Annotated in this window: 60 protein-coding genes, 1 tRNA gene and 1 other RNA gene (2 of these 62 cut by a window edge); 44 read left to right on the top strand and 18 right to left on the bottom strand. The window is 44.2% G+C overall.

Annotated elements, in window-relative coordinates; translation table 11 throughout:
* The 3 genes from DC094_RS19155 to DC094_RS19145 form a co-directional block, all read left to right on the top strand.
* Positions 1-526, top strand: partial view of an MBL fold metallo-hydrolase gene (locus DC094_RS19155; protein WP_158527399.1) — the 3' portion only. It extends 308 nt beyond the left edge of the window; the window shows 526 of its 834 coding nt (coding positions 309-834); the start codon falls outside the window, past its left edge; its stop codon occupies positions 524-526.
* A gap of 138 nt (positions 527-664) precedes the next feature.
* Positions 665-1,918: a response regulator gene (locus tag DC094_RS19150; RefSeq protein WP_116688738.1), complete on the top strand. Its 1,254-nt coding sequence runs from the start codon at positions 665-667 to the stop codon at positions 1,916-1,918.
* Positions 1,919-2,001: 83 nt separating this feature from the next.
* The gene (locus DC094_RS19145; RefSeq protein ID WP_116688737.1) at positions 2,002-2,685 is read left to right on the top strand and encodes a sensor histidine kinase; all 684 of its coding nucleotides are present in this window, start codon (positions 2,002-2,004) and stop codon (positions 2,683-2,685) included.
* Between the two features lie 196 nt (positions 2,686-2,881).
* On the opposite strand, the gene DC094_RS19140 is transcribed toward DC094_RS19145, so the two are convergent.
* A complete protein-coding gene (locus DC094_RS19140) occupies positions 2,882-3,739 on the bottom strand; it encodes a hypothetical protein (RefSeq protein ID WP_116688736.1) in 858 nt (285 codons plus the stop codon).
* A gap of 66 nt (positions 3,740-3,805) precedes the next feature.
* Positions 3,806-4,990 carry a PilT/PilU family type 4a pilus ATPase gene (locus DC094_RS19135; RefSeq protein WP_116688735.1) on the bottom strand — a complete coding sequence of 395 codons (1,185 nt, stop codon included), beginning with the start codon at positions 4,988-4,990 and terminating at the stop codon, positions 3,806-3,808.
* A gap of 282 nt (positions 4,991-5,272) precedes the next feature.
* Between DC094_RS19135 and DC094_RS19130 the strand changes: the two genes are divergently transcribed.
* The 7 genes from DC094_RS19130 to DC094_RS19100 all read left to right on the top strand — a co-directional run bounded on the left by DC094_RS19130 (position 5,273) and on the right by DC094_RS19100 (position 12,083).
* A tRNA-Ser gene (locus DC094_RS19130) sits at positions 5,273-5,363 on the top strand.
* A 60-nt stretch (positions 5,364-5,423) separates the two neighbouring features.
* An RNA gene (gene ffs, locus DC094_RS19125) (signal recognition particle sRNA small type) lies at positions 5,424-5,520 on the top strand.
* Positions 5,521-5,663: 143 nt separating this feature from the next.
* Positions 5,664-8,006 carry a DNA polymerase III subunit gamma/tau gene (gene dnaX / locus DC094_RS19120; RefSeq protein WP_116688734.1) on the top strand — a complete coding sequence of 781 codons (2,343 nt, stop codon included), beginning with the start codon at positions 5,664-5,666 and terminating at the stop codon, positions 8,004-8,006.
* Between the two features lie 155 nt (positions 8,007-8,161).
* Positions 8,162-8,485 (top strand): YbaB/EbfC family nucleoid-associated protein, encoded by a 324-nt coding sequence (locus tag DC094_RS19115; protein WP_116688733.1) that lies wholly within the window; start codon positions 8,162-8,164, stop codon positions 8,483-8,485.
* A gap of 30 nt (positions 8,486-8,515) precedes the next feature.
* Positions 8,516-9,112, top strand: a complete 597-nt coding sequence (recR, locus tag DC094_RS19110) for a recombination mediator RecR (RefSeq protein ID WP_116688732.1) — start codon at positions 8,516-8,518, stop codon at positions 9,110-9,112.
* 204 nt (positions 9,113-9,316) lie between these two features.
* On the top strand, positions 9,317-11,239 hold the full coding sequence (htpG, locus tag DC094_RS19105) for a molecular chaperone HtpG (protein ID WP_116688731.1): 1,923 nt from the start codon (positions 9,317-9,319) through the stop codon (positions 11,237-11,239).
* A 175-nt stretch (positions 11,240-11,414) separates the two neighbouring features.
* Positions 11,415-12,083 (top strand): YceI family protein, encoded by a 669-nt coding sequence (locus DC094_RS19100; protein ID WP_206605703.1) that lies wholly within the window; start codon positions 11,415-11,417, stop codon positions 12,081-12,083.
* An 89-nt stretch (positions 12,084-12,172) separates the two neighbouring features.
* Here the strand turns inward: DC094_RS19100 and DC094_RS19095 are convergent, their stop codons facing one another.
* On the bottom strand, positions 12,173-13,051 hold the full coding sequence (locus tag DC094_RS19095; RefSeq protein ID WP_116688730.1) for an alpha/beta fold hydrolase: 879 nt from the start codon (positions 13,049-13,051) through the stop codon (positions 12,173-12,175).
* Between the two features lie 235 nt (positions 13,052-13,286).
* On the opposite strand from DC094_RS19095, the gene glpE reads away from it, so the two are divergent.
* Positions 13,287-13,598, top strand: coding sequence for a thiosulfate sulfurtransferase GlpE (gene glpE, locus DC094_RS19090; protein WP_116688729.1), 312 nt, complete (start codon positions 13,287-13,289; stop codon positions 13,596-13,598).
* Here glpE and DC094_RS19085 read toward each other — a convergent pair.
* Together DC094_RS19085 and DC094_RS19080 are read right to left on the bottom strand one after the other, a co-directional pair.
* Positions 13,544-14,308: a GNAT family N-acetyltransferase gene (locus DC094_RS19085; RefSeq protein WP_116688728.1), complete on the bottom strand. Its 765-nt coding sequence runs from the start codon at positions 14,306-14,308 to the stop codon at positions 13,544-13,546. The two genes, glpE and DC094_RS19085, sit on opposite strands and share 55 nt — an antisense overlap.
* Complete coding sequence (locus DC094_RS19080; RefSeq protein WP_158527398.1) at positions 14,286-15,464, bottom strand: aminopeptidase; 1,179 nt, start codon at positions 15,462-15,464, stop codon at positions 14,286-14,288. Before DC094_RS19080 ends, DC094_RS19085 begins: the two co-directional genes overlap by 23 nt.
* 266 nt (positions 15,465-15,730) lie before the next feature.
* Between DC094_RS19080 and DC094_RS19075 the strand changes: the two genes are divergently transcribed.
* A complete protein-coding gene (locus DC094_RS19075) occupies positions 15,731-16,600 on the top strand; it encodes an alpha/beta fold hydrolase (protein WP_116688726.1) in 870 nt (289 codons plus the stop codon).
* 5 nt (positions 16,601-16,605) lie between these two features.
* Here the strand turns inward: DC094_RS19075 and DC094_RS19070 are convergent, their stop codons facing one another.
* Positions 16,606-17,172 carry a YfaZ family outer membrane protein gene (locus tag DC094_RS19070; protein ID WP_116688725.1) on the bottom strand — a complete coding sequence of 189 codons (567 nt, stop codon included), beginning with the start codon at positions 17,170-17,172 and terminating at the stop codon, positions 16,606-16,608.
* A gap of 347 nt (positions 17,173-17,519) precedes the next feature.
* Here DC094_RS19070 and DC094_RS19065 point away from each other — a divergent pair, with 347 nt between their 5' ends.
* Positions 17,520-19,205, top strand: coding sequence for an AMP-binding protein (locus DC094_RS19065; RefSeq protein WP_116688724.1), 1,686 nt, complete (start codon positions 17,520-17,522; stop codon positions 19,203-19,205).
* Between the two features lie 75 nt (positions 19,206-19,280).
* Here DC094_RS19065 and minE read toward each other — a convergent pair whose 3' ends face one another.
* The 3 genes from minE to minC form a co-directional block, all read right to left on the bottom strand.
* Complete coding sequence (minE, locus tag DC094_RS19060) at positions 19,281-19,550, bottom strand: cell division topological specificity factor MinE (RefSeq protein WP_116688723.1); 270 nt, start codon at positions 19,548-19,550, stop codon at positions 19,281-19,283.
* Positions 19,550-20,365, bottom strand: coding sequence for a septum site-determining protein MinD (gene minD, locus DC094_RS19055; protein ID WP_116688722.1), 816 nt, complete (start codon positions 20,363-20,365; stop codon positions 19,550-19,552). Before minD ends, minE begins: the two co-directional genes overlap by 1 nt.
* Before the next feature lie 67 nt (positions 20,366-20,432).
* Positions 20,433-21,071, bottom strand: coding sequence for a septum site-determining protein MinC (minC, locus tag DC094_RS19050; RefSeq protein ID WP_116688721.1), 639 nt, complete (start codon positions 21,069-21,071; stop codon positions 20,433-20,435).
* A gap of 83 nt (positions 21,072-21,154) precedes the next feature.
* Here minC and DC094_RS19045 point away from each other — a divergent pair, with 83 nt between their 5' ends.
* The 5 genes from DC094_RS19045 (at position 21,155) to DC094_RS19025 (ending at position 24,445) form a co-directional block, all read left to right on the top strand.
* A complete protein-coding gene (locus DC094_RS19045; protein WP_116688720.1) occupies positions 21,155-21,448 on the top strand; it encodes a YcgL domain-containing protein in 294 nt (97 codons plus the stop codon).
* Entirely contained in the window at positions 21,441-21,965 is a 525-nt protein-coding gene (locus DC094_RS19040; protein ID WP_116688719.1) for a GNAT family N-acetyltransferase, read from the top strand. The genes DC094_RS19045 and DC094_RS19040 overlap by 8 nt, the downstream gene beginning before the upstream one ends.
* A gap of 16 nt (positions 21,966-21,981) precedes the next feature.
* Positions 21,982-22,425 (top strand): YcgN family cysteine cluster protein, encoded by a 444-nt coding sequence (locus tag DC094_RS19035; protein ID WP_116688718.1) that lies wholly within the window; start codon positions 21,982-21,984, stop codon positions 22,423-22,425.
* A 41-nt stretch (positions 22,426-22,466) separates the two neighbouring features.
* Positions 22,467-23,159: a hypothetical protein gene (locus DC094_RS19030; protein ID WP_133245626.1), complete on the top strand. Its 693-nt coding sequence runs from the start codon at positions 22,467-22,469 to the stop codon at positions 23,157-23,159.
* Between the two features lie 452 nt (positions 23,160-23,611).
* Positions 23,612-24,445 carry a hypothetical protein gene (locus DC094_RS19025; RefSeq protein ID WP_116688716.1) on the top strand — a complete coding sequence of 278 codons (834 nt, stop codon included), beginning with the start codon at positions 23,612-23,614 and terminating at the stop codon, positions 24,443-24,445.
* A gap of 62 nt (positions 24,446-24,507) precedes the next feature.
* On the opposite strand, the gene DC094_RS19020 is transcribed toward DC094_RS19025, so the two are convergent.
* Positions 24,508-26,988 carry an acyl-CoA dehydrogenase gene (locus tag DC094_RS19020; RefSeq protein WP_241504093.1) on the bottom strand — a complete coding sequence of 827 codons (2,481 nt, stop codon included), beginning with the start codon at positions 26,986-26,988 and terminating at the stop codon, positions 24,508-24,510.
* Between the two features lie 225 nt (positions 26,989-27,213).
* Here DC094_RS19020 and DC094_RS19015 point away from each other — a divergent pair, with 225 nt between their 5' ends.
* From DC094_RS19015 to DC094_RS18995, 5 genes are all read left to right on the top strand, one after another.
* Positions 27,214-27,663 carry an HIT family protein gene (locus DC094_RS19015; RefSeq protein ID WP_158527397.1) on the top strand — a complete coding sequence of 150 codons (450 nt, stop codon included), beginning with the start codon at positions 27,214-27,216 and terminating at the stop codon, positions 27,661-27,663.
* On the top strand, positions 27,663-28,430 hold the full coding sequence (locus DC094_RS19010) for a class II glutamine amidotransferase (protein WP_116688713.1): 768 nt from the start codon (positions 27,663-27,665) through the stop codon (positions 28,428-28,430). Before DC094_RS19015 ends, DC094_RS19010 begins: the two co-directional genes overlap by 1 nt.
* A 95-nt stretch (positions 28,431-28,525) precedes the next feature.
* On the top strand, positions 28,526-29,383 hold the full coding sequence (locus DC094_RS19005; RefSeq protein WP_116688712.1) for an AAA family ATPase: 858 nt from the start codon (positions 28,526-28,528) through the stop codon (positions 29,381-29,383).
* 15 nt (positions 29,384-29,398) lie between these two features.
* Positions 29,399-30,568 (top strand): vWA domain-containing protein, encoded by a 1,170-nt coding sequence (locus DC094_RS19000; RefSeq protein ID WP_116688711.1) that lies wholly within the window; start codon positions 29,399-29,401, stop codon positions 30,566-30,568.
* Complete coding sequence (locus DC094_RS18995) at positions 30,565-31,104, top strand: gamma carbonic anhydrase family protein (protein ID WP_116688710.1); 540 nt, start codon at positions 30,565-30,567, stop codon at positions 31,102-31,104. Before DC094_RS19000 ends, DC094_RS18995 begins: the two co-directional genes overlap by 4 nt.
* Here DC094_RS18995 and DC094_RS18990 read toward each other — a convergent pair.
* The gene (locus DC094_RS18990; RefSeq protein ID WP_116688709.1) at positions 31,086-32,018 is read right to left on the bottom strand and encodes an alpha/beta hydrolase; all 933 of its coding nucleotides are present in this window, start codon (positions 32,016-32,018) and stop codon (positions 31,086-31,088) included. The two genes, DC094_RS18995 and DC094_RS18990, sit on opposite strands and share 19 nt — an antisense overlap.
* A gap of 101 nt (positions 32,019-32,119) precedes the next feature.
* Here DC094_RS18990 and DC094_RS18985 point away from each other — a divergent pair, with 101 nt between their 5' ends.
* Both DC094_RS18985 and DC094_RS18980 read left to right on the top strand, forming a co-directional pair.
* The gene (locus DC094_RS18985; RefSeq protein ID WP_116688708.1) at positions 32,120-32,731 is read left to right on the top strand and encodes a TetR/AcrR family transcriptional regulator; all 612 of its coding nucleotides are present in this window, start codon (positions 32,120-32,122) and stop codon (positions 32,729-32,731) included.
* A 115-nt stretch (positions 32,732-32,846) separates the two neighbouring features.
* On the top strand, positions 32,847-34,445 hold the full coding sequence (locus DC094_RS18980; protein WP_116688707.1) for an AMP-binding protein: 1,599 nt from the start codon (positions 32,847-32,849) through the stop codon (positions 34,443-34,445).
* Positions 34,446-34,455: 10 nt separating this feature from the next.
* On the opposite strand, the gene DC094_RS22205 is transcribed toward DC094_RS18980, so the two are convergent.
* Together DC094_RS22205 and DC094_RS22765 are read right to left on the bottom strand one after the other, a co-directional pair.
* Positions 34,456-34,680, bottom strand: coding sequence for a hypothetical protein (locus DC094_RS22205; protein ID WP_158527396.1), 225 nt, complete (start codon positions 34,678-34,680; stop codon positions 34,456-34,458).
* A 164-nt stretch (positions 34,681-34,844) separates the two neighbouring features.
* Positions 34,845-35,465, bottom strand: a complete 621-nt coding sequence (locus tag DC094_RS22765) for a TetR/AcrR family transcriptional regulator (RefSeq protein WP_116688706.1) — start codon at positions 35,463-35,465, stop codon at positions 34,845-34,847.
* 177 nt (positions 35,466-35,642) lie between these two features.
* Here DC094_RS22765 and DC094_RS18970 point away from each other — a divergent pair, with 177 nt between their 5' ends.
* The 5 genes from DC094_RS18970 (at position 35,643) to DC094_RS18950 (ending at position 42,622) form a co-directional block, all read left to right on the top strand.
* The gene (locus DC094_RS18970; RefSeq protein WP_116688705.1) at positions 35,643-36,107 is read left to right on the top strand and encodes a TonB family protein; all 465 of its coding nucleotides are present in this window, start codon (positions 35,643-35,645) and stop codon (positions 36,105-36,107) included.
* Positions 36,108-36,320: 213 nt separating this feature from the next.
* The gene (cysK, locus tag DC094_RS18965; protein WP_116688757.1) at positions 36,321-37,286 is read left to right on the top strand and encodes a cysteine synthase A; all 966 of its coding nucleotides are present in this window, start codon (positions 36,321-36,323) and stop codon (positions 37,284-37,286) included.
* A 23-nt stretch (positions 37,287-37,309) separates the two neighbouring features.
* Positions 37,310-40,186, top strand: a complete 2,877-nt coding sequence (locus tag DC094_RS18960; RefSeq protein WP_116688704.1) for an insulinase family protein — start codon at positions 37,310-37,312, stop codon at positions 40,184-40,186.
* 106 nt (positions 40,187-40,292) lie between these two features.
* Positions 40,293-40,763 (top strand): cold-shock protein, encoded by a 471-nt coding sequence (locus DC094_RS22760; RefSeq protein WP_170114605.1) that lies wholly within the window; start codon positions 40,293-40,295, stop codon positions 40,761-40,763.
* 170 nt (positions 40,764-40,933) lie between these two features.
* On the top strand, positions 40,934-42,622 hold the full coding sequence (locus tag DC094_RS18950) for an AMP-binding protein (protein ID WP_116688702.1): 1,689 nt from the start codon (positions 40,934-40,936) through the stop codon (positions 42,620-42,622).
* Positions 42,623-42,656: 34 nt separating this feature from the next.
* Here the strand turns inward: DC094_RS18950 and DC094_RS18945 are convergent, their stop codons facing one another.
* From DC094_RS18945 to ygfZ, 3 genes are read right to left on the bottom strand one after another with little or no spacing between them, the layout of a single operon-like run.
* Positions 42,657-43,451, bottom strand: a complete 795-nt coding sequence (locus DC094_RS18945; RefSeq protein ID WP_116688701.1) for a hypothetical protein — start codon at positions 43,449-43,451, stop codon at positions 42,657-42,659.
* 26 nt (positions 43,452-43,477) lie between these two features.
* Positions 43,478-44,020: an adenylyltransferase/cytidyltransferase family protein gene (locus DC094_RS18940; protein WP_158527395.1), complete on the bottom strand. Its 543-nt coding sequence runs from the start codon at positions 44,018-44,020 to the stop codon at positions 43,478-43,480.
* Between the two features lie 23 nt (positions 44,021-44,043).
* Complete coding sequence (gene ygfZ / locus DC094_RS18935) at positions 44,044-45,027, bottom strand: CAF17-like 4Fe-4S cluster assembly/insertion protein YgfZ (RefSeq protein ID WP_116688699.1); 984 nt, start codon at positions 45,025-45,027, stop codon at positions 44,044-44,046.
* A gap of 90 nt (positions 45,028-45,117) precedes the next feature.
* Here ygfZ and DC094_RS18930 point away from each other — a divergent pair, with 90 nt between their 5' ends.
* Both DC094_RS18930 and DC094_RS18925 read left to right on the top strand, forming a co-directional pair.
* A complete protein-coding gene (locus DC094_RS18930) occupies positions 45,118-45,387 on the top strand; it encodes an FAD assembly factor SdhE (RefSeq protein WP_255420949.1) in 270 nt (89 codons plus the stop codon).
* 76 nt (positions 45,388-45,463) lie between these two features.
* On the top strand, positions 45,464-45,811 hold the full coding sequence (locus tag DC094_RS18925; protein ID WP_133245624.1) for a hypothetical protein: 348 nt from the start codon (positions 45,464-45,466) through the stop codon (positions 45,809-45,811).
* Between the two features lie 25 nt (positions 45,812-45,836).
* Here the strand turns inward: DC094_RS18925 and nadB are convergent, their stop codons facing one another.
* A complete protein-coding gene (gene nadB / locus DC094_RS18920; RefSeq protein ID WP_116688697.1) occupies positions 45,837-47,501 on the bottom strand; it encodes an L-aspartate oxidase in 1,665 nt (554 codons plus the stop codon).
* Between the two features lie 156 nt (positions 47,502-47,657).
* On the opposite strand from nadB, the gene rpoE reads away from it, so the two are divergent.
* The 12 genes from rpoE to acpS all read left to right on the top strand — a co-directional run bounded on the left by rpoE (position 47,658) and on the right by acpS (position 56,692).
* A complete protein-coding gene (gene rpoE / locus DC094_RS18915) occupies positions 47,658-48,233 on the top strand; it encodes an RNA polymerase sigma factor RpoE (RefSeq protein WP_116688696.1) in 576 nt (191 codons plus the stop codon).
* A 14-nt stretch (positions 48,234-48,247) separates the two neighbouring features.
* Positions 48,248-48,868, top strand: coding sequence for a sigma-E factor negative regulatory protein (locus DC094_RS18910; RefSeq protein ID WP_158527394.1), 621 nt, complete (start codon positions 48,248-48,250; stop codon positions 48,866-48,868).
* Positions 48,865-49,806, top strand: a complete 942-nt coding sequence (locus tag DC094_RS18905) for a MucB/RseB C-terminal domain-containing protein (RefSeq protein WP_116688694.1) — start codon at positions 48,865-48,867, stop codon at positions 49,804-49,806. Before DC094_RS18910 ends, DC094_RS18905 begins: the two co-directional genes overlap by 4 nt.
* Complete coding sequence (locus DC094_RS18900; protein WP_116688693.1) at positions 49,806-50,246, top strand: SoxR reducing system RseC family protein; 441 nt, start codon at positions 49,806-49,808, stop codon at positions 50,244-50,246. Before DC094_RS18905 ends, DC094_RS18900 begins: the two co-directional genes overlap by 1 nt.
* A gap of 87 nt (positions 50,247-50,333) precedes the next feature.
* Positions 50,334-52,127 (top strand): translation elongation factor 4, encoded by a 1,794-nt coding sequence (gene lepA / locus DC094_RS18895; RefSeq protein ID WP_116688692.1) that lies wholly within the window; start codon positions 50,334-50,336, stop codon positions 52,125-52,127.
* Entirely contained in the window at positions 52,127-52,885 is a 759-nt protein-coding gene (gene lepB, locus DC094_RS18890) for a signal peptidase I (RefSeq protein WP_116688691.1), read from the top strand. The genes lepA and lepB overlap by 1 nt, the downstream gene beginning before the upstream one ends.
* Before the next feature lie 66 nt (positions 52,886-52,951).
* On the top strand, positions 52,952-53,317 hold the full coding sequence (locus tag DC094_RS18885; protein WP_116688690.1) for a DUF4845 domain-containing protein: 366 nt from the start codon (positions 52,952-52,954) through the stop codon (positions 53,315-53,317).
* Complete coding sequence (gene rnc, locus DC094_RS18880; protein WP_133245623.1) at positions 53,317-53,991, top strand: ribonuclease III; 675 nt, start codon at positions 53,317-53,319, stop codon at positions 53,989-53,991. Before DC094_RS18885 ends, rnc begins: the two co-directional genes overlap by 1 nt.
* Before the next feature lie 2 nt (positions 53,992-53,993).
* A complete protein-coding gene (gene era, locus DC094_RS18875) occupies positions 53,994-54,887 on the top strand; it encodes a GTPase Era (protein ID WP_116688688.1) in 894 nt (297 codons plus the stop codon).
* Complete coding sequence (gene recO, locus DC094_RS18870) at positions 54,884-55,555, top strand: DNA repair protein RecO (RefSeq protein ID WP_116688687.1); 672 nt, start codon at positions 54,884-54,886, stop codon at positions 55,553-55,555. The genes era and recO overlap by 4 nt, the downstream gene beginning before the upstream one ends.
* 6 nt (positions 55,556-55,561) lie before the next feature.
* Entirely contained in the window at positions 55,562-56,305 is a 744-nt protein-coding gene (pdxJ, locus tag DC094_RS18865; protein WP_116688686.1) for a pyridoxine 5'-phosphate synthase, read from the top strand.
* Positions 56,306-56,692 carry a holo-ACP synthase gene (acpS, locus tag DC094_RS18860; RefSeq protein WP_116688685.1) on the top strand — a complete coding sequence of 129 codons (387 nt, stop codon included), beginning with the start codon at positions 56,306-56,308 and terminating at the stop codon, positions 56,690-56,692. It begins immediately after the preceding gene.
* 61 nt (positions 56,693-56,753) lie between these two features.
* Here the strand turns inward: acpS and DC094_RS18855 are convergent, their stop codons facing one another.
* Positions 56,754-57,137, bottom strand: the final stretch of a protein-coding gene (locus tag DC094_RS18855) for an ATP-binding protein (RefSeq protein WP_116688684.1). Its footprint extends 2,373 nt past the window's final position; the window shows 384 of its 2,757 coding nt (coding positions 2,374-2,757); its start codon lies beyond the right edge, outside the window; its stop codon occupies positions 56,754-56,756.

The following is a 57,137-nucleotide window of genomic DNA, read 5'->3' as shown; positions in this document are numbered from 1 at the left end:
GTATCGGCGGATGGTCTGGGGTAAGCCAGAGCGATTTAAAGCAGAAGATTTTCAACCGCAGAATATGACCAGTCAGTCCGGTGATTTCAGCCTTCAGCCACTCCATTCTCCGGGGCATAGTCCGGACATGACTTGCTTTATTGAGCCCCAGCGAGGCTGGCTGTTTAGTGGTGATGTTTATGTAGCGTCCCGGCCGCGTTTTTTGACCGAAGATGAAAATCCAGGTCAGGAAATAGAAAGTCTGCGCAATTTATTAAAGCAGGATTTCCAAACGCTATTTTGCTCACATAAAGGAATGGTTGAAAATGGACCAGCTGCGATAAAAAGTAAATTGGAATATTTGCTTGAACTGCAAGGTGAGGCTCAAAGGCTATACCAAACCGGTTTGGCTTCTCGGGAAATCAGTCGACAGTTATTGGGCAAAGAAGAATTTCTTAGCCTGCTTTCTCGGGGGCACTTCAATAAGGTCAATATGATTCGAGCTTTGGTTCATGACTGTCCGGTAAGCCAATTGCACCACCGTTAACCTGACAAAATAGCGTTTTTCTGACCTTTGATCGGCTGTAGGCTGCACAATGATCAAACGCTTGCCCGTAGACAATGCATTTTGCTGCCAATGTCGTGATATTTTGTCGATATTATAAAGCTCGGGGTGCGTTTTGATATGCAGTTGTCTGATCTGCAAGTATTAGTAGTAGACGATTTTGCCGATTTTCGTCAGGCGATTCGCCGGATGTTGGAACAGTTAGGCGTCGCTTCTATCGATCAGGCTTCTGATGGTGAAAAAGCCATCTCCCTGCTGCAGAAGAAACGTTATGATTTAGTTCTATCTGACTACAATCTTGGTGACAATAAAGATGGCCAGCAAATTCTAGAGGAGGTGCGGCACAAGCAATTACTGCCGCACAACTCGATATACCTAATGGTAACTGCTGAAAATACTAGTGAAATGGTGATGGGTGCCTTGGAGTACCAACCTGACGGATATTTAACCAAGCCCTTTAGTAAAGACGCGCTTCATTTGCGGGTGACCCGGTCATTAAAGCGTAAGCAGGTTTTGTGTGCGATTGACCAAGCACTTGACCAGCAAAACTATTCTAAAGCGATTGCTTTATGTGATGAATTAATCGCCAGCAAACCAGCTTTAGCACCAATGGTGCATAAAACCAAAGGCCAGGTGCTTTATTTGTTAGGTGAATATCAAAAAGCTGCCGATTTATATCAGATGGTTTTGCAAGAAAAGCCTTTGCCTTGGGCAACCCTTGGTTTAGCGCGTAGTTTGTTTCAATTACAGCAATACGAAGAAGCTGAAAAAATCCTGCGCAAAACGATTGCTCAATATCCGCGAATGGTTGAAAGCTATGACTGGTTAGGCAAAATTCATATGGCATGTGAAAATTATGAAGATGCCCAAAAAGTTTTTCAAAGTGGCATCCAGATCTCTCCCAAAGCAATTTTGCGCCAGAGAATGCTAGCGGAAGCGGCTGAGCGAAATGAAGATTGGCAGGTAGCAGATCGAGCTTGGAAGCGTGCCGTTCAATTGGGGGTTCACTCAGTACATCGTTCCCCTGATGATTATTACCGCCGAGCTTGGGTGTTAGTGAGCCGCTCTCAGGTGGAAGGTGGCTTGAATATGGTTCGTGGTTTGGCTGATGTGCCAAAATTGTTCCGTGACCTAAGAAAAATTTATAGTGGTTTTCATGATATTCAAGCGCAAGCTTGGTTAGTTGAAGGTTTGGTTGAGCAAGAGTTAGGAAATACTGACTGTTCAGATTTTGTCCGTCGCGCAGAACAGCATTTGATTCATTATGAAGCTGAATTAAATCCTGATTTAAAAGCATCGATGGTTGAAGCATTTAGAGGGTTGGGCTTTGATGATCAAGCTGATGCACTGTTGAAAAAAACGCAGGTAGCTTGAGCGAAGTAGAATGATAACGAGCGCTTGTTTTTACCAAAAATGCGAAACTAATATATAGCCAAATAAGAGCGGAGGCACTCATTATGCAAGGTAATGGAAAGGGCCTGGACTGGTTGGGATTAATGACCGGTGCAGTGCACGATGCTAAAAATGGTTTGGCGCTACTGGTAGCTGAAACTGACGAATTGCTACAAAACTGCCGAGATGATCAAAAAACTTCATTAGAAGATTTACGGCTTCAGTCGCTAAAAATTAATCAAACGCTTACCCGGTTGATTGGCCTGTATCGATTAGAGCAAGGTGATTATTTACCGCAGCGTATCGAACAACCTGTTTTAGACATGATCGAAGAAGCGGTATTGCCAGTTCGTAATGATTTACTGCGTCGAGGCGTTACATTAGATATTGAATGTGACGATATGCTAGAAGCCAGCTTTGACCATGCGTTATTATCTAGCGTGGTATTTAATTTGTTAAATAATGCAATGCGCTACGCTTTTCGCCGTTTGTTTGTACGGGTTCATAGCGTACAAGGCGGAGTCGAAATTCTGGTAGAAGATGATGGGCCGGGTTTCGATGCTGATCAGTTGGATAGAGAGCTTGCTCAATCGGCAGGCAATTTATCAGCTTCAGGTAGTGGGCTGGGTTTGGCCTTTGCTGCTCAGGTAATGAAATTACATTCAAGCGAACATGCACAAGGTGAGTTGACTGTCGATAATCAATCCAGTTTGGGCGGTGCTCGCTGTCGAGTGTTTTTGCCTTGGTAAATATTTTTTGAAATGATTTTTTCTAAATTAATTTTTATAGAAGACAACTTAAAAAAGCAATAGATAACCAGTTTCGGTTATCTATTGCTTTCGAGAAAAAAATAAGTCACATCTTGTGGCCTATTGGAGTTTATGCGTAAATTATTAGATCGCTACATCCTTCGAGGGGGATGTATATGTCCAGGTATGACACCGTTTACAAGATATTGGTTTTGTACCTATTTATACGCCGGCTAGCTAATGCGTCATAATTTGAACTGCAATCTGACAGTTGCATCTGGCAGTTATCTAAATCGCTCATTAATGGTTTACAAATGCCGTACATTTTTTGATTCTTATGATAAAGACTTTCGCTCAAAAAATAATAATATAAAGTTAATAAAAACAACAATATAGAAATAGTTGCGAAGGCTAAGGTAATCATTTCAAGAGGATGGCTTTTGGTGTATCTAACAGCATATCTCAAACGAGAATATATTCCGGCAGCGATAGGCGACATTCTTACGTATTCTGCTTGTTCTTTTGCCCTGCTTCTAAATATGTTATGCAAACGACTTTCTTTTACATAGTTTAATGATTTGAAGAGTACTTTTACTTTTTTAGGATTGATGAAAATCGAACCATTTTCGGTGCTAGGTTGCACAATAAATAAAGGTCGTTGCTCGCAGACTGAGCAAGGTGTCTTTAGTTTTGATATTTTATCCATATTCTCGGATATATCTTTCGCTACACTTTCAGGTGTACGTATTAGAGGATTGCCAGCCCCATCTCTAAAGTCATATTTATTTTCCATAACGAATGAATTTATATAGCACATCGCATGAAAAATATGGCCGCAGCTGAGAATTACTACAGGTGGGCTGTTTTCAGAGATGATGACCTTTCTGCTAAATTCCTTATCTGACCAGTCAGTTAACCCATCATCATCATCCATACTATTCTGACTATCCGGGTAACTCTGATCATCAGGAAGATTAATCACCAGACTTCCTTGCATATTGGATTGACTGACACCTTCTAGATGCCCTGAACATTTGCTGCAAAAAAAAGCCATATTTCTATCCTTGTAAAATTAAAGCCATTCCATGGTCTGTCAATGTTAATTTTTAGCGCTTAAATATTAGAACTCTAAATCCAGTCGAATACCGCCGCCTAAAGATTGTTTCTCTGGCTCGATTTCTTTTCTTGGATCTTTTTTATCGCTACAGCCATAGGATGGAGTTTGGCTTATTGGCGGCGCTGAAGAGTTGGAGTTGTTTAGGCGAATTTTTAAATCTAGGTCAGTAGCAGATGTAGCTTGGCGTAAAGCTTCTTCTCTGGAAATTTTGCCATCGATGTAAAGCTTATAAAGCGCCTGGTCAAATGACATCATATCTTTGTGATTACTGTCTTCGATTTTACGATTTAGCTCGCCCAGTTTAGCGTTTTGTAATAGTTCGCAAATTTCCGGCTGAGGCAATACAATTTCTAATGCTGGCACTCGTTTATTATCGGTCGATGCAACTAACCTCTGTGCAATTACGCCTTTCATAATCATCGACATTTCATAGAGAATCTGGCTGCGCATTTCAGGTTCAAAGAAGTTAGTAATGCGCTCAAATGCTTCTCGAGAAGTGTTGGCATGTAAGCTGGCGAGGCATAAATGACCGCTTTTGGCAAAGTTCAGTGCATAGCTCATGGTGTCTGCATCGAGAATCTCACCAATTAAAATCGCGTCAGGTGCTTCTCGCATTGCATTTTTTAATGCGCTGGAAAAACTTTTAGTATCTAAGCCCACTTCGCGTTGGTTAACTACTGATTTTTCATGCTTATATAAGTATTCCACCGGATCTTCGATGGTTAATATGTGGCCATGACAATGCTTGTTTCTGTGATTCAACATTGCAGCTAGTGTGGTGGACTTACCGACACCGGCAGGGCCAACTACCAAAACCAAGCCGCTACGAGCTTGAGCTAATTCGCCCAGCATTAGTGGAAGATTAATTTCTTCAAGATCGGGGATGCTGGCCTGAATACGGCGAATGACCATGCTGACCATACCGCGCTGGCGAAGCAGGTTGCAGCGAAAACGGCCAATACCTGTTAGATCGGTAGCAAAATTACATTCCAGGTGAAATTCAAAATCACGAATTTGTCGTTCGTTCATCAAACTATGGGCGGCGCGTTGTAATTCGTCAGCTTCAAGAGGTTCGCCAATAGGTCTTGGTACACCATCGACTCTAATTTGTGCGGCGGTGCCTGCAGTCAAATAAAGGTCAGATGCTTTTTCGTCAACCATTTGCTTGAGGAGTGCTTGTATATCCATTGCTGCCCTACTTCCTGGAAATAATCTGAAAGCAAGTTTAATCTAGATTGTTGAGTTATGACTCATTAGCTGTCACATCTGTTAAATCTGAAGGCAGTTTTTATTGATTAGATGCATAATTGTGCTTATGACCTGAGTAATTTCGACCAGTTGTCATTTTTTTTGCTGGGCGGCAGGAATAAAAACATCGAAAATAGTGATGGCAGGGGTTGCCTGTCAGTAGGTGTTTCTATATTCTACCGCACCTCGCAAGCAGCACGTTTTAACGCTCTGTTTGCCGTTGGAGAGGTGTCCGAGTGGCTGAAGGAGCACGCCTGGAAAGTGTGTGTACGTTAATAGCGTACCGAGGGTTCGAATCCCTCCCTCTCCGCCAGATTTGATATTTGTCGCCCAATGCGGCATTTTAGTTTGCGACCCACGTATTATGGTGGCTCGCTGGTCCCCCCGCAACGATAGGATACGAACTCCGCCAGGCCCGGAAGGGAGCAACGGTAGTATCTGATTCGTGTGCCGGGGTGTGGCTGGCGAGCCGCCGCCTTTTCGGCCCCAGAAAAACTTCTTGCTTAGTATCTTCCTTTGTCGGTCTTTTCTTTATCCTTTCAAGCTGTTTCTACTTAAGTTAATTGCCGTGCTGGTTTAGCATTAGATCCAGACACCATGGAAAAGTGCATCTATGAGCTATCAGGTTCTCGCCAGAAAATGGCGCCCAAGAAATTTCAATGAAATGGTTGGCCAAGAGCATGTGCTGCGTGCATTGGTTAACGCGTTGGAACAACAGCGGTTACACCACGCCTATTTGTTTACCGGTACCCGAGGGGTCGGTAAAACTACCATTGCACGAATTTTCGCTAAAAGTCTCAATTGTGAAAAAGGCGTTACTTCGATGCCGTGCGGCGAATGCCGTAGCTGTGTTGAAGTGGACGAAGGTCGTTTTGTTGACTTGATTGAAGTCGATGCGGCGTCGCGTACTCGCGTTGAAGATACCCGGGAAATTTTGGACAACGTCCAATACGCGCCGACTCGTGGTCGCTACAAAGTCTACTTAATTGACGAAGTTCATATGCTGTCGACTTCTAGTTTTAACGCCCTGTTAAAAACACTGGAAGAACCGCCGCCACATGTGAAATTCCTGCTGGCCACCACCGATCCACAAAAGTTACCGGTAACGGTTCTGTCGCGTTGTCTGCAATTTAATCTGAAGAACATGACGCCAGATCTCATTGCTGGGCATTTAAAGCATGTGATGGGTGAAGAACAGGTTAAGTTCGATGATGCTGCGTTATGGTCACTTGCGCGCGCAGCGGATGGTTCAATGCGTGATGCGCTGAGTCTTACTGATCAAGCGATTGCTTTTGGCGAAGGTGTGTTGCGTGAAGACGAAGTGCGCACCATGCTGGGCTCGGTTGCTCGAGATCGAGTAATCAGTTTGCTAGAGCATTTAAGCGCTGGCGATGCACAAGCATTGCTGGATGCTGCGCAAGAATTAGCCTCCCATGCGGCAGATTTCTCCAATGTACTGGAAGAAATGTTGCAATTACTGCATCGAATTGCGGTATTGCAAGCAGTGCCTGCGATGGCCGAAGGCTTAATGGATGACGAGTTACGCATTAAGCAGTTGGCATCACAAATGCTGGCTGAAGAAGCGCAGCTGTTTTACCAGATTGCCTTAACCGGTCGAAGAGATTTACCTCTGAATCCAGATCCACGTAGCGGTTTTGAAATGTTGCTGCTGCGGATGCTGGCATTCCGCCCAGATGACCAGTCAGCGGCAACAATGCCACCGGCAGGGCAAGCACCGCAAACCATTCAAACAGCTACCCATGCACCGGCTTCACCTCCGGCTACTGGCGGTTTTCAGGCTGCAACGCATCAAGTAGCACCTGTTCAACCTGCAGCGGTTGCTCAGCCGGCACAAATAGCAGGAACAGAAAAAGGTCGCGGTGCTTCTAATCATCTTGCCCAATTGAAAGCGAGCTTGGGTGGCAATGCTCCAGGGGTGATGCCTGCGGGAAAGCCAGCTAGGGAAGTTGTAAATCAGCCAGTACAGACTGGGCCAGTTGTCACTACTGCAAATGCGAGTGCACAACCTGCAACTTCTCTAATACCGCAAGCGCAAGCTAGTCAAGCTGAGCTAGACCCTGCGCCGCAATTGCAAGCGCAAACTAATGATCCTGCTTTGGCGATTATCGCTTCACCTTTTGCATCGCCGCTGTTACCAGCATCGAACCCTGCACTTGATCCGGCTGCTAATTCAGCTCCAACAGTTTCTGCGCCAAGTACTCAGCAGTATGCAGCGCCAACGCCGGTGCAAAATGTTCAAGCTGTACCGCCACAAAAGCCGCAATCATTTACTCAGCCGCCGGTAGCATCACCTGCAAGTCAGATGATTCACGAACCAGCCGGTGAATTTGTTGCAGAGAATGCAGTCGCTGAACCAGTCAGGCAAAGCGACGCTGCACCACAGTCACAGTCAGCACCAGACTCAATGCCAGCCGTGGAAACTGCGGTTCCCGTCGCAATGAAAGCGATGCAACCGGCAAATCAGCAAGCCGCTCCGCCCCAACAAATAGCGCAGCAACCATTGCCGCCAATTTCAGTGGATAGCGAGTGGTGGCAAATTTTGCAGCACGCTGGTGCAAAGGGTATTACTGGTACGATTGGTACTAACTCGTTGTTGGTGGATCGCCAACCCGGTGTTTGGAAACTATTGCTAGAGCCGGATTGTGGTTCTTTATTAACTCAACAAAGAGTTCAAGCGCTAGAGCATGCTTTATCAACCGCGGTTGCCCAGTCGATTCGTTTAGATATTGAAGTGTCTAACCAGTCATTGGCAGCAATGGGTGAAACACCGCAAGCTCGGCTAGTTCGACTTAAACAAGAGAGACAAGCCGCGGCAGAACAAAGCCTGCGAGAAGACCCTGCAGTGCAAAAATTAATTGAAACTTTTGGTGCGTTTTTAATACCCGCCAGTATTGAACCATTTACACCAACGCCTGCTTCTCCACAGCACCATTGATTGGTTTGTTAACTAATTTATTGGTGACTTGATCTGATGGTAAAGTTTGGCAAAATAAATCTTATTGAATCGGCTGTTCAGCATCGCTAGAGTAGCCCGGTTGAAATTTTTATCGACTTGCGCGTGGCAAGCGAATTCAAATTGAGGAAGAGAGTATGAAAGGTGGTATGGGTAACCTGATGAAGCAAGCGCAAAAAATGCAGGCTGATATGCAAAAAGCGCAAGAAGAGCTGGCTAACTTAGAAGTTCAGGGTGAGTCTGGTGCAGGTTTGGTAAAAATCACCATGACCGGCCGCCACGATGTTAAGCGTGTTGAAATCGATCCAAGTCTGATGGAAGAAGATAAGGATATGCTGGAAGATTTGTTAGCAGCAGCAGTTAACGATGCAGTTCGTAATGTTGAAAAAACCAGCTCTGAAAAAATGAGTGGTGTTACTGCTGGGATGCCAATTCCTCCTGGCTTTAAAATGCCTTTCTAGATAACGGCGATACAGGAATCTGTTTTAAGGATGAACCTTAGCCCCGCTGTTACCGAACTGATCCGGGCACTTTGTTGTATGCCCGGAATCGGCCCTAAATCTGCCCAACGCATTGCATTTCATTTATTAGAACGTGACCGTCATGGTGGCGAATTGATGACAGATGCTTTGAAATTTGCACTGGAAAATGTCGGTCATTGTTCGTGTTGTCGCATGCTGACCGAACAAGATATTTGTGATGTTTGCTCCAGTGAAAAACGAGATAGCAGTTTACTGTGTGTGGTTGAATCGCCAGCCGATGTCGCTGCATTGGAATCTAGCGCCAGTTACTCTGGTCGCTATTTCGTTTTAAATGGTCGGCTGTCGCCATTAGATGGCATTGGGCCAGAAGATATCGGGTTAGATGTTTTACAAACCCGCTTGCAAGACGATCAATTAAAAGAAGTGATTTTAGCCACCAACCCGACCTTGGAAGGTGAAGCAACCGCTAGCTACATTGCAATGATGGTAGAAAAGCGCGCGCTGGCTTGTAGCCGAATTGCCTATGGTGTTTCGGTGGGCGGTGAACTGGAATATGCCGATGGCAGCACTTTATCCCATGCATTAAGTGGCCGAAGGCCGGTTTAAAACCGGTCTGGCCAGTTAAATGTTTGATTATCTCTTCCTATGTTTTTTTTTGAATAGGAATTCAAATGCACACTTTCTGTGCTGATTTCATCGCGCCCCCTTGAACCCTGATCAACCGTCCCCAAATTAGCTGCCAGACAAGACTAGATTCGGCCTTTCTTTTTATCTCGGTCGAGTAGACAACAGCACTAGGAGACAATATCTATGACGGTGGAAGCACAGAAAGAAACGCTTGGATTCCAGGCAGAAGTCAAGCAGCTGCTTCATCTGATGGTTCACTCTCTCTATAGCAACCGCGAAATTTTCCTGCGTGAGCTGATTTCCAATTCATCAGATGCGGTTGATAAACTGCGTTTTGAAGCACTGGAAAAGCCAGAGTTAATGGGTAGTGATTCGGAACTGAACATTCGTGTTTCGATTGATAGCGAAGCTGGCACTTTAACCATTAGTGATAATGGTATTGGTATGGATCGGGACGAGGTAATCAATAACCTCGGTACGATCGCCAATTCTGGTACTCGCAAATTCCTTGAAAATATGACCGGTGATCAAGCGTCTGATTCTGGTTTAATTGGTCAGTTTGGTGTGGGTTTTTATTCTTCATTTATTGTTGCTGATGAAGTAAAAGTGATTACCCGTCGTGCTGATGCTGCAGAAGACCAGGCAGTGATGTGGGATTCAACCGCCGATGGCGAATTTACCGTTGAATACACCACCCGTAGCAGCCGCGGTACCGATATTATTTTGCTGTTGAAAGACGATCAAAAAGAATTCCTCGATAGCTGGAAAGTCCGCCAAATTATCAGTAAATACGCTGACCACATCAGCTTGCCGGTAATTATGAAAGGCGAGCCAGAGCTGGATGAAGAAGGTAAAGAAACCAAGCCAGCTGAAGACGAAGTCATCAACAAAGCAACTGCATTGTGGACCCGTTCAAAATCAGATATTTCTGAAGATGAATATAAAGAGTTCTACAAGCACGTGTCTCATGATTTTGATGAACCGCTGACATGGTCGCATAACAAGGTTGAAGGCAAGCTGGAGTACACCAGCCTGTTATTCTTGCCAAAGCGTGCACCTTTCGATTTATGGCAGCGTGAAGCCAAGCATGGCTTGAAGTTATTTGTTCAGCGCGTATTCATCATGGATGACGCCGAGCAATTTATGCCGACTTACCTGCGTTTTGTTCGCGGCATAATCGATTCTAACGACCTGCCTTTGAACGTTTCTCGTGAATTGTTACAAGACAGCAAAGTGATTGATTCGATCCGTTCAGCATCGACCAAGAAAGTGCTGGATATGATGAAGAAGCTGGCGAAAAATCAGCCAGAAGAATATCAGGCGTTCTGGGATACCTTCGGTAAGGTATTAAAAGAAGGTCCAGCAGAAGATATGGGCAATAAAGAAAAAATTGCCGCACTGCTGCGTTTTGCTTCTACTGAAACCGGTGAAGCGGTTCAAAATGTTGCACTGGCTAACTACATTGAGCGCATGAAAGAAGGTCAGGACAAAATTTATTATGTTGCGGCAGAAAGTCATGCTGCAGCTAGCAACAGCCCACATATCGAGATCTTTAAAAAGAAAGGTATCGAAGTACTGTTGTTATCTGACCCTATCGATGAATGGCTGATGTCTCATCTGACCGATTTCGATGGAAAGGAAATTGTTTCTGTTGCTCGCGGTGCTTTAGATCTGGATAAGATGGAAGAAGAAAAGCAAACCGACGAGCAAAAAGCTGAAAAAGAAGCAGGTAAAAAAGCTAAGCAAGAGAAGTTTGAATCTTTGACTGCACAGTTAACTAAACTGCTGGAAAACGAAGCTTCAGAAGTACGTTTATCTGAGCGTTTGACTGATTCTCCTGCATGTTTGGTTGCAGACGAAAATAGCATGACGAGCCAGATGGAGCGTTTAATGCGTTCAGCTGGCCAGGAAATGCCAAAGTCCAAGCCAATTTTGGAAATCAATCCAGATCACCCGTTAGTTAGCCGTCTGCAAGACGAAACTGACGACGCAGTAATGGGTGAGTGGGCGCAGTTGTTACTCGGCCAGGCAACTTTGGCTGAAGGCGGTCATTTGGATGATCCTGCTGGCTTTGTTCGCCGCATGAACCAGATGTTGATGAAGTAAGTTTTCTGCTTCAATTGGTTAGATAAAAATGCCGAGCTAATAAAATAGCCCGGTATTTTTTTGCTTGAAAGAAGTTGCTGATTAAGTGATTTCCTGTCATTTAAAAGATTGATTCATTTTGAACATTTTCCTGTTGCGGTACTCATATTCTATATAGCAATTAATGAATTTTTTTATGAGCGTTGCAGATCAGTTGAAAAATAAGTCAGTAAAATCAGGTTTTACTACCGTTGGGTCATTAGGCAAAAAGCTACTTGTCGGAAGTTTGGTAAGTAGTGCCATATTTTTAGGCTCAGCTTCTATGTCGTTTGCCCATGCTGCGCAATGGTTGGTGGAAAATACCGAATCTCGAGTGAGTTTCATTACCACTAAAGTAGAAAACGTTGCTGAGGTGCATCGCTTTAATCAGGTTGAGGGCGAGTTGAATGAGCAGGGTACTTTTAGCCTGAATATTCCGCTGGAAAGTGTCGATACGGCGATTGAAATTCGTGATCAGCGAATGCGAGATTTATTGTTTGAAATAGTTAAATTTCCCAAGTTAAAACTGTCTGCGAAAATTGCCCCAGGAAGTATTGAACAGCTAGCAGTGGGCGATAGTGTTAGCCACACCATTGAGGCCGATGTGTTGCTGCATGGCCAAAAAGCTATGGTTAAATTTGATGTTTTAATTTCAAAGTTGACTGAAAATAAAATTCTGGTTAATAGTTTACAACCAGTAGTCATTAACGCTTCTGTTTTTAATTTATACGATGGTGTGGAAAAGCTGCGAAAAATAGCTGGGCTGCCAAGTGTTAGTAAAGCGGTGCCGGTATCTTTTGTGTTGAGCTTGCATCAGCAGAAGTAATTAAAATAAATAGCATCAATATTAAAAGACCATGGCTTATCGAAATAAGTCGTGGCCTTTTAAGTATTTGTTGGCAACACGCTGGCGATTTATTCTAACCAGTTTGCAATCAGTTCAATCTGCTCTGCTTCCATCAAGCTCGGTGTGTGATCAACGCTAGGTAAATTAGCGACTCGCATTGAGGGTTGCAATAGCTGCATTTTTTCCAAAATAGACAGCGTTAACACATCAGAATCTTCGCCCCAAATAACTAATGTCGAGCATTTTAGTGCTTGCCACCATGGCCATAAATCAAGGCTTTGCCCGTTACGGTCGCGAACACTTTCACCAATTCTTGGGTCGACTCTTGGCGATAGGCTATCGTCGGCCAGCGGAATGAAATCACTTTTTACCAATCGGTCCATTTGCGCCGGTGTTAAATTGCCGAGGCTTTTTGGATAGCGCAGGTAATTCCATTCGGCAATTGATGAATAGCTATCGAGTGGCGGTAAGCAAGCTTGGTTTTCTCCAATGCGGAGGATTGCCTGCTCAGGAATTTCTGGGCCAATATCATTTAAAATTAATCGTTGAACGGGTGACTCAGGCTGAGCTGCGATACCCATGCCGATGAGTCCACCTAATGAGCTACCTATCCAGTCAGTGCTAGTGATTTTTAAATGCTGTAGCAGGTATTGCATATCAGATAAATATTGTTCTGGGCTGTAACTAACGTCAGATGGTAAGTGAGCACTTAGCCCTCTGCCGGGTAAATCAGGGCAAATCACTTGGTAATCTTGATCAATCAGTTTAATGGCCAAATCATCAAAATCTCGCCCATTTCTAGCCAGTCCATGCAGGCAAATTAAGTGGTGAGAATTGCCTCGCCCCCAAACATAATAGGTTAGCGAATGCTCACCACCCGGGTGTGGGCAGCTCAGATGACAGACTTCCATTGCTTGTGGAGTATTGGATGTTGTCGGCTTTTGCATGACTCGCTCCTGATTTTTTAGCTGGCGCTGATTGGGGTCTGCCTAAACTACTTCAATATGTTCTGAACCTACACCTTGAAGTGGTTTGGGTGTAATCATGGATCTATCTTGCCTTTCTGCCAAGCAAACTTGCAGTGAGTAGGGTTAAAACTATAAGTGCTGGTTTGATTGTTTTTGCTTGTTGAAAGCCTGAAAGGTATTCTGAGTCGGTGTTTCTTTTGCTGTAGATAATAAAATGAGCCAGGTTCAACAGATCGATATTACCGGAGTTAAAACCCTACTGGAAAAGGAGGATTGTTTGTTGGTTGATATTCGTGAACCGGCAATTTTCCAACAGGGTCATATTCCAGGGGCCGTTCATTTAGGCAACCACAACCTGGAACAAGTGCTCAATGAAGCCGAGTTTGATCAGCCGGTTGTTGTGTGTTGCTATCACGGCATTTCTTCAATTTCAGTGGCAGATTATTTAATTCAGCGCGGCTTTGAAGAAGTTTATTCTTTGGCCGGTGGCTTTGAGGCTTGGGCGCGTGAGAATCCATTGCCATAAACTGTATTTTCTGACTTAGAAATCGTTATTATTTTGCTATGGGCGGTAAAGCCTAATGACTCGCAAAGTCTAATGGAGCTTATGTTATCGACCGCAGTACGGTAGCGAATATGGCGATTTCTTTGTTTGGCTTGCACGGTAAGGTGATTGAGGAGTGCTTGGGCAATGTGTTGTTGTCGATGCTGGTGGTGAACCAATATTGAGAGTGATTCAAATGGTTCTGTTGCACAGTAGCTGGCAAGTAACCCTACAATTTTTTGTTTTATTTTAACGGCATAATAGTAATCCATGCTGTCGTCGATATCCGACCTAAAAACATCCTCTTCATTGCAGCTTTCAAAAAACTGATTGATTTCTTTATTATCTCGCTCGCTATTCAATTCAACTATTGGCCAATGTTGATTAGTAAAAGGCTGCACTTCATCAAATAAATAGTAATCATGATCCTCTGTGTAGCTTTCGTAGCCCAAGCTAGAAATTTGAGCCATAAATTGCTGAGGGTTCTTTAGAAATGATGGCGTTAGTTCAGTTGCTACGCTCGCTGCCGGATTAATAATGGACAAACTATCTGACAGATAAATAAAAGCAGCGATGTCTATATCTGGGTGCTGGTAATAATCACAGTTGGAAATCAGACTGTCTTTTGCAGGGGCGTTGGATAGCTGCAACTTTTGCTTCCATGAATCATCAATTTTTTGATTGTTTAGCATTGGTTGTTACTTGTTGTTGTTGTTGTTGTTGTTGTTGTTGTTGTTGTTGTTGTTGTTGTTGTTGTTGTGATTGAATATATAGCGTTTGCAACTTTTGATCACGCTGTGCTTTGTCTAACTGAGAAAGCGCTTCGACTGCTTGATAAAAGGCGCTTAAATCGTACTGATGATCTTTTAATAACTGGCTGAATGCAGGCTTTAAATCTTGATAACTGGCGATACTGGCCAAGTGCGAGTTATTTAATGGTTGTTCGAACCAGCGATCATAGCCAGAGTAGCCTTGCCACTTTTGATCGCGCATCTTTTGGTATTCTAATTTTAATTGAGCAAATATCTGTTGTTTTTTGCTGGCTTTATCTTTCACTGCTGATTGATAGAGCTCGATTAGCTGCTGGCGATTATTTAGCAGCAAGTCGGTAAAATCTTTTTGTCGCTGTCGATTGGCCTGCCACCATTGCATTGCTTTTGGTGACTCGGGTTGATCAATACTATCGAGATGTGCCAGCCAACGCTTTAAGCCTTCCTGTTCTACGGCAACGGCAAATGCTTCATTAAATGCCGTGTCATTTTTTATATAAATTAACTGATGTGTTAGTTCATGAATAAGGGTGCCGGCCAATTGAAAACGATTAGTGCGGATCATGCTACTAAGTAGTGGATCTTTAAACCAACCGAGCGTTGAGTAAGCGCTAACACCTCTGACGCTAACGTCCATTCCTTGGTCTTTTAATTGCTCTGCATGTTCTGTGGCATTTTGCTGGCTAAAGTAGCCTAGATAACTGACGCAGCCGACAATTGGAAAGCACCAGTTTTTGGGCTGAATATTAAATTCGGGCGTTGCGGTAATGCTCCAAACGACATAGTTGCGGTTTAGCTCGACAAATTTTTGGTAGCTACCATTGTCTGGCAATCCAAGTTGCTGAACCGCAAATTGGGTGACTTGCTGCGCATATTGCAGTTTTTTCCGTACTTCTTGCTCGGTGTTTGGATTAGTGATTACTTGCGATATCGGCTCGGCATCACGAATTAACTGCCACTGCCCGGCGACCGATTGCTTGTAATAGCTCAGTTTGCTGCAACCTGATAGCAATGTAATGCCGATAACAACACTACTGATCAGTAAAATAGTGATGCTTTTAAAAACACGTTTTAACAAGTGGATAGCTCTTCAGTCTTATGGGCAGGTATGAAGTTAATGTGGCAATTAACGCTGAGTGTTTCAATGGTTAAATTGCCAGTCTTCAGCCATTGGGTAAGTTTTTTAAATTTGTTATCGACAATGCTTGACTCAAAAGCTGGCAATTGGTGCACTGTAGTTATCGGTGAATGATTGCGAAAAAGCTGCAATTGCTGAAAAATCAAAAGTAAATCATCGAAACGGGTTTCCTGATAACAAAGTGCTTATGCCATGAGGGATTTTCCATGAACGAAACAGGCCCTTTATCAAAAACACTGAAGTTGGCGCACACTAACCTGAAAGCACTCTGCTGGGGTGATCCTGCTGACCCTCCTTTGTTAGCAATTCATGGTTGGTTGGACAATGCCAATAGTTTTCGTCCCTTAGCACCATTAATCGACAATTACTTTGTGGTTGCGATAGATCTACCGGGTCATGGTCGTTCTGATCATCGACCAGAGCATGCCTTGTACCATTTCACTGACTATGTCGCGGACGTTTATCAGATTGCTGAGTTCCTTGGCTGGTCGAAATTTTCAATTTTGGGCCATTCGATGGGGGCGGGCATTGCCAGTTTATTTGCCGGTACCTTTGCTGATCGTGTTGATAAATTACTATTAATTGAAGGGCTAGGGCCTTTATCAATTGATGAAAATGATTTACCGGCACTGTTGGCTCAATCAGTGACGCAGCGGTTTGCCTCCAGTGCCAAAAAACGTTCTATAGCATTAGATAAAGCGATACGCGCCAGGGTTCAAGCATCACCGATGAAAGAATCTTCTGCCAGATTGTTGCTTGAACGGGGTTTGCAGTTAGGCATGGAAGGCTGGCAGTGGCGTAGTGATAGCCGCTTGAGATTACCATCGCCTTGGCGAATGAGTGAGGCTCAAGTAGCCGGTTTTTTAACTGCGATCAGCGCAAAAACTTTGCTAATCACTGCAATTGATGACGAGCTTTGGAAAGGCATTACGCCGCAGACGCGGTTAGAGCAAGTGGCTGATCTGACACATCTGGAATTGCCCGGGCGCCATCATTTGCATATGGACTACCCGGAGCAAGTCGCTGAACTGATTAACCAGTTTTTGTCACCGCAAGATGTTTTAAAAACAGGTTAATCGATTTAAAACTGCAGGCTTAGCTGGAGTGTAACGGCTTCATCAACCGTAACATCATCTTCAGCTGAGTCAGTTTCGCTTTGAATATTGTGATACCCCAAGCCAATGGTTCCTCGGCTCAGCAATGGGTAGGCAATTGATGCACGAAATGCTTGGTAGCTATCCAGATCCTGAATGCTGGTAATGCCGGGTGCATAATCGATAGAAGCGGCTGCCAATAAACCTAACTGACCGGGGATTTTTAACTCAGTTGAAAGGCGAACCGCTAGTGCAATACCATCGAAGTCTGTGTTCTGGGCATCAAAAGTTTGCGCCATTGCCACCAAACCGACACCCGCCGCTACCTGATCACTCAATGACTCTGCTACGCCAAGTCCCACTTCTGCTTGTCGCAACTTATGTTCATCATCAGTTATTTGGGCAGAAGCAAAGGCCCATTGCCCTTCGGAGCCAGATTGGCTCACTGCAAAAGAGAGGCTGTGGTCTGATAGACCTAAACTGATTTCCGGGCTGGCTAAAGTGACGCCGGGTAACAGTAATAAAGACAAAAATCCTAGCTTAAGTTTTTTCATGGTATCCCTCCAAAGATTCGCAGCATTTTATGCCTGTAGCGCCACATGGTACAGCGATTTAGCATTGTAATAACTTATCACTTTTGTTGCAGGAATCTGACCGACAGGTTAGTCTCTCGGCAGTGTAGGCCACCAGCAGACTTTATTGTTATTGGTTACGACTATTGATCAGCTCATATAAATAAAGCTATCTAGGTAGTGATTTCTAAATTGCATCTGAGTTATAGCTATAAAGCTGACATTTTGCTGTGGTGGTTCATGTCTCTTGTCAGGTTGTAAAAAACTCCTGAACTGAATAAACAGACTCGCAAAAGCGAGCTAAAAAAATAACGAGAAAGGAGCAGAAAGTGGAAAAACTCTGGCTCAAATCCTACCCAGAAGGTGTTCCTGAGGAGATAGACCTCGGCCAGCATCGAACGCTTGTCGATGTGTTCCTTCAAAGTACCCGAGATCACGCCGATCAAGGTGCCTTCACTAATATTGGTCAAACAATGACCTATGGTGAGCTGGAGCAAAAAACAGCTGATTTCGCTGCGTTTTTACAGCATGGTCTTGGTTTGGGTAAGGGTGATCGCGTAGCGATTATGATGCCAAACCTACTTCAGTACCCGGTGGCATTATTCGGTATTTTGCGTGCGGGCATGGTGGTGGTGAATGTAAATCCGCTTTATACCGCTCGAGAGTTAAAACATCAGTTGCGTGACTCTGGCGCTGAAACAATCATTATTATTGAAAACTTTTGCCACACTTTGCAGAAGGTTATCGAAGACACGCCAATTCGTAATGTCGTTACGACACAATTGGGTGATTTACTGGATTTCCCTAAATCAGTCCTGATCAATTCTGTGGTTAAGTATGTAAAACGAATGGTGCCAGCTTTTGATTTGCCAGGCAGAATTCGTTTTAAAGATGCGCTTAATCGCGGCAAGAGTATGGTATTTAAGCCGGTGGATATTGAGCCGGATGATATCGCTTTCTTACAGTATACCGGTGGCACAACAGGGGTAGCTAAGGGTGCGGTATTAGCTCACTGTAATATTTTGGCTAATGTGACCCAGGCTCGGCACTGGATCGGCCCGTATTTAAGCGAGCTAAGCGATGGGCAAATTGTCATCGTAACGCCTTTGCCGCTTTATCATATCTTCGCACTGACCGCGAATTGCCTGACCATGATGATGCTGGGTGGTCGTAATATTTTAATCACTAATCCACGTGATATTGGCACCTTCATTAAGGCTATTAAAAATAGCGGCATGACGGCAATTACTGGAGTGAATACCCTATTTAATGGTTTGTTGCACCATCCAGATTTTAAAGATGTCGACTTTAGTAAATTGAAACTGACATTGTCTGGCGGTATGGCAGCACAGCGTTCAGTGGCAGAGAAATGGCAGCAGGTTACCGGCACTACTTTGCTGGAAGCTTATGGCCTGACCGAAACTTGCCCGGCTGTTACCATTAATCCATTAGATAAAGAAGCTTATGACGGCACAATTGGTTTGCCGTTACCTTCGACCGAAATTAGTATTCGAGATGATGATTTCAACGAAGTACCGCAAGGTGAGCCAGGCGAGCTTTGTGTTCGTGGTCCTCAGGTAATGAAAGGTTACTGGAATCGCCCAGAAGCAACAGCTGAAACCATCACGCCAGATGGCTGGTTATTAACCGGTGATGTAGCGGCAATGGATGAAAAAGGATTTTTCAGAATTGTTGACCGTAAAAAAGACATGATTTTAGTTTCTGGTTTTAATGTTTATCCGAATGAGATTGAAGATGTGGTTGCAATGCATCCTTCAGTATTGGAAGTTGCCGCAATAGGTGTTCCAGACGCGCGTTCGGGTGAATCAGTTAAGTTGTTTATTGCTCGCAAGCCAGGTGAGTCAGTTACCGAAAAAGAAATCATTGCATTCTGTAAAGAAAATCTGACTGGCTATAAAGTGCCGAGACATGTCGAATTCCGCGAAGAATTACCTAAAACTAATGTGGGTAAGATTATTCGCCGTGAATTGCGAGATGAAGATAAGGCTGCCTAACGTTACAGCCGATTGATTTAGAGCACAAAAAAGCCCCGAAATTAATTTTTTGGGGCTTTTTAGTGTCTATTAAAGCTAAGAACCAGCCGGCTGATCTGGCAGTGTGACATTCACTTCCAATACCGAATAATTACCGGTTTTATCTACTTCAATTTTCACCATTTCATCATCAACCGCAACATATTTGCGAATGACTTCGATGATCTCTTTTTCTAATTGAGGGATGAAATCTGGTCGTTGGGCTCGGGTATTTCTTTGGTGGGCCACGATAATCTGCAGTCGCTCTTTAGCAACTGAAGCCGTTTTTTTTGGGCTAGACGATCGAAAATAATCCATAAAGCTCATTATTTACCTCCGAACAACCGGCTTAAAAAGCCCTGTTTTTCTTCCTTGAGGAAACGAAAGGGTAGTTCTGATCCAAGGAAGCGTTCAACGGTATCGTCGTATGCCTGCCCTGCATCGCTCGCATCATCAAGAATCACTGGCTGGCCAGAGTTAGACGCTTTAAGTACAGCAAGTGATTCAGGAACTACTCCTAAAAGTGGAATAGACAAAATTTCTTCAATATCTTCTACTGAAAGCATTTCGCCAGTAGCCACGCGCTGTGGCATATAGCGTGTAATCAGCAAATGTTCCTTCACTGGCTCGGCACCTTGCTCAGCTCGGCGAGACTTGCTCTGTAAAATACCCAAAATACGGTCTGAATCGCGAACAGAAGATATTTCAGGGTTAGTGACAACAATGGCTATGTCAGCAAAATAAAGCGCCATAAGTGCGCCTCGTTCAATGCCAGCCGGGGAGTCACAAACTACAAATTCAAAGTCCATTTTGGAAAGGTCGTCTAGGACTTGCTCAACACCTTCGCGGGTGAGTGCATCTTTGTCGCGAGTTTGCGAAGCCGGCAATACAAACAAATTATCAGTATGTTTGTCTTTGATCATTGCCTGATGAAGGTTTGCTTCACCTTTGATTACATTAACGAAGTCGTAAACGACCCGACGTTCGCATCCCATTACCAGATCCAAGTTTCTGAGTCCGATATCAAAGTCAATTACAGCGGTTTTATGCCCTTTGCGCGCTAATCCGGTTGCAATTGCGGCGCTGGTCGTAGTTTTACCTACGCCCCCCTTGCCTGAAGTCACCACAACGATCTTGGTCACAGAGTCACCCCTTGGTGTGATATTAGGATGTGAGAAATGTCACGAATTTGGTTTGCCGCTATGGTAACTAAAGTGTGCGCATCTGCAAACGATCTTCGGCAAGCCTTATTTCAACGGTTTTGTTTTCTGTCTCAGGAAAGTCTTCGCTGACTTGAAAACATCCTGCAATAGAAACCAGTTCAGCTTTCAATTGTTGGCAATATATTCTTGCCGAACGATTGCCTTTGGCACCAGCTAAAGCTCGGCCGCGCAAAGCACCATAGATATGGATATTGCCATCAGCGATCACTTCAGCGCCAGCACCCACCGGTGCGCAGATGATCAGATCGCCGGGGAAGTAGATTTGTTGGCCACTTCGCACCGGCTGTTCAATGTATTTGACGCTCGGTTGACTCTGTTTCTGGTTGGTGCTCTGGCTGGCTGTTAGTATGGCCAGTCCGCATTGGCTGGCATCGGCTTTTTGTTGCTCGGAAGCATTGTGAATTGCGACCGGCACCATGCCAGATTCGGTGAGTAACTGTTTGAGTTTATTGAAATCAGGTGCTTCATCAATCGACTGAAGATCCAGCACAGCTGGGGTATAATTGAAAAAGCCAGGCGCCATTGCGCGCTTTTGTTCGAGAATACGCGCAAGTTGCGGGTAATCGAGGCTATTCAGTTTGACAACACTCAGCGGAAAGACGCTGGCTTTCAGATCAAGTTCCATGGCATTTTGGCAGACAGTCCGGTCATGGTTTTGGGTTATAACGGTTTCAGCCACACATCACAAGAACCGGGGACAATTCATAGATGAATCAGTCAGCAGTAAAAGCATGTGCCATTTATCGCAGTAGCAAGAAACAGGAAATGTATCTCTATGTCGAGCAGGAGGATGATTTCTCCCGCGTTCCTGAGGCGCTGTTAAAACTGTTTGGTACGCCAACGCACGTGATGAATTTACAGCTAACGCCTGAGCGTAAGCTGGCGCGAGTACCTGTAGAAAAGGTCATCGGTAATTTGCAGGCGAATGGATATTACCTGCAGCAGCCTCCGCAGGGGCTGAACCCTATTCAGATTCAAGGAGGAGATAATTTATATGGCTGATTTGCAAGTTCGCTGGGCAAAAGCTGCTGATTTGGATTCAATCTTTAGCATGATTCATGACATGGCTGCATATGAAGGCCTAGAGCATGAATTGAGCATTGATTGCGCGCGCTTGCGTGCTGCTTTGTTTGGCCCTTGGCCAACGGCCGAAGTGATTGTCGGTGAGTTAGATGGTGTAGTCGTTAGCTACGCCATTTTTTATCAAACCTTTAAAACCTACGCTTGCTTGCCAGGTATTTATATGGACAACATTTATGTTGCGCAGGAAGCTCGTGGTGCAGGCGTGGGTTATAAAATGCTGTGTAATTTAGCTGCAATTGCTAAATCTCGAGGCTACTTTCGAGTGGAGTGGGCGGTTAGAAATGCCAATGCTGAAGCCTTGAGAGCTTACGATGCTTATGGCGCCGAGCGGATTGAAGGTCAAACTAAATATCGGCTTCAGGGCCGAGTATTTGATGACATGACCCAGAAGTTTGAAGATTGGCCGCAACAACAAAAGTGTAATTTCGGCAAATGAACGGAGTGTTAAATCGTTGAGAGAGAAGTTCTGGCAGCTGCCATTAGAAAGTTTGGATGATGCAGAGTGGGAAGCATTGTGTGACCGCTGTGGATTGTGCTGTCTACATAAATTAGAAGATGAAGACCAAGGTGATATTTACTACACCACGATTCATTGTTCGCGGTTAGATAAAAAATCGGGCTGCTGTACCAATTACGGTGATCGCCAGAACTTTCGCGCTGACTGTTTGAAAATCACCCCAAAATTATTGCAAGAACATCTCACTTGGATGCCGCCATCCTGTACTTATCGTCGGTTACAAGAAGGTAAAGGTTTGCCGCAATGGCACCCGCTGCTTACTAAAGATGCTGAAACAACGCATATCGATGGTATTTCAGTGAGGATGTTGCCGTTGGTTGAAGATTGCGACCCGGATGATTGGGAAAGTTATATTATTGATCTGCCAGATGGTGATTAGGTTTTGCTATTAAATGACGTCAGCTTCGGCTGGCGTTTTTTTTGGCTAGACTTCGCTTACTTAGAAAAACAAGGATTGTTATGGCGGATTATGTTGAATCTCCTCAAACTGCTTTGCAAATGCTTGCTGAGCTAGCTGGATCTAACAAGTGGCCATTTGTTGGGTATGTTCAGCAAGCGCTTGAGAAAAAAATTCAGTCAGGCGAAACAGTAAGTATCGATTTATCATTTGGGTTATGTGCTCAATTTATCGCTCATAACTGTAATTTTGCACGATTTAAAATCGCCTCAAATCCTGGAGAGCAATCCAAGAGTTTTTTTACTAAGGGGCATCAGTATCAAAAATTAGTTGATAAGGCGGGTATGACTATATTTTCCGGAAAAATGGGTGAGTTTTCTGGAGCCTGTGTAGCAAGCCTGCCAAGTCTCAGTGTTATTGATAAGGCTCTTGTAGATGGTGTTCCAGTTATTGTTCACTTAATGGGTCGGTATTTTGCTTACGTGCTAAGTAATACACACTTGTGCTTTTTTGATCCAAATGCTGGTTGCATTCAAGTTGATGTGCCAAATAGTAGTTCAGTGAAAAGTACTATTGAAATTATTTCTCGTCAATATGTCCGTAAGTATTACCAGATAAAATCAGGAGTTAGTGTTGATTACTTGCTTCTTAAATCAACAGCTCACCCAATCTATTTTTTAATGAAAATGCAGGGTGATTGGGGTGATGATGAATAAAAATTCTAGATTATTTAAATAGCTCAGCATTTTTATTGCCGATTCAAATCAGGCAGCAGATTTCTTGCTAATTTTGAGCGCGAACCATGTCTTCGTAATCTGAATCGCCAGCGATGATTGTAAATGTACCTTGCTTAAATGCTGTCATGGGGCTGAAGGTTGTCGCAGGAGCATTCACAGTCACCACTACCAAAGGTGCTGAACAAGACATATCGATGGCGTTTCAGCGGGAATGTAGTGTTGCCGCTAGTTGAAGGTTGCGGCTCCGATTGTGATCAAACGCTCAAATAAATTTAATAAATCAAGCAGTAAATCTTCACTCCAATTTACTGGCTGTATTTATCATTAAAAAAATATAAGCCAACAATTTATTCGATTAGTTTGTGAGCATATCTCTATCTGTTTTTTAAATTATCTACTTTACTAGAAGAAAATTTAAGGATGTTTTGTTCATGGACACTTCGAGTGCAGGTAGCAATAATGTTGCTCCATCCGCTTCGCCAGCTAGCTACCAGCAAGTCTTGAAACATTTGATCGAGACCGGCTATAAATATGGTTGGACTGGCTGTACTTTTGCAAGCAACACTCTCGTTCCTAAAGTTACTCTTTCGAGTGGCAGTTTCGCCTATAACCCGACGCTTGATGCCTTGGCTTATTCTTATGGGTTGTGTAGTGCTTTTCTTGCAGCGGAGTGCGATCTTAGGATATTTACTGGCAATTTTTTTATAGAAAAATACGAACAAGATCTTAGTGAAAGCAAGCTGCATATTAAGATAAATAAAATGCAGAAAAACTACCAAGAAAACAAAAGTTTCCGTGTAATTAGAAATTTAGAGGGTGACCATATCATATCATATAGAAGCCACTGTAGTACATCGTTTGAATCGACAGTGCCGCTGAATCCAAATAAAGCTTTTTCAGCAGTGATGCTAAAAATCCCTATTGCTTCGCAAAATTTTAAATTTGTGTTGTTTGCTATCGATGATAAAAAAATTTGTTTTTTTGACCCCGTAGCAGGAATGGCTGTGGCGCCAATTGATCAGGCTAGGGATTTCAGGTTAATGTTCTGCTATCAATATATTGAGCAAACCGTTGGTGTTGCGCATGAAAATAATTATGTTTCTGCTTTGCTATATGAAGCATCAGCATCGTATCCAATAAGAATTAATTGCGCATTTAGCCCTTATGTAAACCCTCTTGATGTCCTCGATGCCGATAGTGGTGCTGCCCAAAGCGAGCTTTCAAGGAAGAGTAGCTCACACTATGGCCCAATAACGCCCCTTTAAACTAAAAATGCCGGGCTATTTAAATAGCCCGGCATTCTTTATTGCTGATTTAAAACTTCAAATCAGGCAGCAGATTTCTTGCTAGTCTGCTTTTTTTGGTATTGAGCACGAACCATGTCTTCGTGATCCCAATCATCAACTGTGATGGTTTCCAATCGGCCTGCTTCATAACGGGTCAGTAATTCTTTTTCTGCTTCGTTAATCATTCCAGCTTCAAGGGCATAGTTGATCTTGGTTGGCAGATCGAAGATGTGAGAAGGAACAGCTAGCTCACCCTTACGAATTGCCTTATCGATTTTCTTAACGATTGGCTCTGCAGCAATCGTGTCACGTAAAACCGTTTCCATCTGACCAATCAAATTGAACTTATGGTCTTCGGTATATACGTCTTTGGCTAAACGATCACGTGCTTCATTTGGCTCAATTAACAATGCTGAAACCTTGTGGCTTAGCTTGTCGCTTGCGCCAGGAGTGCGGAAGCCTAATGGGAAGATTAATGCACGTAATCCGGCACCAACAAACTTATTAGGGTAGTTCTTCAGCAAGTCGCTCATCGCCTTGTCAGCTTGGTAGATGCAGTCGTCCATTGCCCAGTCCACAAATGGACGGTCAGCAGCAGGACGGCCTTGATCTTCCCAGCGCTTAAGTACTGCAGAACCGATATACATCATCGCTAAAGCATCACCCAAGCGAGCGGATACAGATTCTTTTCGCTTCAGTTCGGCACCTAAAACCGCCATGCTCACGTCGGCCAAAATGGCGAACGAAGAACTGATACGAGTCAGATGCTGGTAGTAGCGCTTAGTGGGTGTAGCAGGTGCTTTGGCGAAATAACCGCGAGACAGTCCTAACCACAATGAGCGGAATGCGTTGGAGATAACAAAACCAACGTGACCGAACAATGCTTTGTCGAAGTCTTTCAGTGCTTGTTTGTCGTCAGTGTTAGCTGCTGCATCAAGCTCTTTCAAAACGTATGGGTGACAGCGCATTGCGCCCTGACCAAACAAAATTAGGTTACGGGTCAGGATGTTTGCGCCTTCAACGGTAATACCGATAGGAACTGCCATGTAAGCGCGACCTGCAGCGTTACGTGGGCCCATTACGATGGCTTTACCACCTTGAATATCCATTGCATCGTTCGCGCACTGTCGACCCATTTCGGTCACGTGCAGCTTGGCGATTGCGGATGGTACTGAAGGTTTTTCACCTAAATCGACCGCAAATGCAGTAAAGGCTCGAACGGCTTCCATTCGGTAAGCGTTGCCACCTAAACGACCCAGCGCTTCTTCGATACCTTCCATTTGGCCGATCGCAGTTTTGAACTGACGACGGATGCGAGCATAAGCACCCGTAGCAATTGCACCGGCACGTGCACCACCTGCAGCGGAAGAAGGCAATGAAATAGAGCGACCTACTGACAAACATTCAACCAGCATACGCCAGCCGTGACCTGCCATATCTACGCCACCGATAATGAAATCCAATGGAATGAATACGTCTTTACCTTTGGTGGTACCGTTCATGAACGGTGTTCCCAGAGGAATGTGGCGACGGCCAGCTTCAACGCCAGGGAAATTGCGAGGAATCAGTGCGCAAGTGATACCGATGTCTTTCTTGTCGCCCAATAAACCTTCTGGGTCGAACATTTTGAAAGCCAAGCCGATAACCGTAGCAACCGGAGCCAGCGTAATATAACGCTTGTTCCAGTTCATGCGCATACCGATGACTTCTTTGCCTTGGTACTGACCTTTACAAACAATACCTGTATCCGGGATTGAGCCAGCATCGGAACCCGCTTCAGGGTTAGTTAATGCAAAGCAAGGGATATCCAAGCCTTTAGCCAAGCGAGGCAGGTAATGATTTTTTTGTTCTTCAGTACCATAGTGTTGCAGCAATTCTGCTGGGCCTAATGAGTTAGGCACGGCAACGGTAGATGCCAAAGTTGCAGAGTGTGCGGACAGCTTAGCAAGTACTTCTGAGTGAGCTAATGCTGAGAAATCTTTACCGCCGTACTTCTTCTTGATGATCATCGAGAAGAAGCCTTCGTCTTTCAGGAACTGCCAGGTTTCAGGCGTCAGGTCGGCATCTTCATGAACGACTTTCCAGTCATCACACATGCGACATGCTGCTTCAACCGGGCCGTCGAGGAATGCTTGCTCTTCTTCGGTCAAAGTCGGCTTTGGAATTGACAGCAGTTTTTTCCAATTAGGATCGCCAGCAAAAATTTCGCCGTCCCACCAAACCGTACCTGCATCCAGCGCTTCTTTTTCAGTCTGCGACATGGTTGGCATGATTTTGCGAAAGAGTTTAAGGATTGGGCCAGAAATATAGGTAAGACGGATCTTGTCCATATTTAAAGGCACTGCAACTGCAGCGAAGATCAACCAGCTAATTGCCAGTCCAACTCCTGAGAAGCCGCTGAATAGGGTTAATACGGCCAGCGCTGCTGCACCATAGATAGTCCATTCTTTCAGCGATGAGCGTCTGTAGGCCATTGCCCACGCACCAGCTAAAGCCAATGCTAATAAAATTCCGTTGGTCACTTCTAGTGCTCCCGTTATCATTGTTCGACTTAAAGGGATGTTTTAAACGGTCGTATGAATCGACTGTCCAAATATCGCCTTTGATCCATGTCAGGTCAAGTGCCAAAGGAGGTAGAATTTATTCTCTGACATTCAGTAAGGTTTGACTGAAGGGAATGAGAATGGTTTTATCTTAATGAAAATAAACAGTAAATTTTATTGAAGAACATGGTTGGAGCGGTGAAATTGAAATGTATCTTTTGTGATGTTTTGTCAAATAAACAGCCAGCATCGGTGGTTTTGGAAACTGAACACTGTTTAGTCATTGCTGATTTGTTTCCATTGACCGCAGGTCACATCTTGCTGGTTTCCAAAACGCATCAAGAAAAATTGACCGAACTAAGTGAAATTGAAATGGCCGATTTGTTTTTAACGGCACGAAAAATAGCGCCAGTTTTGCAGGCAGTGACTGGGGCAGATGCATGCCATTGGTTGGTTAATGACGGCAAGGCTGCCTGGCAACATGTGCCGCATGTTCATTTGCATTTGATCCCCAGATATAAAAACCGACCGCTGCAACTTTTATTAGGAATCTTGACCCGACCGTTTATGTGGTTAGGGCTTGCTCAAAGACGCCGACGGTTAGATGATTTCACCCATCAACTGGCCGAAGCGATAAAAGAGACAAGCGTCTGATGTGTGAACTACTGGGAATGAGTGCCAATGTACCAACCGATATTTGCTTCAGCTTTGCCGGGCTGATGCAGCGAGGTGGTTGTACTGGGCCACATAAAGATGGCTTTGGCATTGTGTTTTATGAAGGCAAGGGGATTCGCGGTTTTCGCGACTATCAGCCGAGCGCCGATTCAGATATCGCTCGCTTTGTCCGTGACTATCCGCTGAAAAGCCAAATTGTCATCAGCCATATTCGCCAAGCGAATCGTGGTGGAATTTGCCTAGAGAATACCCATCCGTTTAATCGTGAGTTATGGGGCCGTTATTGGACTTTTGCTCATAATGGTCAGCTTAAGGGAATCAAAAAACTAGCATTGACTGATATGTTGCCGGTTGGCACGACTGATTCTGAGCATGCTTTTTGTTGGATGCTATCGCAAATAAGGCAGCGATTCCCAAAGCCTCCGCGCGATAACATGACGCTATGGCGGTTTGTTCAAGGGCTGGCCGATCAATTGGCTGAACTGGGCGTGTTTAATATGTTGCTGTCAGATTCTAAAGACCTAGTTGCCTATTGTGGTAAACGATTGAGCTGGATTACCCGCAAAGCACCATTTGGTGATGCCAGCCTGATTGATGATGATATGCAAGTCGATTTTGGCAGTGAAACAACGCCCAACGATATTGTGACGATCATCGCCACTCGGCCATTAACTGATAACGAGCAGTGGAATATTATGCAGCGCGGTGAAATGCGGGTATTCCGACAAGGCATATTAGAACGCTAGCTAGAATGCTCGTTTTTTTGATAGGCGTAAGGCTGTAAATCTCAGTCCTTCGGTTGTACTCTGCGGCAACATGTTGCTGCAGAGTAATAACAAAAATGAAATCTGAAGACAGTAAATTTGAAGGCACGGATAGCTACATTGCCACCGAAGAATTAAAAATGGCGGTCAATGCTGCATTAACCTTGCAACGACCATTGCTCATTAAAGGTGAGCCAGGCACCGGTAAAACCATGCTGGCTGAACAGGTCGCCCAATCTCTAAATACCGATCTTATTCAATGGCACATTAAATCAACCACCCGCGCGCAGCAGGGGTTGTATGAATATGATGCGGTGTCTCGCTTACGAGATTCTCAGCTGGGTGATGAAAAAGTTCGTGATATCGGTAATTACATTGTTAAAGGCAAGCTTTGGCAGGCCTTTGAAGCCGATGAACGACAAGTTTTATTAATTGATGAAATTGATAAAGCTGATATTGAGTTTCCTAACGACCTGTTATTAGAGCTAGATAAAATGGAGTTTCATGTTTATGAAACCCAACAAAGAATTCAGGCCAAAAAACGTCCGTTAGTAATCATCACTTCAAACAATGAAAAAGAGCTGCCAGATGCTTTTCTGCGCCGCTGTTTTTTCCATTACATCCGCTTTCCTGATAAAGACACCATGAAGCAAATCGTTCAGGTGCACTTTCCCAATTTACAAAATGAATTGGTCGAAGAATCACTGCGAAGTTTCTTTGAAATTCGTCAAATGAATGGTTTAAAGAAAAAGCCAACCACCTCTGAATTACTTGACTGGCTTAAGCTGTTAATGGCGCAAGATATCAGCCCGGAAGTGTTGCGTAATCAGGATAATCGTTCGGCAATCCCCCCGTTATATGGTGCGCTGTTAAAGAATGAACAAGATGTTCAGTTGTTCGAAAAGCTGGCTTTCTTGTCTCGTCGCGAAGGGTAATCAGAGGTTTAGATCATGTTGATCGACTTTTTTTATACTCTGAAACAGGCTCAGGTGCCGGTCAGTATTCGAGAGTTTCTGGATTTACTCGGTGGACTAAAAGCTCGGGTGGTGATGGGCTCGGTTGATGACTTTTACCAGTTGGCACGCTGTTGTCTGGTAAAAGATGAGCGACATTACGACCGATTTGACCAAGCGTTTAGTTATTATTTTCGTGGTATCAGTAATGATCAGTTAGATAAAGAAATTCCTGAAGATTGGCTTAGAAAACAGATAGAAAAATTTCTGTCAGAAGAAGAAAAGAAAAAAATGGAGTCAATTGGTTGGGATGAATTGATGCAGCGTTTGAAACAGCGCCTAGAAGAACAGAAAGAGCGGCACCAAGGTGGTAATAAGTGGATTGGTACTGGCGGTACATCGCCTTTTGGCGCTTATGGCTTTAATCCTGAAGGTGTCAGGATCGGTCAGGATGAATCTCGCCATCGGCGTGCAGTTAAGGTATGGGATAAACGAGAGTTTAAAAATCTCGATGATTCAGTTGAGCTAGGCACGCGTAATATGAAAGTCGCCTTGAGAAAACTGCGTCGATTTGCCCGCAGCGGTTCCAGTGAAATACTCGATCTAGATTCAACCATAAAAGCTACCGCAAATAATGCCGGTTGGCTCGATATTAAAATGACGCCGAAACGCCACAATAATGTGAAGGTATTGTTGTTTTTCGATATTGGCGGTTCGATGGATGATCATATTCGTACCTGCGAGGCATTGTTTTCTGCCTGCAGAACCGAGTTTCGCCATCTGGAGTATTTCTATTTTCATAATTGTGTTTATGAATCAGTCTGGAAAGACAATAGCCGTCGCAATGACGATAAAATATCCACCGAAGATTTATTGCATACCTATGGTGAAGATTATCGACTGATATTTGTTGGTGATGCGACCATGAGCCCTTATGAAATCAGTTATCCCGGCGGCAGTGTTGAGCACTGGAATGAACAGCCAGGTGAAGTTTGGATGAAGCGATTGCTGGCCAATTGGCCCAAGGCGGTCTGGTTAAATCCACAGCCCGTTGAACAATGGCAATGGCACCATTCAATAAGTCAATTGCAGCAAATTATGGAAAAAAAGATGTTCCCGCTTACCCTTGGTGGATTAGACAATGCGATGCGAGAATTGAATCGATGAATATTCGAAGTTTTGCTGGAAAAACACCGCAATTAGAAAAGAGAGTGTGGGTTGATCCTCAGTCAACAGTGATTGGAGAAGTCAGTTTGGCTGATGATGTATCGGTGTGGCCGGCGGCGGTCATTCGTGGCGATATGCATTGGATAAAAGTCGGTGCTCGAACCAGTGTTCAAGACGGGGCGATTTTACATGTAACCCACGCCAGCGATTTTAATCCGGGTGGTTTTCCGCTAGATATCGGTGAAGACGTTACGATTGGCCATCAAGCCTGTTTGCATGGTTGTAAAATTGGCAACCGGGTATTAATCGGTATGCAGGCAATGGTGATGGATGGAGTGATTGTAGAAGATGATGTGATGATTGCTGCAGGTTCTTTGGTGTCACCGGGTAAGCGATTGGAAAGTGGTTATTTGTATCGTGGTCAGCCAGCAAGGCAAGCACGCCCACTGACTGACCAAGAAAAGAACTTTTTAAAGTACAGCCCGCAAAATTACCGCAAATTAAAAGATCAATATCTTCAAGCTGCTGATGCTTGACGGTTCGAGGTATGGCGAGTAATCCATTGGATTAACTCGTCTTGAACCTGCTGATAATTGGTTTCATTGAACATTTCATGACGGCCATTTGGGTAAAAGGTATGGCTGAGTTGTTGGAAGCCAGATTGCTCAAGATTTAGCAAAAGCTTATGCAGGTGTTTGCAGCTTTGGCTAACCGGGTCTTTGCTGCCCGAAATAAAGTGAATCGGCAGCTGCTTTGGGATTTTTTGTAAATTTTGTGGGCGGTAAATCTGTTGTAGCCCTGAGATTAAATCTAGCCATAACTGATTGCTGCAAAGAAATCCGCATTGCTCATCTTCGAGATATTTCTCAACTTGTTGTTGGTCGCGTGACAGCCAGTCAAAGCTGGTTTGTGTTTTGCCAAAGCTGCGATTGAATTGACCAAAAAACACCTGGTCAAGAAAGCGACTTTTGCCTTGAGCGCCTTGGCGGTATCTTTCTAGTTTGATCAGCAATTTTGCCACGCTGAACATCACGCCTTGGTCACCATTCGAACCTGATAAAATCAAACCAGCTAACTGATCACCATATTGCTCTGCCCAAGCCAAAGAAATAAATGAGCCCATTGAATGACCGAGCAAGAAAACCGGTAGATCGGGATACTGCTGGCGAATATAGTTTTGTACCAGTCCAAGATCATCAATAACGTGTTTCCAACCTTGTTGATCAGAATAGTGCCCTTGCAAGCCTGAGCACTGGCCATGACCGCGATGGTCATGGGCGATCACTGCGTAACCTGCATTATTGAGCTGACCGGCTAGCCTGTTATAGCGCTGATGATGTTCCGCCATACCATGACTAATTTGAATGATTGCGATAGGTTGTTGTTCTGGCAGCCAGATATGAGCTGGAATCTGATGACCGTCCGAGCTGGAAAGATTCAGTCTTTTCATGGTATTGGAAATCCCTTGTTTTTAATCATTCTATGAGCCCTTCCGCTTTTGGTAAACCACCGTGATAATGGGCAAGTTTATTTAATGGCAGTAAATCAATTATGGGAAGGCGAAGTGATCATACCCGTGAAGAATTGAAAAGCTTAATGCTCAATGCAGCAATAACGATTGTTGTTGAGCAGGGCTTTCGCGGCGTTACTGCCCGAAAAGTGGCAGAACAGGCGGGTTATACCGTAGGAAGTTTGTATCAGGTTTTCAAGAATCTGGATGATTTGATTGTTCAGTTGAATGAACAAACCATGGATGAAATCTTGTTGTTAATTGAACGAGAGTTACAGCAGCAGGGCGATGAGATTACGGTAATGCACGCTTTAGCATTAGGTTATGCCCGATATGCCAGTGAAAATTCCAATCGTTGGCGAATGGTTTTTGAACATAAATTACCAACAACGCATCCGCTGCCAGAAAGCTTTCAGCATAAAATATTGTCATGTTTTGTGATGATTACTCAACGTTTTGCGCAGTTGTTTCCGCAAAAAAAAGATGAAGAGTTGCTCCAAGCTGCCCAAGCATTATGGAGCTCGATTCATGGTATTTGTATTTTGTCGGTGACCGGAAAACTGGATACTGCCAAGGCAGGAAATATGGAGCCGTTGATTGGTTGTCTGGTCGATAACTTTATTGGTGGGCTTCTGGCCAGTTCACAAAAGTGATAACTTCAGTAAGATAATCAGACGCAGAGCTGATATTGCTGTAACTTTGAGCCACAAGGCATCGCTAAAAATGAGCGCCAGTGCAGCATAATAATAACAATGGAGCTGCTTGTTTATGATCCCGTCACTGATCTCCGAATTGCCGGAGTCTTCTCATCATCTGGGAAGTTTAATCGAGCATGTCTGTAAAAAATATCAGGATCAACCTGCCTTTAGTTTTGCCAAACAGACCATTTCCTATAAGAAATTTTTAAAACTATCGCGTGCTTTTGCCCAGCAATTGCAAAAATCTGGCATAAAAGCTGGCGATCGAATGATCTTACAACTGCCCAATAGCATTCAATTAGTTGCTGCGGCAGCCGGTGGCTTTATGGCCGGTGTAATCGTTGTGCCGGTCAACCCATTGCTTACCGTCAGAGAGCTTGAATATATTTACCAAGATGCCAAGCCGCATTTGATTGTGGCTGATTACTCCAGTTGGCAGTCTCGTTCTCATAAACCGCAGCTGGCACAGGCTGAATTGTGGCTGAATGTTTGTGGCAGTTTAAAGCAAAGCCCGATTAAACGTATTTGGCGAGATTTTCGGCTGAATCAAGAGCAAAAAACCAGCTTGTTTCATTGGCATGCTTTATCAGACGATCAGTTCAAAATGGCACAGCTTTCCAGTAATGATTTAGCGGTTTTACAATACACAGGTGGAACTACTGGAGAGCCGAAAGGCGCGATGATTAGCCATGGTAATTTATTGGCAAATCTAGCCCAGCTTGAAGAATTGTTATCACCACGCATGGCAACGATCAAAACCACGCTTACCGCATTACCCCTCTATCATACCTTTGCTTTTACGGTGAATTTCCTCGGCATGATGAACCATGGTGTTCATAATATTTTGGTTGAACGACAGATTGGCCAAGGGCAAATTATTCGACTGTTAAAAGAACAGCGGGTTAACTGTATAACTGGTGTAAATAGTTTGTTTTCTGCTTTGCTGAATTCACCTGGTTTTAATCGTCACTCTTGGCCGGATTTAAAACTCGCAGTTACCGGTGGTATGGCAATGCGAAATATGGTGGCAGCAAGCTGGCTGCAATTAACGGGTATTCCATTAATTCAAGGGTACGGGTTGTCAGAGGCATCGCCGGTGGTTAGTTGCAACCCAGCTGAAGGTGATGGTGGTGAAGGGGTTGGTCTGCCACTGGCGAATACCGAAATTGCGGTTTGTGATGAACAAGGACAAAGGCTGTCGATTGATTCAGTCGGTGAAATTCTAGTGAGAGGCCCGCAAGTCATGCAGGGCTATTGGAATAAACCCAGTGATACTGATGAAGTTATCGATGCTAATGGTTGGTTGCATACTGGAGATATTGGCAAGATTGATGCTAAAGGTTATTTGCATTTATTAGACCGCAAAAAAGATTTGATTCTGGTTTCTGGTTTTAATGTTTTTCCTAATGAAATTGAAATGGTTGCAGAAGCACACCCGGATATTCGGGAAGCGGCAGCAGTTGGCGTACCAGATCATCAAACAGGAGAATGTGTAAAATTATTTGTGGTGGCGGGCTGCCCCGGTGTTTCCAGAGAAGAAGTTGCCAGTTATTGCCAGCAGCATTTAGCGGCTTACAAAGTCCCTCGGCATATTCAGTTTGTTAGCGAATTACCCAGAGCATCGGTGGGGAAATTATTAAGGCGACATTTGCGAGAAAAAGCAGTGTAGGGCTAAATTATTAATCTTGATCAGACTGATGATACTCATCCAGTGTCATAAAGCTAAGAAATGTAGCGAACATAGAAACAGTCAGTAGCCAAGGAAGAACAGGAAAGATAAGGACAACCGGTGCTGCACTAAACCAGATGCCGCGGACTAAGTCGTGGCGTTTTCCAGGAAATTTAAAAATTTTAGTGGTCGGTTTGTTGCCAGATTTAAGAGGGATGCTTGGACGCAATGGCATAACTAAAACTCAATATTACAAAGTACAGGTTTTGAGTATAGGTCGCGGATAGTAAACACCGAATAAAACAACGTCGCAGCGTCTCAAAAGAGAGAAAAGCTGCGACGTATGCCGATCATTACAAGCAAAGAAAACCTTGGGAAACTGCCCTTGGCTATGTCCTTTTAATTGCTCAAATCCTTACCCATTTCCAACGCATGTCGGATTAGGCTTCGCCCGAGTTGTTGACGACTAACTTCCAGATCAGGATCGTACATCATCATAACGGCCATATGCGCATAACCTATGTAACATCTTGCAGATGCTTCAGGGTTAGCCGCACTACCGCTATCTGACTGGCGAATATGATCAGCAATTGTGCCGATAATCTGACGCTGGAATTTCAGATAGCTTTCCCACCAAGGGCTGTCAATGGATGTACTCCAATCGAGCCAAATCTTGATGTAATCAGGATTGCTGTCTTTTAACTCAGAAAATGCAGAAGCATGTTCCAGCATTGCCTTGCCGGTATCTGTATGCTTCTGGAAGATTTCTCTGGTGAGCTCCAGATGAAATCTTTCAACTTCGGAGATTACTGCCTCAACTAGTGCTTCTCTCGTGTTGAAATAGTTAAAAACTGTGGCGACAGAAACACGCGCATCACTGGCTATTTCTGCATGACCACCTCGTCCAATTCCCCTGCGGGCAAAAACCGCTAACGCATATTCTAATAATTGGGCTTTTCTTTTGCGGGGGTCTAGGCGAGTCCGTTTGTTATATGAGGTAGGGACTGCTTGATTGGTCATAGGACCGATACCATTACTCACTACTTAATTTATGATGCTCTCAAAGTGTAGACTTCATTGTTCGGACTGCAGGTTGAAAGCGAGCCTTCGGTCATTGAAAACTGAACATCCGACTGTCCGGTGAAGCCCTATTAGAGCTTATTGTCCAAATTGACATATGTGGAATTAAATTTTTTTATGACGAGATTTGTAATAATGATGAGGCGCCCTGTCATTGCCGTATTTACAGCAGCAATTTTACTGTCCGGTTGCAAAACTAACCCGCCTGTTGAGCCAGAAAAACCAATTTCTCCTCCGGTGATTAAACCGGTTAAACCATTTGTAATTCAACAAGAAAGTACAAGACGAATACAGTGTAAAACCCGACGATTGTGCACCAGCTTATTATTGAATCGAGTCAAAAATAATTGGTGGTTACCCCATAAAGAAAGCAAAGGTCGCTCAGTCGAACTTGAAGTTTCATTGGATGAGTTAGGTGAGCTTATCTATGTAAAGGTGACACGTGGAAGTGGGAAGTTGCGTTTTGATGCGGCAGCCGTGGCAGCCGTTGAGGATGCTGCTCCTTTTTATGAACTGCTAAGCTACATGTCTACCAATTCAGATCATCCATTTTCGAAATTAAAGTTTCGCTTCGCACCGTAATTATTAACACTGTGAAAATAGTGCTTCCTTTGGTGTCATTTAAACAACAAACCAGAATTTGGCGAGTCCAAAAGCGTAGAATCATATTTGATTAGAATGCTCTTGAAGGCCAGCGGGCTTGATATTCCTTAGCTGGCCACCATCATGGTCTGGTGAGTTTGTTGATCAGCATTGCTGCGTTTTATGTCAATCACTGCCGAGAGAAAAGAAACAATGAATATTTTTTCAGATAACAGTCAGACAATTGGTAATACTCCGTTGGTTCGGCTTAAGCATTTTGGCCAAGGCAATATTGTTGCCAAGTTAGAAAGCCGTAATCCAGCAATGTCGGTTAAATGCCGCATTGGAGCCAATATGATTTGGCAGGCAGAAAAAGATGGAACACTGAAAAAAGGCATGACGATTATTGAGCCAACCAGTGGTAATACAGGGATTGCATTAGCATTTGTTGGGAGTTCTTTAGGTTATAAGGTTAAGCTGACCATGCCTTCGAGCATGAGTATTGAGCGGCGAAAGGTGATGAAATCACTCGGTGCTGAACTGGTGTTAACTGAACCAGCCAAAGGCATGAAAGGTGCAGTTGATGCGGCAAAAGAAATAGCCGATTCAGATGCTGAACAATATTTATTGCTGCAACAATTTGAAAATCCAGCTAATCCGGCGATTCATGAAAAAACCACCGGCCCGGAAATCTGGAGAGATACCGATGGTGCGATTGATGTATTAGTTGCAGGCGTAGGTACTGGCGGCACAATCAGCGGCATTTCCCGTTATCTCAAACATCAGCAAGGTAAAGCGATTACTTCAGTTGCTGTAGAGCCTGAAGCTTCTCCGATTATTTCCCAGAAAATAAAAGGTGAAGATTTAACCCCGGCACCGCATAAAATTCAGGGTATTGGCGCTAATTTCATTCCAGGTAATTTGGATTTAGATATCGTTGATCGAGTTGAAGCGGTATCGAATGACGATGCAATCGAATATGCGCGACAGTTAATGGAAAAAGAGGGTATTTTGGCGGGTATTTCTTGTGGTGCTGCTTTGTGTGCAGCAGAGAGAATTTCTGCATTGCCAGAGTTTAAAGACAAGATGATTGTGGTAATTCTGCCTGATTCGGGTGAGCGTTATCTTTCAACACCATTATTTGACGGTGTTTTTGGTCAGCAGGAATTGACCCAGTAGTATTAGCAGTCATAGGAGGCTGAATGAAATCGCAAGAGTTACCAGAGCATAATCCGGCATTTGAATGGAAAGCATCGAGAGATATTTCAGGACTGGATGTTCGTATCGATACTTTTCGTCATAAAGCGACTGGCGCTGAGCATTACCATTTGAGCGCTGATCACCCGGAAAGTGCATTTCTAGTGGCTTTTCGTACTCAGCCTCAGGACTCAACCGGTGTGGCGCATATTCTAGAGCACACGGTGTTGTGTGGCAGTCAGCGCTACCCGGTTCGAGATCCCTTCTTTTTGATGACGCGGCGTTCACTAAATAGTTATATGAACGCGCTGACAAGTAGCGACTGGACTGCTTATCCATTTGCTAGCTGTAATCAGAAAGATTTTTATAATCTGATGGATGTCTATCTGGATTCAGTATTTTTTCCATTGCTCGATCCATTGGATTTTGCCCAAGAAGGTCATCGCCTTGAGTTAGACGATGAAGATGGAAAGCAGGTGTTGCAGCGCCAAGGTGTTGTTTTTAATGAAATGAAAGGCGCACTGAGTAACTCCAATAGCTATTTATGGCAGAAATTACGCCACCACTTGTTTCCGACTACGACTTATCACTACTCAAGTGGCGGCAACCCAGAGCAAATTCCTGAGTTAACTTACCAGGGGTTAAAAGAATTTCACCAGAGTCATTATCACCCGGGCAATGCGATTTTCATGACTTTTGGTAAGGAACCGATTACTGAAATTCAGAGCAAAATTAATGACCAAGCATTAAAGCATTTCCCCGCTGCTGCAGCAGTCCATGGGAAATTAGAACAGCGATTTGATAAGCCACAAATTGCTAAAGAATCGTTTCCAGCCAGCGACGATGAAAAAGGCCACGTTCTAGTTAGCTGGTTGTTAGGTGAAAGTACCGACCTTGAGTTATCGATGAAAATGCAGCTTTTAGCGGGCGTTTTACTGGATAACAGCGCCTCACCATTAATGAATTTCCTTGAGAGCCATTCATTGGGTGATGCGCCATCGCCACTATGTGGTTTAGAAGATTCTTCTCGTGAAATGAGTTTTGTGTGTGGCTTGGAAGGTATTGATGCCGCTGATGCGGCTGCCTTTGAAGCTGAATTGCTAGCATTGCTGAATCAACTGGCAACTGATGGTGTTGATCAGCAGCTAGTTGATAATTTATTGCACCAGGTCGAATTACAGGTTCGTGAAACCGGCGGTGATTCGATGCCTTATGGTTTGCAGCTGATGATGTCTTCGATGTCTGCTGCGATTCATGGCGGTGATCCGGCTGACTTGCTCGATTTGCAAGCAGCATTGGATCATCTACGAAAAGAAGTTAAAGATCCGCAGTTTATTCCATCGTTAATTCAACAACATTTACTAGATAACCCACACCGCTTGCGATTGGATGTTGTGCCAGATGCGCAAATGCGTTCGCAAGAGCAGCAGCAAGAAACCGATCAGATGCAGCAATTGCTGCAGAATATGACCGAACAAGAAAAGCAGCACATTCAACAGCAAAGTGAAGCGCTGCAAGAACGTCAGGCTGAAGATGGTGATGTGAGTTGTTTGCCGTCGGTAGGTCGGCAAGATATTTCAGCAGAGCAACCATATCCGCAGCCAGATAAAAACAGTAATGGTTTTATTGGCTTTGCTGCAGGCACCAATGGTTTGGTATATCAGCAATTAATCTCTCCAATGCCCAAGCTGGATCAACAAAGTTTGGCTGCCTTGCCTTACTACTCAGCTTGTCTTGGTGAGTTAGGAATTGCGGGCACTGACTATCTTGATTTGCAAAAGCAACTATTTAGCCATTGTGGCGGTTTATATTGCTGGACCAAATCAGGCGCTCAAGCAGACAATCTCGATCATGCTTCCGGTTATATGGTAGTAGCGGCAAAGTCCTTGTCTGAAAATGTTCAATTGACCCAAGAATTGCTGTTAAATGTCAGAAATACTACTCGCTTTGATGAGCTACCTCGGTTGCAAGAATTAATGACACAAATGCGGGTCAGGCGAGAGCAATCGCTTAATTCTAGTGGTCACATGTATGCAATGAGTGCTGCGGCAGCCAACTTTAGTAGTACTGCGCGTTTGAATCATTTATGGCATGGTTTAGGTAGCTTACAGCCATTGCGAGATATTTGTGATTCGCTAGATGGTGATCAACAATGGCAGCAAAAATTTCAACAAATGCATCAGAAAATTTCTGACCAGCCATTTGGTCATTTGCAAATAAGTCATGATGCGAGTGAGTTTGCGCCGATTGCTGGTGCCAGTGATCAATTTGATCAATCGAAATTAGATTTATCGATGCTGCAGCCAGTAGAAGCAAAAGCTTGGTTAATTAATTCTAGCGTTAGCTATTGTGCCAAGGTTTATCGGGGCGTTGCTTCGGCACATCCAGATGCACCGGCGCTGACTATTTTGGCTCAAGTAATGAAAAACGGTTTCTTGCACGGCGCGATTCGCGAGCAAGGCGGTGCTTATGGTGGTGGAGCGAATCATAATGGCTGGCAAGGTAGCTTCAGCTTTTATTCATATCGCGACCCTCGATTACAAGAAACACTCGATGATTTTGACCGGTCAATTGACTGGGTTTTAACACAACCGATTAGCCAGCAGATGCTTGACGAAGCGGTATTGTCAGTAATTAGTCAGTTAGATCGTCCAGGTTCACCTGCGGGCGAATGCAAGCAATCATTCTCTGGTGAATTGTTTGGGCGCAGGGCTGCACATCGAAGTCGTTTCCGTCATGGCATATTAAATGTAACGGCTGAAGCACTTAAAACGGTTGCGGCTAAATACTTAAAACCCGAGCAAGGGATTGTTTCAATTGTCACAGGTGAAGCGGTTTATCAGGCGAGTGGGCTGGAGTATTCCAGCCAAAAAGTGCTGTGATATGACTGCTGCTTATCATTTGAGATGAAAGCGGGTAAGATAAATGTGTCGGATCGATAGTAGACCGGCACATATTTTTGTTCTTTCAATTATTCACTGTGTATCCATGAATCTAAAACTAAAATTTCTCAGCAGTTTCCTAGCTGGAGGACTGGTCGGCGGCGTTATCGTTGCATCTCTCGCCCTCGACCCTCAATCATTGATTTATCTGGCAGTGGCCGTAGCAGTTGTCGTAGCTTTGCTGCTTATTGTGCCAGCATTATCTTCGGATAATACTTCTAGTGTGTCCTCTTCATCTTCTTCCTCACCGTCATCTTCATCCACCTCTTCTTCATATACGCCTGCTGCATCTGGTGTATCCATGGGGCAGCGCGAAACTGGCACTGTTAAATGGTTTAACGGTCAAAAAGGCTTCGGCTTTATCAGTCGTGATACTGGCGATGAAGTGTTTGTTCATTTCCGTGCAATTCGTGGCCGAGGTAATCGTTACCTGGTTCAGGGCCAAAGAGTTGAATTTACCGTTGCCACTGAAGATAAAGGGTTACGGGCAGAAGACGTTGTGGTGGTTAGCGGCTGATTCTGTGTAATCAAGTAATGTGCTGGCTTAATTGCTGCACGCTCAAGTCAAAATATAAGGCCTGAATTTTACCGTTCAGGCCTTATTATTTTTTTGGGATAGCAGATTCGGATGTTAGTTGTAGATTTCTGCATAAGTAACTAATTAATTTACCTGACGGAGTGAAGCCAATGCGGGCTTATTTCTGGGATGACAAAAGAGCGCCTGGTGTACCGGCGGCAATTGATTTTGATGAGTATTCTTCTGTAGCAGAGATGTTTCTTGCATCTTGTGCCAAATACCCTGAGCGGCCCGCTTTTTGGAATATTGGTATTACGCTCACTTTTCGTGAAGTCGATGAGTTAAGCCGAAACTTCGCGGCTTGGATTCAACATCAAACCAATCTTAAACCAGGTGATCGAATTGCGGTTCAAATGCCGAATATGCTGCAATTTCCTATTGTGGTGTTTGGTGCCTTGCGAGCGGGTTTGGTGGTGGTGAATACCAACCCCCTGTATACCGCTCGAGAAATGCGTCATCAGTTCAAAGACTCTGGCGTTAAAGCGCTGGTTGCTTTAAATACTTTCGGTGCAAAAATCGAAGAAGTGATAGAAGATACCGATATTGAACATGTCGTGATCACTGAAATCGGTGACATGCAAACATCTGGGCTGAAGCGAAATCTGCTGAATTTTGCCATTAAGCATGTTAAGCGCATGGTGCCAGCATTTAATTTACCGCAAGAAATTGGTTTTCGAGAAGTAATGGCACAAGGTGCTCGTGAGCATCATGAACCGGTGACTACCAAGCCTGAAGATCTAGCTATTTTGCAATATACCGGTGGTACTACTGGTGTTGCTAAAGGCGCCATGCTGAGCAACCGCAACTTGTTAGCAAACATGCTACAAGTACGAGCATTGTTTCAGCAAACCGATCGCAACGGTAGGCCTTTGCAGAAAGAAGCCGATGAAGTCGTTGTGTGTCCGCTACCCCTATACCATATTTTTTCATTTACGGCGCACTGTATGTGTATGATGGCAATGGGTAATTTAAATATATTGGTGACCAATCCACGTGATGTTGGAATGTTTATCAAGATTATTAAGAATAAGAAATTCTCTGGTATTACCGCCGTCAATACTTTATTCGTTGCTTTGCTGGACCATCCGAAATTCAAAGATATCGATTTTAGTAAATTAAAAATGGCAGTTTCAGGCGGTACTGCATTAACAAGAGATGCGGCGGTTCGTTGGAAAAAAGCGACTGGTGTTGATATTGCAGAAGGCTATGGCTTAACTGAATGTTCGCCGATTGTTAGTGTCAATCCTTTAGGTGAATCAAATCAGATGGGCACTATTGGCGTCCCTGTTCCGGGTACTGATGCCAAAGTGATTGATGAAGATGGTAATGAATTGCCATTGGGTCAACGAGGCGAATTGTGTATTCGTGGTCCGCAGGTAATGGAAGGTTATTGGAATCGTCCAGAAGACACTGCAGAAATTATGACCGATAAAGGCTATTTGCGTACTGGTGATGTTGGCATTATTAACCACGACGGTTTTATTCAAATTGTTGATCGGTTAAAAGATATGATCCTAGTTTCAGGGTTTAACGTTTATCCCAATGAAATTGAAGATGTTGTTTCCCGTTTGGATAATGTAACTAACTGCGCAGCGATTGGTGTACCAGACAACAAAACAGGTGAGGCGGTTAAGTTATTTATTCAACCGAATGAAAGTGGTGTAACAGTTGCTGATGTTAAGCGCTGGTGTGCTAAAAACCTGACGGCATATAAACGCCCTAAATATATTGAAATTCGAGAAGAGTTACCGATGTCTCCAGTCGGTAAAATTCTCAGAAAAGATTTGCGTGAGCATTAGATTAAGCCGTTATGAGCGAAGGCGTGCAGTCAGTCTATTGTGGCTGTACGCTTCCATGAGTAATGCTAGGTGAGTACTCGCCAGCAATACTAAAATACGGACTTTTTATTAAACGGATGGCCAGCTCAGATGGTGGGATTCGAGCTTGGTCTATATCAAAAAGATCAGAAATATGTTCGAACTTACTTCCCGTTTGGATTAAATCAGCCATAGCCCAAAGGTAAATGAAGCAAACAAATTGAGAGCAAAAAAAATTCTGCCTATTGCTCTTGAACCAAGAATGCTGTTCACCAGCAATTTTGCTGACGATCTCAGAAATTTTTTGCGTATTGTAGTGGCTGCCTATATAGCCAAATATATTACCCACAAGCTTCCTTACTCCGTAGGAAGATGTCTTTTTCTGTTCCCAGTGCTCATAGACATATTCCATGTTGCCGCAAGCTCTTTCTACGATATTATCTTCGTTGCATCGAATCACTAGATAATGATTGTTAAGGTGCTTGTCATCGGTTGCATTTAATTTAAGGCACCCTTTGCCATGGAATTTCATAATTTCAAGAAAGCCTGCATTTTCATCATATTCTAGGATTGAATTATCGGTATAAACTATTGCCGAATGGGTAAATTTATTAGGGTTTAGGCCAAAGTGCTGTTCAAAATAATGGCCCGTATGATGCATAGTAAAGAATGTAGCGGTCGATTGATAAAGATTGATTAATCGGCTGGGAACTGAAGGGTGGTCAGGTAGCCACTTAAGTAAAATATCTGCTGGTTGTAAGTCGTTTGGCTGTAGAAAACCAACTCTAGTTGGCATAACGTCAATCGCCATTTAAATTATATCTGCGTAAATATAGCTTATATATAGAGGTTGTTTTTCCGTAGCCAACCAGCTAAGCCTGCTCCAGTGAAATGACTTAAATCATCATTGGTAGTACGAAGCAACTTTCGGCAGTCTGTGCTACGAATGGGCAAGCGTTCTTCAGCAACAATTAGATTAAAATCTCGCTCTATATCTTGATGACGATAGAACTTCTTCCAAACGTCAGGTTTTGCATTATCAGGCCCTACTACTAGCGAAATATGGCTTTGCGGTTGGCGTTTTTGAACTTCATTTAGCAAATCAAAACTGAAAATTGCTTTTTGATTTGGTGCAATTTCCAGTAGGTCTTGTTCGAGTGTGCTGATGACTATGCGGTCTCGTTCAGAAATTTGTTCAGTGGTAATAATTTCTAACATTTTTAGACGCAGTTGGTAGTCTGACATTTGTTTACCAAAAGCATGTTTGGCTGAAGGTATCAGCCAAACTGCGTCAAACTGTTGCAAGAGTTGCTGCACCACATCCATATGCCCCAGATGCGGTGGATCAAATGCAGCACCGTAAATTGCAATATGTTCCATTTGCATTAATCCCGAGCAGCGCTCTAGTTTTCCAGTGAATAAGGTAGATCAATCAGTACGATTGGACTGCCACTAATATTTAAGTCGGTTTGATCTTCACGACCAACGAAGCTGATTAAATAACTGCCAACCATTTCGCTTTCTGTGGCGCAAACCAGTGTTGCAACATCCTTACCTTCAGTATTACTGATCGGCTGGTCTAGCTCGGGCTTGCTAGCTAGTGTTACTTGGCCAATACATAACCGGCGCTTTGACTTACCTAAATAATGAGTACGAGCGACCACTTCTTGGCCGGTGTAACAGCCCTTTTTAAAATTCACCGCGCCTGCGGCAGGTAAATTCACCATATGCGGAGTGAAAGCTTCAGATAGCGGCTGGCTGATAATTGGCAAGCCTGCTCGAGTTTGCTGGTAGTTCCAGCACTGGCTGTCCAATAATTGCAATTGATTTAACAATTCAACAGACGGCTGCTGCAGCGTAAATTCATAAAAAGCACTTTGCTCTGACCAACCATGCACCATACAAACGCTGGCATCAGCTGAGCTCGTTTGTTGGTCGAGTTGTTGTGGCAAGGTTAATTGCAGCAATGCCGCTAATTGTTGAGCACCGACTAGGTTGGCACCGATACGGACCACTGAATCATCTTTTTCGATGGTGACTTTAGAGAAAACTGCATATTTTCCAAGGGAGCTTTTTACTAGGTCTGCGGTTGATTGCTCCAGCGCCATTAAAAGATCATCGCCGCTACGAATCAGACGAAATGTAAAAATCATTCGGCCTTTTGCGGTGCAGTGAGCGCCTAATTTGCTGCAGTCATCGGTTATCTGACGAACGTCACAGGTCAATTGTCCCTGAAGAAAAGTAAGGGTATCTGGGCCTGTAAAGCGCACCATCTCCTGATTATTCAGTAGAACTAACCCGGATTTATCGCTATTAAGCTGCTGGATTTGTTGCTGAATAGTGGCTGTACTCATATTGAATAGTGCCTGTATTGCGGATGATGGCATGGGGGTAACTCCCTCGGGATATTGAGGTTATGTTGAGCGCTAAGGGTTGATAGAATAGCGCTCGAGGCTAATTTGGCAACAGGTATCAATGTGAATGAGCAGTTAGAAAATACCCCACCTTTAAATAAGGCCAAGCTACGTTTTCACTGTCGTCGCGGTATGTTGGAGCTAGATGTATTGCTTCAGCCGTTTTGTGATGAAGTGTTTGACACCCTTCCATTAGCGCAGCAGCAAACCTTTGCTCGCTTGTTAGATCAGGAAGATCCTGATTTGTTCGGTTGGTTGATGCAGCATTCCCGCAGCGAAGATGCCCAGCTGCAAGCAATGATCGAAATAATTTTACAACGTGTCCAGCCGTGAGATTGTTTTAAGGGAATCTAACTGGCTAAGGAATGGTTTTTTATCGATCGGTTTATTTTCAACGCCGGCGTTAATTTTGCTATTGCCTGAATCATCGATTTGGTGGCTGGGGTTATTGCTACTAGGTGCGACTAATTTTTGGTTGCTACTTTTCAGTGAATCGATTCAAGGCTGCCAGTGGCGCTGTTGTTTGCTAGAGGATGGCGGCAAGCTGAAACTGACCGATTACGGCGGATTTTGGATTCGAGTCAATGCAGAAGGGTTTTGGCAGTTGGGTCGATGTGTGGTGGTTTATGGTGGCTTACCTACCAGCTTATCTCAGTCGAATAAACCGTGGCATTTGTTGTTTTTCTACGACAACTTAACGAAATCAGATTTTCATTATTTGATGCGGTTTTTAAAAGTAAAATGGGTGCCTCGTTAGTGGCACCCGTTTATTTTAGATCAAGCTAATTGGATTGATCTTTTTCGAGATCTGGCCAACTCGCTTTGGGAAAATTTTCTGGAGTCAGAATGGTTTGCTGATTATCCAGCGCCGGATCGGTTTTTGGATAATCTCGAGTAAAGTGCAAGCCACGACTTTCTTTGCGGCTCATAGCACAGCGCACCATTAATTCAGCAACTTGCAATAGGTTGCGCAATTCCAATAAATCGTTATTCACCCTGAAATTACGATAATAATCGTGAACTTCTTGTTTCAGAAGGTCGATACGATTCATTGCCCGCTGTAGGCGTTTATCGGTACGAACGATACCGACGTAATCCCACATAAATAATCGAAGCTCTTCCCAGTTATGAGATACAACGACATCTTCATCGGAGTCTTCGACTTGGCTATCATCCCATTTTTGTAACGGTTGCTGATGAGTGAAATGCTCAAGTTGTTTAATTGCATCCTCGGCGGCTGCTTTGGCATAAACCAAGCATTCTAATAGCGAGTTACTGGCCATGCGATTAGCACCGTGCAGGCCGGTATAAGCACATTCACCGATGGAATATAAACCAGGTAAATCAGTACGGCCGCTTAAGTCGGTTAAAATACCGCCGCAGGTATAATGGGCCGCAGGAACCACTGGAATTGCATTTTTAGTGATGTCGATATCCAGCTCCAGACACTTTTCATAAATAGTCGGAAAGTGATTTTTTATAAAATCGGCTGGTTTATGTGAAATATCTAGATAAACACACTCAATGCCCAATCGTTTCATTTCATGGTCGATAGCACGGGCGACGATATCTCTTGGTGCCAATTCTTCACGCTCGTCAAATTCAGGCATAAAGCGGCTGCCATCTGGGCGTTTTAAATAAGCGCCTTCGCCGCGTAATGCTTCAGTTAATAAAAAAGAGCGAGCCATTGGGTGGTATAAACAAGTTGGATGAAACTGATTAAATTCTAAGTTGGCGACTCGACAGCCTGCGCGCCATGCCATCGCAATACCATCGCCACTAGAAACATCTGGATTGCTGGTGTAACGATAAATTTTACTGGCGCCGCCGGTGGCTAAAATGGTCAAACCGGCACTGATGGTAAAAACTTGGTTGTTTTGTAAATTTAATGCGTAGGCACCTAAGCAGCGAGCGGGCTGATTTTTTTGATCGGCATTGGTGATTAAATCAAGGCCAATGGTTTGTTCCAGAACCGTTATATTGCTTCGGCGGCGAACGTGATCGGCTAGAGAAATTTCAACTGCTTTTCCGGTAGCATCGGCGGCATGAACAATTCTTCTATGGCTATGGCCGCCTTCACGGGTAAGATGTAGCTCACCTTCGGTTTTATTTTGATCATTTTCCGAAGGATTATTATCCTTGGTAAATTCAACGCCTAGGCTAGTGAGCCATCGAATTGCGTCGGCACCGTTTTCAGCAGTAAAACGAGCGGTGCGTTCGTCGCACAAACCAGCACCGGCGATCAGGGTATCTTGAACATGAGAATCGACGGAATCGCCTGAATCTAATACAGCAGCGATTCCACCTTGGGCATAATAAGTGGCGCCTTCTTCTAATCGGCTTTTACAGATCACGCCGACCTGTAGCTGATCTGGGAGTTTTAGCGCTAATGATAGGCCGGCAGCACCGCTGCCAACGATCAGTACATCATAATGGATATCTGACATTTTATTATCTTTAGATTGCGCCTTGACCGGCAAAGCTATGCGTAGATCATATTGTCCACCACATTTTTTTGAAAGTCCTCCGGTTTGGAGAAACTATTTGAATATTTACCTGTCTATGAAGACAAACCAGCTCGATGGTTTTAAGAGGCATGCCGGATGAGTGAACAAGATCTGGACCGGCGCTTGGTTGAGCGGGTGCAAGAAGGGGATCGCAAAGCATTCGATCTTCTTGTGTTGAAGTACCAACAACGTATCTTGAATTTGATTGGCCGATATGTCCGTGATTTTGGTGATGCACAAGATGTCGCCCAAGAAACGTTCATTAAAGCTTATCGCGCATTACCCAGATTCAGAAACGAGAGTGCTTTTTACACTTGGCTGTATCGAATTGCGATAAATACTGCAAAGAACCATTTGGCTGCCTTGTCGCGCCGACCGCCCGGTCATTCAGATCTGGAGGCCTCGGAAGCGGAACAATTTAGCGCAGACAGTGGTCTTCATGAGCAGGGGGGGCCGGAACGATTGATAGCCAGAGATCAGTTGAAAGACGTGATCTTTGAAACAATCGAAAAGCTACCCGAAGATTTGCGAACAGCCCTGACGCTGCGAGAACTGGAAGGTTTCAGTTATGAACAAATTGCAGAAGTCATGGGATGCCCAGTAGGCACCGTTCGTTCACGAATATTCAGGGCCCGCGAAGCTGTCGAGAAAAGAATTGGCCCTATGCTTTAAGGTGGAACATTACGATGGGCATGAGTAATCATGAAAAAATGTCGGCTCTTATCGACAATGAGCTGAACGATGATCAATTAGACGCACTGATTGATCAAATTTCTGAACAACCAGAATTGAAGCAGCAATGGGCGAGCTTTCACCTAACCGGTGATGCGATTCGCAATGAGCTAACCGATGTATCTAGTTCGAGCTTGCTTGGCCGGATTAATGCGGAGCTGGATGCGCAAGAAGTTTCGCCTTTACAAGATCAGCCGTTACCACAAGCAGATACTAGCAAGGTAATTCGTCCGAAAGTTGCAAAGTGGGGCATGGCTAAAGTTGTGCAAGGTATTGCAGGCTTGGCAATTGCCGCTTCAGTTGCAGCGCTATCGGTCGTCGGTGTTCGTTGGTTGCAGCCAGTTGAACAAATTGGCACGCCGCAGTTGGTTGAAAAAGTACCCCAGGCAACCAATGCATTGCCGAATCTGGATCAACAAGGTTTGCAGCTGGTGAAACAACCTGCCGCTAACTTACCTCCAGAAATTGAAGCCAAATTGCAAAACAATTTGCGCAACCATGCGCGGCAACAGGTTGACGGCGATAAAAACGCCGCACCTTACTCGCCAGTTCTGACTCAGGAGTCTGGGCAGTGATTCGCATTTTGCTGCTGTTGATGTGCATTAGTACATCGGCAGCTGCGAAACCAGAATTGCAGCAGATTCTTCAGCAATATTTAGCCAGTCAGAATCACATTGGTTTTATCGGTGAATATGCGCATGCTCAAAATGGAGACATTGAGAGTTTGCGCATTTTTCGTGGCCGTGATTCTAATCAGGCGATGGCGACTCGGCTGGTTTATTTAACTGGTCCAAAGCGGGAAATCATTCGGGATTCCCTTGGTGAAATCTGTCTAGTGCGCGAGCAAGGTGTGACACGTATTGGTTCAGGTGAAGTGCCACTGCCTTTTTCTTTGCCGGATAATATCAAAGCGCTGAATGCTTATTACCAAATGCGGTTGGCTGGTGAAGATCGGGTTGCCGGTCGAGCAGTCTGGAAAGTATTGATTACACCAAAAGACGGTTTTCGTTATGGCTATCGTTTGTGGTTGGATCAGCAGCAAGGTGTTTTGCTCGGATTTGAGAAATACAACGATCAAAAAATTCTTGAGAGCATGACCTTTTCGTCAGTGACGTTTCCTAAGCAAGTAAACATTCCACTGCCTGATGGTGCGGCTAGTCATGTTGCGCAATCTTCATTAGTCGCTGCTGAAAGCTCAGTAAAAGTTAATGGAGTAGAATGGCGAACCCGTTGGTTACCTGCAGGCTTTACTGTGAAGCAGCCGACTATGACCCATATGGAATTGTCGAGCGATACCGTTAAATATCAAGTTTATTCTGACGGACTTTCAGCCATTTCAGTTTTTGTCGAAAAACTGGCAGACAAAAAAGTAACCGGTGCCAAGCAAAAAACGGATGGTGTTATGAATGCCTTTAGTTATGCGGGTAAAGGTTTTTTGGTGACGGCGATTGGTAGTGTACCGATGCAAACGGTACAAAAAGTGGCGATGGCAACGGTTAAGGAACAACCATAATGGGGCTTTTACATACTTCAGGCAAAGTAATGAATTGGCGTTCAGGGATTGCCCGAGTGGAGGTGATTCGCCAAAGCACTTGTGGCACATGTCATTCGGCAGATAATTGCGACAGCGGTCAGGTCAGTCGCATGTTAACGCCTTCAAGGGCGATGGTGATCGATGCAGTTTGCCCCAAAGTAGTCAATCAGGGTGATCAGGTAACTTTAACTTTACCCGATGGTATTGTCTTTAAAGGAGTTTTGGTTGTCTACTTGCTGCCATTGTTGCTGGCAGGTGCTTTGCTGTTACTGGGTTTTGTGCTTCAGACTAATGAACTGATCACAGCGTTGCTGGTGCTTGCTGGGCTGGTAAGCGGTTTTTTTATCGCATCAAAGGTATCTTCGCGCTTGGTAGAAAAACCAACAGTCATTGACACATCTTCTGCAGAGCTCCACTGATACAGCTGGGCGATGGTTCGTAGTCGGTAAATAGGGTATATTTGCCGCCTTTCGTGAATTGAACCTTATTGGCGCCCCAGCAGCTGTATGAAAAATATTCGTAACTTTTCCGTTATTGCTCACATTGATCACGGCAAATCAACACTCTCTGACCGTTTGATCCAAACTTGTGGCGGTCTCTCTACCCGTGAAATGAAAGCCCAAGTATTGGACTCCATGGAGCTGGAAAGGGAGCGTGGCATTACCATCAAATCGCAAAGTGTAACGCTTAATTACACCGCAAAGGATGGTGAAGTCTATCAGCTGAACTTTATCGATACTCCCGGCCATGTTGACTTCTCCTATGAAGTTTCTCGCTCATTAAGTGCTTGTGAAGGTGCTTTGCTGATCGTAGATGCCGGGCAGGGCGTAGAAGCGCAAACCGTTGCCAACTGCTACACCGCCATCGAACAAGGTTTGGAAGTCGTTCCGGTACTCAATAAAATCGATTTACCCCAGGCAGACCCAGATCGGGTGTGTCAGGAAATCGAAGATATTGTCGGTATCGAAGCTGATGAAGCTTGTCAGGTGAGTGCTAAAACAGGCATTGGGATCGATGATTTATTGGAAGCGATCGTTCGTGATATTCCACCGCCAGTGGGTGATCCGGATGCACCGCTACAAGCATTGATCATTGACTCATGGTTCGATAACTACTTGGGTGTTGTTTCTCTGATTCGAATTGTTCACGGCAGTTTGAAGAAAGGTGACAAGATTAAAGTGATGTCGACCGGTGAAGTTTTTCAGGCTGATGCGGTGGGTATTTTTACCCCTAAGCGAGAAGAAACTGGCCAGTTAAATTGTGGCGAAGTTGGTTTTATGTGTGCCAGCATTAAAGACATCTATGGTGCACCGGTTGGTGATACGCTAACGCTGGCTAAAAATCCCGCTGAGTCAGCATTGCCAGGATTTAAAAAGTCCCAGCCGCGTGTTTATGCCGGCTTGTTCCCAGTAAATTCTGACGATTATGAATCTTTCAGGGAAGCATTAGCTCGCTTGAGTTTGAACGATGCGTCATTATTCTTTGAACCTGAAAATTCAGATGCGCTTGGTTTTGGTTTCCGTTGTGGTTTCCTTGGCATGTTGCACATGGAGATTATTCAGGAGCGTCTGGAGCGTGAATACGATTTAGATCTGATTACCACTGCACCCACCGTTATTTATCAGGTAGTGCAAAAAAATGGTGACAAGACTTCGGTAGACAATCCTTCTCGTCTGCCAGATCCATCTAAAGTTGAATGTATTGAAGAGCCGATTATTGAGGCGCATATTTTAACGCCACAGGAATACGTCGGAAACGTTATTTCTTTGTGTGTTGATAAGCGTGGCGTGCAAAAGAATATGCAGTATCTGGGCAACCAGGTTCAGCTGACTTATGAAATGCCTTTGAGCGAAGTCGTATTAGACTTCTTTGATCGATTGAAGTCGGTTTCTCGGGGATTTGCATCGTTTGACTATGAATTTGCTCGTTATCAGGAAGCTGACTTAGTTCGTTTAGATATTCTGATTAATAGCGATAAGGTTGATGCATTAGCGGTTATCGTCCACAAAGATATCACCATGCAACGTGGCCGAGCATTAACTGAAAAAATGAAAGAATTGATCCCGCGTCAAATGTTTGATGTTGCGATCCAGGCTGCTATTGGTAGCCATATTATTTCAAGAACTACCGTAAAAGCACTGCGCAAGAATGTGACAGCCAAGTGTTATGGGGGCGACATTTCTCGTAAGAAGAAATTGTTAGCCAAACAGAAGGAAGGTAAAAAACGAATGAAGCAGGTAGGCTCAGTGGAAATCCCTCAAGAGGCATTCCTAGCCGTGCTTCAGGTGGGAGATAAGTAATGCACTTTGATTTTGAGGTTTTGCTATTTATTGCAGTGGCTTTTAGTGGGCTGGTTGCGTTAATAAATTTGCTGATCTTAAAGAAAAAACGAGCTGTAGGTAAAAATGAACCTTTAGTTGTGGAATATTCACGATCGTTTTTTCCGGTGCTATTAATTGTTTTTGTCTTTCGCTCGTTTCTGTTTGAACCGTTTCGAATTCCATCAGGGTCGATGATACCGACCCTGCTGGTGGGTGATTTTATTCTGGTAAATAAATTTGCTTACGGTGTTCGCTTGCCGGTTGTTCAGAGCAAAGTTATTGGTTGGGAAGGGGATACACCACAACGAGGTGATGTAGCGGTGTTCCGTTACCCAGAAGATCCATCTCAAGATTACATCAAACGAGTGATTGGTTTGCCGGGCGATGAAATTCGATATAAAGATGATGTGGTCTATATCAACGATAAATTGATGCCGCAAAAGGTTTTAGGTGATTTCTCGACATTACAAGGTGTTGCGAAAGAGTTGATGACAAAAACCGGTGAAAAAGAGCATGATATCTTGATCTACCAACGCAACCCTGCATCGGGAAGTTGGAAGGTTCCAGAAGGCAATTACTTTGTTTTAGGCGATAACCGAAACAACAGTCGAGATAGCCGCTATTGGGGTTATGTGCCACAAGAAAATCTGGTTGGTAAAGCTCAGTGGATCTGGATGAGTGCTGGCGGCGATAATAGTTGGTTTGAATGGGAAAGAATTGGTACTCGTATTGAATAAATATTGAGTGGCAGTTTTTCGAAATATCAATACGCTTTTGAATGATGACACAATGGGGACTTGGGTATGAAAAATAACAAGCAAAAAGGAATGACCCTGATCGGAATATTGTTCGTGCTGATTATTGCGGGTTTTTTCGCAATGATGATTGTGAAGATAGCACCTCTATACATGAAGCAATTTGCAGTTGCTGACGTAATGGAAACTGTGTCAAATAAAGCCGATATTGGAAAAATGTCTTCCGCTCAAATTAAAGCACTAGTGAGTAAAAACATGTCGATTAACGGCGTGGAAAATTTTGATGGCAGCGTGATTAGCTTCAAACGTAATGGCAGCGTTCGCACAATGCGAGTGAATTACGAAGACCGTACTGGTTTGTTTGGTCGGCTTAACGCTGCTTTGGTTTTTGATCAAGAGGTAACGATCAAATAGTGAAAGAACTTGATAACAGGCTAGGTAGAAAACTGGGGTACACATTTGCAGACCCCAGTTTATTAACCCATGCACTGACCCATCGTAGTTTTAACAGCCGCCATAATGAGCGGCTGGAATTTTTGGGTGACTCAATTCTGGGAGTGGTTATTTCCCAGGAATTGTTCAAACGGTTCCCTAAAGCCAGCGAAGGTCAAATGAGTCGTTTACGTTCCAGCCTAGTTAAGGGAGATACCTTGGCAGAGTTGGCGCGTGATTTTGAGTTAGGCGATTATTTACGTTTGGGCTCGGGCGAATTAAAAAGCGGTGGTTTCCGGCGAGATTCAATTCTGGCCGATGCAGTCGAAGCGATTATTGGTGCAATTTATCTAGATAGCGACTCAGCAGTTGTCGACCGGGTGATTTTAGCTTGGTACCAGCAGCGTATTGATGCATTAGACCCAGATAAAAGCCTTAAAGATCCTAAAACTCGCTTGCAGGAATTTCTCCAAGGAAGAGGTGAAGGATTGCCCGGATATGAATTACTTTCTGTTGAAGGAGATGCCCACAACCAGCAGTTCACTGTTCGGTGCGATGCGGTATCTTTAAAACTAGAAAGTCAGGCTAAAGGCAGTAGCAGGCGCAAAGCTGAACAAGCAGCGGCTGCAGAAATCCTCTCTCGTCTCGGACAGTAATCATGACTCAGTCAGGCTATGTAGCCATTGTTGGTCGCCCTAATGTGGGTAAATCAACCTTAATGAATCGCATTCTTGGGCAGAAATTGTCCATTACATCGCGAAAGCCACAAACCACCCGCCATCAAATCATCGGTATTTGGAGTGAAGGCGAACAACAAGTGGTTTATGTGGATACCCCAGGTTTGCACTCCGAACAGCACCGGGCAATTAATCGGGTAATGAACCAAGCAGCGCGAAGCAGTTTGCATGATGTCGATGCAGTAATCTTTGTGGTCGACGCCCGCCGTTGGACCGAAGAAGATGAGCGTGTATTAGAGCAGCTAGAAACGGTTAATAAGCCGGTTATTCTGCTAGTTAATAAAGTCGACTTGGTGCCGGATAAAGAAGAGCTGTTTCCGCTGTTAGAAAAATTAGCAGCCAAACGAGAGTTTCATGAATTAGTACCTGCTTCAGCCAGAAAAGGCCGAAATACCGAACGGTTGACGGAGCTTGTGGCTGAATTAATGCCGGAAAGTGAATTCCATTTCGATGCAGAACAATTAACCGATCGCCCGGTGAAATTTTTGTTTGCCGAGATGATTCGTGAAAAAGTAATGCGGATTACCGGTCAAGAACTCCCCTACTCTTCAGCAGTTGAAATTGAAGCTTGGGATGAATCTGAGCCAGGACTGATTCGAATTGCTGCGGCATTGCTGGTAGAAAGGACAGGCCAAAAAGCCATTTTGATCGGCCACAAGGGCAATTTGTTAAAAGAAATTGGTACCCAGGCGCGATTGGATATGGAAAAGCTGATGGGATGTAAAGTATTCCTGCAGTTATGGGTCAAGGTAAAAAGCAACTGGTGTGATGATGAAAGAGCATTGCGCAGCTTGGGTTACCGGGAGAATGAATGACCGCCGGAGACCGGGGTTATTTAATTCATAAAAGACCATTAACCGGTCGGAAGTATGTCGGAGAGTTTTTCCTGGCATCTTCCGGTCGGTGTTCCATCGTCCTTTCGCAATCTCGCCAGCAGCCAATTCCTCAAAGCTTTACCCCGTTGTGGGTTCAGTATTCCGGTAAGAGTAATCTCAAACGTAGTGGTGGAATTGAAGCTTACGCGCCGTCATTTGCATTGAAAAACCGAGCGTTAATTTGCGGCTTTTATCTTAACGAGCTGCTGCTTAAATTAATGCTGGATCAAGATCCCGCCACACAATTATTTTCTACTTATGAATCCACTCTACAACAGTTAGCGGATGGCCGAACATTGGCTAGACCATTGCGCGCTTTTGAATTGGCTTTATTAGAACAGTTAGGGCATTCGTTATCGGCTGATGGGCTAGATGGCAGCGGACAGGCAATTGAGCCACAGTTACAATACCGCTGGCGAGAAAAACATGGACTCACGAGCGATTTCAAAGGAAGTTTCTCCGGGCAAATGATTCTGGAAACTTTGCAACAGCAATGGAGTTGTCCAGAACATCTAAAGCAAGCCAGAATTTTAATGCAGCAAATGCTCAATACTCTGTTAAATGGGCGCGTACTGCATTCCAGAAAACTATTGAATCATCAGGTGTAAAAGGCTATGACACGTAAATACCAGCCAATCCTTCTTGGGGTTAATATCGATCATGTAGCGACTTTAAGACAAGCCCGGGGCGTTAGTTACCCTGAGCCGGTGCATGCTGCTTTACAGGCAGAGCAGTCTGGCGCTGATGGTATTACGATTCATCTGCGTGAAGATCGCCGTCATATTCAGGATCGAGATGTATACCTGATTAAAGATGTTTTAAAAACGCGCCTGAATTTCGAAATGGCTGTCACTGAAGAAATGCTCGGTATTGCCAAAAACCTTAAGCCAAACTTTTGTTGCCTAGTGCCAGAAAAGCGTGAAGAACTGACAACTGAAGGTGGTCTGGATATTGTCGGGCAGTTAGATAAAATCACCGATGCTTGCACTCGTTTAGCTGCGGACAACATCCAAGTTTCATTGTTTATAGACCCGGATGCTGAACAAATTAAAGCGTCAGTGGCCGCCGGTGCGCCGATTATTGAATTGCATACTGGCCGTTATGCGGATGCTGAAAATGAAGCCGAAATGGAGCTTGAGCTGCAACGAATTATTGATGCAGCAGAACTGGCAGATAGTTTAGGGCTCCAGGTAAATGCTGGCCATGGCTTGAATTACCAAAATGTTGGTGCCATTGCAGCCATTCCTCAGTTGGTTGAATTGAATATTGGCCATTCCATTATTGCCCGTGCAGTAATGACCGGTTTGGATGAATCCGTTCGAGAAATTAAACGTTTAATGGTTGAGGCGCGCGGTTAAATGATTGTAGGTCTGGGTTCGGATTTGGTTGTTATCGACCGGATTGAGCGTGCGTTAAACCGTTTTGGCGAAAAATTTGCCCGGCGTATTCTTACCGATTCAGAAATGCAATCTTGGCAGGCCGGCGGCAAAACTGCCGCTTGGCTTGCCAAGCGCTTTGCTGCTAAAGAAGCAGCATTAAAAGCTTTAGGAACCGGTTTGACGCAAGGCATTAATTGGCACCAAATACAAACCAGTCATAATGCTGTGGGTGCGCCACTCATTGAATTTTTCGATGTTGCAGCAAAAAAGCTAAAGTCACTCGGTGCAGAAACGGCCTGGCTGACCTTAACTGATGAACAAAATATGGCGATGGCAGTGGTCATTTTAGAAGGCAGTCATAAATAAATCGTTGTCATTTTTGTACCCGCCCTTGCGACCACTACGCCAGAAAATCCATTACTAATATCTAGATGTATTGGGTTGCTGCATCTCTTAATCGAGCAATCTCAATTAATATTCCTGGAATCAAAGCTTCTAGTTCAGGCTCGACCTGCTTAAGTTGCAATTCGGTTTCATTAATTAATTGCTTAAGTGCGATTGCTCCAGAATAGGCGCAAGCACCATGAAATCGGTGGACTGATTCAAGAAAAGTTTTCGAATTTTTATCTTGTAGATAATTATCAATAGCTGGCTCTAATTCATCAGTTGCCTGAAGCAACATTTTTAGCATGTCTCTAGCAAGACCTTCGTTATTTCCGGTTAATTTTAAGCTTTGCTTCCAATCGAGTACGGGTGATTTTTCCAATAGGTTTTCGCTGACCGGCATTTCTACTATTGGCGTATCGCAGTG

Origin of the sequence: Pelagibaculum spongiae (genome assembly GCF_003097315.1) — a bacterium.
GTDB lineage: Bacteria > Pseudomonadota > Gammaproteobacteria > Enterobacterales > Pelagibaculaceae > Pelagibaculum > Pelagibaculum spongiae.
This window is presented reverse-complemented; position numbering and strand designations above follow the sequence as displayed.

Bases quoted from the DNA above. Each gene is read 5' to 3' on its own strand.
- DC094_RS18940 (WP_158527395.1), bottom strand. From the start codon at position 44,020: ATGGAACATATTGCAATTTACGGTGCTGCATTTGATCCACCGCATCTG.
- DC094_RS18885 (WP_116688690.1), top strand. From the start codon at position 52,952: ATGAAAAATAACAAGCAAAAAGGAATGACCCTGATCGGAATATTGTTC.
- DC094_RS19005 (WP_116688712.1), top strand. From the start codon at position 28,526: ATGAAATCTGAAGACAGTAAATTTGAAGGCACGGATAGCTACATTGCC.
- minE (WP_116688723.1), bottom strand. From the start codon at position 19,550: ATGAGCTTTATGGATTATTTTCGATCGTCTAGCCCAAAAAAAACGGCT.
- DC094_RS19140 (WP_116688736.1), bottom strand. From the start codon at position 3,739: ATGGCTTTTTTTTGCAGCAAATGTTCAGGGCATCTAGAAGGTGTCAGT.
- era (WP_116688688.1), top strand. From the start codon at position 53,994: ATGACTCAGTCAGGCTATGTAGCCATTGTTGGTCGCCCTAATGTGGGT.
- DC094_RS18960 (WP_116688704.1), top strand. From the start codon at position 37,310: ATGAAATCGCAAGAGTTACCAGAGCATAATCCGGCATTTGAATGGAAA.
- cysK (WP_116688757.1), top strand. From the start codon at position 36,321: ATGAATATTTTTTCAGATAACAGTCAGACAATTGGTAATACTCCGTTG.
- minC (WP_116688721.1), bottom strand. From the start codon at position 21,071: ATGGAACTTGATCTGAAAGCCAGCGTCTTTCCGCTGAGTGTTGTCAAA.
- rpoE (WP_116688696.1), top strand. From the start codon at position 47,658: ATGAGTGAACAAGATCTGGACCGGCGCTTGGTTGAGCGGGTGCAAGAA.
- nadB (WP_116688697.1), bottom strand. From the start codon at position 47,501: ATGTCAGATATCCATTATGATGTACTGATCGTTGGCAGCGGTGCTGCC.
- DC094_RS18970 (WP_116688705.1), top strand. From the start codon at position 35,643: ATGACGAGATTTGTAATAATGATGAGGCGCCCTGTCATTGCCGTATTT.
- DC094_RS18950 (WP_116688702.1), top strand. From the start codon at position 40,934: ATGCGGGCTTATTTCTGGGATGACAAAAGAGCGCCTGGTGTACCGGCG.
- DC094_RS19115 (WP_116688733.1), top strand. From the start codon at position 8,162: ATGAAAGGTGGTATGGGTAACCTGATGAAGCAAGCGCAAAAAATGCAG.
- glpE (WP_116688729.1), top strand. From the start codon at position 13,287: ATGAGCCAGGTTCAACAGATCGATATTACCGGAGTTAAAACCCTACTG.
- lepA (WP_116688692.1), top strand. From the start codon at position 50,334: ATGAAAAATATTCGTAACTTTTCCGTTATTGCTCACATTGATCACGGC.
- recO (WP_116688687.1), top strand. From the start codon at position 54,884: ATGACCGCCGGAGACCGGGGTTATTTAATTCATAAAAGACCATTAACC.
- DC094_RS22760 (WP_170114605.1), top strand. From the start codon at position 40,293: ATGAATCTAAAACTAAAATTTCTCAGCAGTTTCCTAGCTGGAGGACTG.
- htpG (WP_116688731.1), top strand. From the start codon at position 9,317: ATGACGGTGGAAGCACAGAAAGAAACGCTTGGATTCCAGGCAGAAGTC.
- DC094_RS22205 (WP_158527396.1), bottom strand. From the start codon at position 34,680: ATGCCATTGCGTCCAAGCATCCCTCTTAAATCTGGCAACAAACCGACC.
- DC094_RS22765 (WP_116688706.1), bottom strand. From the start codon at position 35,465: ATGACCAATCAAGCAGTCCCTACCTCATATAACAAACGGACTCGCCTA.
- DC094_RS19085 (WP_116688728.1), bottom strand. From the start codon at position 14,308: ATGCTAAACAATCAAAAAATTGATGATTCATGGAAGCAAAAGTTGCAG.
- DC094_RS19040 (WP_116688719.1), top strand. From the start codon at position 21,441: ATGGCTGATTTGCAAGTTCGCTGGGCAAAAGCTGCTGATTTGGATTCA.
- DC094_RS19075 (WP_116688726.1), top strand. From the start codon at position 15,731: ATGAACGAAACAGGCCCTTTATCAAAAACACTGAAGTTGGCGCACACT.
- DC094_RS19150 (WP_116688738.1), top strand. From the start codon at position 665: ATGCAGTTGTCTGATCTGCAAGTATTAGTAGTAGACGATTTTGCCGAT.
- DC094_RS19000 (WP_116688711.1), top strand. From the start codon at position 29,399: ATGTTGATCGACTTTTTTTATACTCTGAAACAGGCTCAGGTGCCGGTC.
- lepB (WP_116688691.1), top strand. From the start codon at position 52,127: ATGCACTTTGATTTTGAGGTTTTGCTATTTATTGCAGTGGCTTTTAGT.
- DC094_RS19135 (WP_116688735.1), bottom strand. From the start codon at position 4,990: ATGGATATACAAGCACTCCTCAAGCAAATGGTTGACGAAAAAGCATCT.
- DC094_RS18900 (WP_116688693.1), top strand. From the start codon at position 49,806: ATGGGGCTTTTACATACTTCAGGCAAAGTAATGAATTGGCGTTCAGGG.
- DC094_RS19095 (WP_116688730.1), bottom strand. From the start codon at position 13,051: ATGCAAAAGCCGACAACATCCAATACTCCACAAGCAATGGAAGTCTGT.
- pdxJ (WP_116688686.1), top strand. From the start codon at position 55,562: ATGACACGTAAATACCAGCCAATCCTTCTTGGGGTTAATATCGATCAT.
- DC094_RS19025 (WP_116688716.1), top strand. From the start codon at position 23,612: ATGGACACTTCGAGTGCAGGTAGCAATAATGTTGCTCCATCCGCTTCG.
- DC094_RS19145 (WP_116688737.1), top strand. From the start codon at position 2,002: ATGCAAGGTAATGGAAAGGGCCTGGACTGGTTGGGATTAATGACCGGT.
- DC094_RS18910 (WP_158527394.1), top strand. From the start codon at position 48,248: ATGGGCATGAGTAATCATGAAAAAATGTCGGCTCTTATCGACAATGAG.
- DC094_RS19100 (WP_206605703.1), top strand. From the start codon at position 11,415: ATGAGCGTTGCAGATCAGTTGAAAAATAAGTCAGTAAAATCAGGTTTT.
- acpS (WP_116688685.1), top strand. From the start codon at position 56,306: ATGATTGTAGGTCTGGGTTCGGATTTGGTTGTTATCGACCGGATTGAG.
- DC094_RS18945 (WP_116688701.1), bottom strand. From the start codon at position 43,451: ATGGCGATTGACGTTATGCCAACTAGAGTTGGTTTTCTACAGCCAAAC.
- ygfZ (WP_116688699.1), bottom strand. From the start codon at position 45,027: ATGCCATCATCCGCAATACAGGCACTATTCAATATGAGTACAGCCACT.
- DC094_RS18990 (WP_116688709.1), bottom strand. From the start codon at position 32,018: ATGAAAAGACTGAATCTTTCCAGCTCGGACGGTCATCAGATTCCAGCT.
- recR (WP_116688732.1), top strand. From the start codon at position 8,516: ATGAACCTTAGCCCCGCTGTTACCGAACTGATCCGGGCACTTTGTTGT.
- DC094_RS18980 (WP_116688707.1), top strand. From the start codon at position 32,847: ATGATCCCGTCACTGATCTCCGAATTGCCGGAGTCTTCTCATCATCTG.
- DC094_RS19045 (WP_116688720.1), top strand. From the start codon at position 21,155: ATGAATCAGTCAGCAGTAAAAGCATGTGCCATTTATCGCAGTAGCAAG.
- DC094_RS18995 (WP_116688710.1), top strand. From the start codon at position 30,565: ATGAATATTCGAAGTTTTGCTGGAAAAACACCGCAATTAGAAAAGAGA.
- dnaX (WP_116688734.1), top strand. From the start codon at position 5,664: ATGAGCTATCAGGTTCTCGCCAGAAAATGGCGCCCAAGAAATTTCAAT.
- DC094_RS19070 (WP_116688725.1), bottom strand. From the start codon at position 17,172: ATGAAAAAACTTAAGCTAGGATTTTTGTCTTTATTACTGTTACCCGGC.
- DC094_RS18985 (WP_116688708.1), top strand. From the start codon at position 32,120: ATGGGAAGGCGAAGTGATCATACCCGTGAAGAATTGAAAAGCTTAATG.
- DC094_RS19010 (WP_116688713.1), top strand. From the start codon at position 27,663: ATGTGTGAACTACTGGGAATGAGTGCCAATGTACCAACCGATATTTGC.